Here is a 57671-nt window from a genome sequence, read left to right as displayed (position 1 = left end):
AATTATTGATGAAGAATTTGCTCCTATTCTAGAAGATTTAGGTGCTTGTCAACTTTACAATGATATTGCTGAATTTGATATTTTATCTGTCTATCAAAATATTATAGATTCTTTTGAAGAAGAAGTAACTGTAACTTTCTATACTTCTAATGATGATATGTGGAATGATGAAAATCCAATGACAATTACGGAAAACTATATAAATGTTAGCAATCCTGAAACAATTTATATCAAAATAATTAAGGAAGAAACTGGATGTTTCGACACAACTACATTAACCCTATTTATTCATCCAGAAATCGAAAATCCTGAATTAGAGAATTTAGAAAATTGTGAAACTTCTTTTGAAAAATCTGAATTTGATCTTGTTTCCATTGAAAATAATATTCTAGAATCTTTAGAAGGGAATTATACTATTAATTTTTATAAAAACGATGAAGATTTAGTTAATGATACAAATAGTATCGAAAAATCTGAACTTTATGAGAATTCGGAAAATCCTGAAAAAATCTTAATTAAAATTACAAATAACGACACTGGTTGTAGTGTTCGAAATGAAATTGAACTTTTAGCTATTGAGTGTGTAATTCCAGACATTGAAGTTCCTAATTCTTTTGACCCAAACAGTTCTGGAGAATTAGATATTGATGATTTAGCCAATTATTATCCTGACTTCAAAATGTACATTTACAATCGCTATGGAACAATGGTTTATGAAGGAAATAAGAATACTGAAAACTGGGATGGAACTGCAAAATCTTCAGATAAAATTCTACCTTCAGGGACTTATTATTATGTTTTAGAATTAAATCGAAATAATCTTGAACCAAAAACAGGTTGGATTTTTCTGAGTAAATAAAACTTTATAACAAAAAAAATAACCGAGACATCTCGGTTATTTTTTTAACACAACGCAACTAAAATAATATTAATCTTTTTACAAACCTTTGAAGTTTAACTTCATTTTCAAAGTTAATAAATCACTGAATAGTCATTTTATCAGAGTATTAACAAATTATTACTATAAATAGAACATATCTTTCAAAAATCCTTAAAAACAAATTCTTTTTTCTTCCATTTTTTAGCATTTTGCTAAGTAAATCCAAACTTGATTTTTTCTAACTTAGAAAGTATGATTAGAATATCTAATTTTAAATATAGTTTAGATGAAGAAATTATTAGGTGTTGGATTAGCTTCATTGGCAGTATTTCTAATATGTCTTGAAATTATTGTAGCAAATATTGGTCTTGAAGATATTAATATATTTAATATCCTTTGGTTACAATATTTTATAGCGTTGGTTGGTTTTTTGATTATGGCTCAGAAAATCAAGTTTCGATGGCCAAAGCTTAAAAAAAATAAATATTGGATTATTCTCTCCAGTATTCTCAAGCTAGGAAATGTTTATTTTTTCTACAAATCTTTATTTTATCTTTTTCCCGATATCGTCTCTGTTACTAGTTTATCCGGAGATCTTTTTGTAATTATTGGAGGAGTATTATTCTTAAGAGAAGCTTTTAAATGGAACCAAAAATTTGGTTTACTTATTGTGCTTCTTGGTTTAGGAATGTATTTCTATAGAACATTTAATGAATTTTCAGAAGAAACTCTTAATATTGGTTTATTATATTTAGTAATTGCGCAATTATGCTGGGCTGGTTATTTATTAATTCAAAAAATATTAATAAGTAAAGAAATTCCACCTTGTAATCTTAATTTTTTCACTTTTCTTTTTGTAACCATCATGTTGACTCCCATGGTTAATTTTCAAGGTTATTCAATTTTTGAAATCGAAACTTGGATATTAGTAGCAATCACAGGAATCATTACACTTTACACTTTTACTTTAATCTTAAAAGCATTCCAATATATAGATGCAAATAAAGTAAGTGTAATTCTATCTGCAAACCCTTTTATAACAGTAATTCTAGTTTATCTATACAATTTAATTGGAACAGAAAAAATAGAACTAAGTCCATTTGGGCTTACTGAGTTTTTGGGAGGTGTAATTTTGATTGGCGGAATTATTTTAAGCAATTGGAAATTTAAGGATAAAAAAAACCCACTCTAAGATTGAGTGGGAAAAATTGCTATGAAAAAGAAAAAGTCATTATTAGTACACATCTAATAATAGTTCAAATATAAGACAGCAAATATTAATATGCAACTATTTATTCATATTTTTTTAACATTTTTACGAAATAAAAGCTAAGTATTTATGTATGAATATATTATTTTGATTATTGGAGGGGTATTTTCTGGGCTACTTACAAGTCTCTTCGGACTTGGAGGAAGTTTGACCACTGTACCTACACTTTTGATAGCTTTACCCCTACTTAGTATTGAGAAAAACGAGATTACACATGTAGCAATTGCAACATCTCTAGCAATAATGTTTGTAAATAGTATTCTTTCGATGAAATCCCATCATTCCTCTGGAAATATTCGTTGGGATATTTTTAAAAGCAGTATTTTATTTATCATTCTTGGAACTTTTGCAGGAACTTATATTGCAATGAAATTAGATTCAAAAAAGCTATTATTATTTTATCTTTTCTTTGTTTTCTTTATTATTATCCGATTTTTAAGATCCGAATTTATCCAGAAAAAAGAAACAAAGAATTCTGAACATTTAAAAGTTTCTTGGCGGAAAAAAACATTTTATGAAATCATCACAGGAATCATTTCAGCATGTGTTGGCGGAGGGTCTAGTCTAGTAATGGTTCCATTTTATAAGCATCAAGGATTTAAAATGAAAGAAGCTTCTGCCCTAGCCGTTTCTTTCAATGTCATAATTGCTTTTTTTGCAACAATCAATTATATGTTTATAAATCAATTGAGCGAACCAATTGCAAAATTCAGTACAGGATATATTTACTGGCCAGCTTTTCTTTTTTTACTTTTAGGAAGTTTTGTTGGAGTACCAATTGGTGTAAAATTAGCTAATAAATTATCAGAGAAATTTCAGACTGTTTTTTATTTTTTATTTATAGTTGTGGTTTTTATTTTAATGACACTAAAATATTTAAAAGCATAAAAAAACCCTGAAAAAACAGGGTTTAAATTTTTATTTTAAATAAGCTTTTATCTCTTCTCCTTCCACTATTACATCTACTCTTTCATGAAAAGATGTTGAAAGTGAAATTCCTTTAAAATCAGCTTTTACAGGATATTTCTTATGATTTCTGTTTACTAAAACAGCAGTTTTGAATTTTTTCAATGGAACATCTAAAAAATGTTTCACACTATACATTAAAGTGGTTCCAGAATTCAATACATCATCTACTAAAACTAAAGCTTTATTTTGATATTCTTCTTTTGTCAAACTTGTATCAATAGCTTCCAAAGGATGTTTTTTATCAATTTTTACTTCACATAATAAAACCTTTACATCCGAAATATTTTCTAAAACTTTTGCTATTTTATTTGCTATAACAAATCCATTTCCATTGATTCCAGCAATAACTATTTCATTTTCATTACTATTCGATTCTAAAATCTGGTAAGCAATTCTTTGAATTTTATGTACAATTTGTTCGTTTGTTAAAATAATTGAACTTTCCATATTTGTTGTGCGTTTTGATGTTTCAAATATAACAAACAATTTCTGGTTAATGGAGCTTGAAGTATTATCAATATTCAAAAAAATAAAAGATTTTTATAATTATTCGTTCAATGGTCTTAAGAAAATTGCTTCACGAATTACTTGCCAACGATTATCTTCAAATTTCAACTCTATATTACATAAAAGTTTCATTTCTTCTCCATTCATCCCACTATGTTTTCTACTCAAAACACAAACTGCAGAATCTCCGATAATATGAAAATCATGCCAATCAGCCCAAGTATTTAATTGTGTTTTTCCTTCTTGAGCTTGTTTCGCAAAATGTTCTTTAAATTCTTTTTTATTAAAAGTTTCTACTTTTCCATCAGGTAAGACTAAAGTTGTATGAAAATTTTTATGATAAATAGTTTCTAAAGCTTCAACATCAAAATTTGTTGCTCGATCAATCAAATGTTCCATCGCTTTGCGAATTGCTTCTTTTGTATGAGTTTTATCTGTAGTCTTCATGTTTTTTTGTTTAAATAACTTACACAAAGGTCCTATTTTCAACAAAATAAACTACTACCAAATTTTAACTAATTAATACCATTTTGATAATCTGATCGATATTCTAAAGGTGAAATTCCTGTTTTTTGTTTAAAAAATCGAGAAAGATGATTTGCTTCCGAGAAATGATATATATCTGCAATTTCTGCAACAGTCAAAGTAGAATGAATCAATTTCATTTTTATTTCAAATAACAATCTTGCTTTGATAAAATCTGTTGTCGTAACATTGAATTGATTTTTCACAGCTTTATTCAAAGTAATTCTACTTATTTTCATTTTTAAAGTATAATCTTCAACTCGCTGCATTGTTTGGATATTTTTCTCTACCAATTTTCGAAATTGATATGCTGTATTATCCAAAGAAATAGCTTCTTTTATGTGGTTTGTATTTGAATAATGACGATTAATTGAAATCAAAATATAGTATAACAAAGAACGAATCAAATGTACACTATCACTTTTTGGGTAAACTAATTCTTGCTTGATTTCTTTCAGTTTTGACAAACAATCTTCTAAATAAACCTCTTCAATATTTAACTTCAAAGAATATTCTGTTTGATAAAAATATAGCAGTCGAAAAACAAAATATTGATCCGAAAAAAACTCATTCAAAAAATCATCTTGAAAAACTAAAAGTTGCCCTTCAAAAGTTGTAGGATCAATATGCCAAGAATGATGTTGGTATTTTGAAATAAAAACTAAAGAATTTGACTCTAACTCTATTTTCTGATCATTTAGTTTTAAAAAACCATTTCCTTTTTTGATAAAATATACTTGAAAAAAATCTGCAGATTGTGTTTCTGTTTCAAACTCAAAAGCACATCCTGATTGAAAATCAATTACATTCAACAAAAAATCAACTCCACAAACTGTTTTATCAAATTCTACATGTTTCATCTTCCAATTTTAATATTTAAAGAAGTTAATTCTTTTCAAAACGAATTCCAATTATAAATTACTATGTTAGCAAAATCTTAGACTTTCATTTAATATTTGAGCAAAAGTATTTGATTCATTTTTTCTCGTAAATACCTTTTTAGAAATAAAATATACCAATTTGATAAGCCTGATTTTTTACTTCAAATATTTATTATCAAACTTCCATCCCAATTGTATATGAATTCCATCTTGAATCTTTTCAGATAAAACATTCAATAAATCTTTACATTCTTCTTCAGTAATCTTGTTAATTGGTATTATATAAAATTCATTTGAAGAGTTTTGAATAAAAATTGCCTCATCAGTTCTTGTTGCTTTTTTAATAGTCTCAAACCCAAATTCAATTTTTTCTAAACCATTTTCTATAGATATTGAATCATCTTTTATCTCTAAAATAAATTCTTTACCAAATAGTTCATGATATTTTTCTTTTGAATATTTAATATTGATTTTCTTAGCCTTATTAATGAAAAATCTTGGAGAAAAAGTATACCAAAGCACAGCTAAAATGAAAAAAATAATTGCAATAATTAAAATCTCTTGATAAAGTAAATAATACAAACTTAATAATCCCATTATTACAGGCACTCTCCATTGAACACCTGTCAATTGTTTTTTAAACTGTTCAGAGTTTGCACATTCAAACATCGTCTTATTTTCATAATCTTCTTTTTCTAATGTATATTGTAATTTCATTTTTATTCTTTATTTAGCTTAATTTTTAAAATTAGTTATAGTATCGTTTTCTTTTCGTCGAAATACAGAATCATTTTGAACTCTCATAATAGAATCGGATAATTTTTCGACTTGAATTTTCATGTTATTTAAAACTTCTTTAGGAATTTCAACATCATTATTTAATCTAGTTGTTATAAAAATAACTTTAATCAAAATCAAGATGACAATCGGAACCCAATAATTTCGTGTAGTTTTTGGTTTAAAATTATCTTGTTTTGAAGATTCCAAAAAATCATATGCTTCTGTTGTCAAAAAATATTTTGAGTCTTCTTTCTCTATAAAGTCATATTCCTCAAGAATTTCTAAATCTTCTTTTTGATTTAAAAAATCTTTTTCATTTATAAATTGATTATCAGAAATATAAATATGTTTCAATATCTCTATTTGAGCCTCTGTTAAAACATTTATTTCATCTTCTTCCATTTGAATTTAATTTTCAGCATTTGACATTAAGAAATTTCTATTCATAATAAAATTTTTATAAATCTCAGTTTTAGAATTTTCTTGCTCAGCATGATCAAATTGTTTTTCCAAATTCTGAATTTTCACATTATTTGAATCGGAACTCAAAATATAATAAAGTTCTCCCGCTCTCCCTATGATTAAATTACTTTTCCTTTTTTTAGAATAATAATTCACAAAATCATTAGTTTCTTCAACCTTCCTAAAAACACTCTTAATTTGAGTCGAATCCTTAACGTGACATCCAGATTCTTGAAAAGAAAAAGGAAATTCTTTAGGAAAAACTAATGAATCAGAAATTTTAATCTTAAAAAAAACTGTTGAAGTATAACAATCTGGAGCACCACAATCTAAACTATGTAGATTAAATGGCAGATTAAACTCTAAAGAATCTTTATTTTTTATAACAAATTCTTCTTCAGCTAATTTTTCTAAAATTGTTCCTTTTAAAACTTTATTCTGGTTTAATTTTATTTTTTCAAAAACTTTACTTTTCTCCAAAACTTCTGCTGGTTTTAAAAAATATATATCTTTCCAAGAATCAGGTCCATTTAATTTCACATATTCTTCAACAATTTTTAAACCGATAAAATAACCAATTGCTCCAGGAAATTTCTCATTTAATTTAACTCCTCTATCTGCAAAATCTTCAGCCAAATTCTCATCATTTTTTAAATAAATATCCTTTATAAAAGAAATTAACTCATCTTTATTTTGCTCACAAACTTTGTATTCTTCTTCTGTGTAATTTAATTCTTCAGCTATTGACTTTTTACCTGCATGAATTTTATGAGAAACATAAACTGCAAAACCTTCATCAATTATTCTATTTATAATTGGTGTTTTTTTATCAAAATTCAATGTATTTCCATAAATCTGATGATTAAATTCGTGTGGAAAAGTAGATGTGATCGTATTTAAATCATTCATTTGTTCATGAGCCAAATCTACAAGCATTGTTTTATTATCAGAAAACCCACCCATATCAACCCAAGAAGGTCCATATATAAAAAACCAATCTCCTTTTGGAATCAAACCAGTAAAAGCAGCTATTTCATTCGCTTTTTCATCAAAAGAGCTCTTTATTCTAGACAAATTCACTTTTTCAGCTAACTTATTATAATGATCTAAATTTGGGATAATTTGATTATTCATCCAATCCGTAAAATCTTTTTCTTTCCCCATATAACCCTCAATAAAATATTGATAAGGCTTAAAAATAGAATCGATAAAAATTTTATTTCTTATTGCTTCTGAATCATTTTTATATTGATTTGCAAATTTTAATTGTGCTTGAGAAACATTATATATTTTTAATTCTGATTTATCTTTTACAGATTCTTTTTTCTTTTTCGTAGTTTCATTACAAGAAACTATAGTAAGAAGTACTATAATTGCTACTATCTTTTTCATATGTTTTTTTTGAAATATTTTGTCGATACAATTTTAAAATAAAAAAAGGAATTTTCAATCATGTACTGATAAAAATTCCTTTTTCATTAGTAGTTATTTCTTAAATAAAACTCCTATTTCATCCAAATCAGATTCTAATTGATTATATCTTCTGTTCAATATCCTTATATTTCCGAATTATCATCTAAAATATTATTTGAGAAATACATCTTTTACAAAAAAAGAGACTGGTTCACTTTAATAAGTAAAACCAGCCTCTATACACGAAGAAATTTAAATTTAATGTTATACGAAATTTATTTCTTTAAGAATTTATCCGAAAAGATAATTCCTCCATCTTTAATTATAGTGACATTATATAATCCAGAGTCTAAATCATTTATTTCCAGAGAAATATATGAATTGTTTTTTACATTTTTAAATTTCTTTAAGATTTTTCCATTCATATCTGTAATGTAAAATTCTAAGTTTTTATAATCCGAACCTATTGTTAGATTTAAAGTTTCTTTCGCTGGATTTGGGTAAATATGAAAATTCGCCATCGGATTTTCTTCAATTCCAACATTAGAATTATTATATCCAGTATAAATCGTTTGATTTGGTGCAGTATTGTAAGCATATTCTTTTAAAGTATAAGAATCTCCATTTTCAGAAACACTTAATTTAAACCATCCATAACATGTTCTTCCATTAATTTTGTATTCAAAACCAACATAACCTTCTTTTCCATCCCAAGTTGTATAACTTTGACTTCTAAGATTATGAAGATCTGGATAATCACCTCCATCTACAAAATTCCTTGTAGCATCTACTGGTTCATCCTCTTCTAAATAAGTAATATTTAAAGTATTTCCTTCACAAATTAAAGGTTTTGTATAAGTTTCTATTTTTAATTCACTATTTGAATTCGCATCTAAGAAAGCTCCATAAGCATTGTCATCTCCTACTTCAATACCAAACCATTGCCAAACAAAAGAAGGTGAAATTTCGATATCATCTATATCTACATAAACTACTTCATAAGGAGCATAATATTTTAACTCATAAGCAAGAGTATTACAAGAAAAACTTGAAGTTCCTCCTGAAAGTGCATTATCTTTTAATTCAATAGAAAAAACAGAATTATTTGAAACATCATGATAAGCTGCTTGTCCTGTAATAGAAATTGTTGCAGATGAATTTGAGTTTAAAGTTACCTCAACATTTAATCCATTTGCGATATCAACAGTATAATCAGTACCTTCCGTTAAAGTTCCACTTGAATTTGCAAAGTTTCCTCCAATAATATTTACCTCTACAGTTTGAGAAAAAGATCCATTATTTAAATCATCCTCATAAACTTCTTCTTTATTACTAGTTATTAAAGCTAAAGAACCTGGTTCTTCATAAACACCAGTGGCAATCAGATTTGATTCTTGCCAAAGTGGTTGTCTTGCTGGATGATTTAAAGCTGCTTCCATTCTAGCAACTTGCCCTGCTGTAAACATTTTATAACATCCGTCCGAACCATTATATCCCATGTAATTTTCAATGTTTACATAGCTTCCATTACAATTATATCCTGGTGAACAATCTAAATCATGACTTCCATTTTCGCTAGGCGTATCAGCAACCTCATCCGTTCCATTACATCCTCCTTCAAAAGTATGAATTAGATTTAACCAATGTCCAAATTCATGAGTCATTGTTGAAGCAAATTCAGCATTTGTATTTCCATGAATATAAGATCCATTATACACCACTCTAGCCAAATCATTGTCTGACATCCATGTATCCGGATACCAAGCTACACCTGAATTATATAAATCTCCATCATTATAAAGATCATTTTGAATATAAACATTCATGTATTTATAATTGTCCCATGCGTATTGTTGAATTGTAGAATCATATCCTGAACCATTTCCAAATCCACTTTCAACATTATGAAAAACAACTCCCGTAGTACATCCTCCGTTAGGATCTATAGTTGCTAATCTGAACTGAATATCCAATGTAGACTTTATGGAAGAAAATGCTCCGTCTACTGTATCAAAATCTGGATTTAACCCATTAAAATCATCATTTAATTTTTCAACAAGCGTAACAATTTTATCATAAGTAACAGTTTTTCCACTTTGAACATCTCCAAAAACATGAAAAACAACAGGGATAATGTAAGTACTATTATTTGTATTTCTTTGGTAAGTTCTTGAATAATCGTTAAACTTGTGATGTTCTACAAAAGAAGGGGTTCTTTCCTCGAATAGTTTATTATTTACTTCTGAAGCTCTACAAGCCTGAGGGGACTTTTGCGCAGATAATGACGTACAAAAAAGCACGAAGAGTAAAAGTAATTTTAGTTTCATATTATGTGATTGTTAAAGTTTCGTTAAAACTATATTGATTAATTCACAAATCCTAATAGAAACTTATCACATATAAATACTTTTTTAACAACTAAATTAAATAGAATATTTTAAAAACGTTTTAATCTTAAAAATAATATATTTTTAAAACAAAGACACTTTTAATAAAACCGTTATCATAAACACAGATTTTCAAAAGGTTTCATAGCATGAAAGAATCCTCTTAACTTTAAAAATACGATTAAGAGGATTCTAAATTTGTTTTTTTATTTAAAAAGATTAAAATCTAATTGAAAGAAAATAGAAAGATATTTTCCACTAATATCAAACTTTTGATTTTTGACCAATTCTTTATCTAAATAATGTGAAAAACTACCTTCTGAAACAGTTTCTGTAAAAGGCAAATTATATCGCACACCTAGTTTCCAATAAGATTTTTCTTTCGTCATGCTACTTTTTAAAGCTATTTCTGGCTGAAATCCAATCACTATTGGATCTTGTAATTCTGTAGTTAATTCAACATAATCATTATCACTTCCTGATCTATTAGTCAATTTATCTGTGCTATGAAATTCTGCTTGAATTCCGACACCTAAATAAACAAACCATTGTTTTCTAGATTTTTTAAAAATAGAAATGTCTTTTCCGATACCAATTCTTGTTGAAGGAATAAATTTATTCTGATCTAATTTAAATCTACTTTCCGAAGTTGTTCCGTCTACACTAAATCTTTGGTAAATCTGACCATACTCTAAAAAGTAAATAGTATTTGATTTTGTTTTTAATTGAAATCCAATATTAAATTTTGATTGAAAATTATTCTGATCTACTTTAAAATAATCCCCAGAATGATCAATACTTGAATTAAAACTCCCAATATCATAACCTACAATAATAGATTTATCTGTTTGTGCTTTCCCAGAAAAAGTAATTAATAATACAATTATACTTAAAATATTCTTTACAATTTTCATATTAATCTTCTTTTTCAATGTGAATATCAAACGTGTCTTCTATCGTATTAAACAACCAAAACTGAGAACAGCTTTCAGAACTAATCCAATGTCCATCCATTTCCGTCTTGTCATCAGAAATTTGTAAATGATAAACATTATCTAAACAATAACTTCCATTGTCTCCATTTTCTTCTAATAAAATAGTTTGATCAATCACTAATTTCATATCCGAATCATAAGCACCAGAAATACTATAATATCCTGTTTCTGTATTAAAATCTATATCTTTTAAGTGTAAAGTACCTGTAATTTCATTATTCTCATCCGTGAAAATATCTAAAGTATAAGTATAAGATGCATTTCCATTTCCACAAGGCTTACAGTTCATAACACCTTTCCAAACTCCTACTAAACTATTTTCAGAATTGTCATCTCCGTCTGTATTGTCTGTATTATCTCCGTCCGTGTTATCATTATCATCCCCATCCGAATTATCATTTCCATCAGTATTATCTGAATCGTCTCCATCATTTGAATTGTCACCATCTGAATCATTTGGATTCTTATCATCGATAACATTTACGTTTTCATTTTCTCCATAAACAATATCTAAATCTGCTTTAGAACAAGATGCAATCAATAATAAAATTGAAAACATTAGTAAATAGTATTTTTTTATCATGTCTCTTATATTTTTATAAATTGGCTGCAAAAATATTTATTTTTATTTATTCTAAATAAAAATAATAGAAGTTTTTTTATAAAAAAAGTGCTTGATTTCAAAAAACAAGCACTTTAAACAATTATAATATTTTAAATCAACTATTTAGTCGAAATTATTCTTTTTAGCTTTTTTACTTCCAGCATACATATCATAACGTACAAACCTACAATCTAAATCTCCATTCTTAATTGCAATACGTTTTGAAGTTCTAAGTCCTACATTTTTCAGCGCATCTAAGTCTGAAGTAATGAACCAAACTTGCGTATCAGGATATTGATGTTTTAAAGTATCTCCAATTTGTTTGTAGAATTCTTTTACATCAATATTTAATCTTTCTCCATAAGGAGGATTAAACAACATCATCGTTGGACCTCCAAGATCTTTGGTAGAATTAAAGAAGTTTACATGATGTACTCCAATAAACTCTTCTAAATTGGCATTTTTGATATTATCTTTTGCTTTGTATACGGCAGAAGGAGCCTTATCAAATCCCATTATTTTATGTCTACAACTTTTAATCTTCTTTAAAAGAGAATCTTGAATAATGAAAAATAAATCTTCATCAAAATCTGCCCATTTCTCAAAACCAAATTCTTTTCTATTAATATTAGCTGGAATATTGTTTGCAATCATCGCAGCTTCAATCAAAATAGTACCAGAACCACACATCGGGTCAATGAAATTTGTTTCTCCTTTATAACCTGCTAATAAAACCAAACCTGCTGCCAATACTTCATTAATTGGTGCAATATTCGTAGCACTTCTATATCCTCTTTTATGTAATGAATCTCCAGAAGAATCAAGAGAAACTGTACAAAAATCTTTTTGAATATGTACATGAATTCTCAAATCTGGATGTTTAACATCAATATTCGGACGTTTACTATATTTAAGTCTAAAATAATCTGCAATCGCATCTTTTGATTTTAAAGAAATATAATGCGAATTAGATGTAAAGAATTTAGAATTTACAACAGCATTAATCGCAAAAGTATTATGAGTATCTAAATAATGTTCCCATTTAATTTTCTGAAGCCCTTCATATAAATCTTCTTCATCGTGTACTTTAAACCTTTTAATTGGTTTTAAAATTCGGATAGCCGTACGCAAAGCAATATTTGCTTTATACATAAAACCTTTATCTCCAAAAAACGACACATTTCTAACTCCTACTCTAACATCTTGCGCTCCTAAATTTCTCAGCTCTGTAGCCAATACTTCCTCTAATCCTTGCATGGTTGTAGCAACCATCTTAAAATTCTTATCCATTTATATTGAATTAATATTGCAAAAGTACAATATTTCCATTTTTATCAACCATATTTTTCTTTTCTATTCTGATTTTTTAATTTTCTTTTTACATTTTTGAATAAGAGTTTTATACTTAGAACTTTATTATTTTTAAAAAATATGTAGCTTTAACAAAAAAAGAAAAGATATGTCCTTAAAACAAAGTTCCAATTCTGTAATTCATTATGGTTTTGTTCTAGATTTAATAATCTATATTTCAGTAATGTTTCTTATTAGAGAAATCTATTTTGAAAAATTGAGTTTTATATGGAATGGGCTTTTTTGGTCAACTTCTACACTTATTATTGCTATCTGGAGAATGCGAGTTAGAAAAGTATCTTTTAAAGATTTAGGTTTAACAATGCCAAAAAATCTTTTGAAAACTATTCTTATTACAGCCGGAATTCTGATTTGCATCATAGCTTCTCTTGTGATATTTAATATTCTTATCGACACTTTTAATTGGTTTCCTGAAGATAATTCAGTAGAAAATTCAGGATCTAAATTTGCAAACTTAAAAGATAATTGGCCACTTTTCTTTTCTATTATTCCTCTTGTGTTGATTGAATCTTTCCTAGAAGAATTATTAGACAGAGGTTTTATGATTAATTGGATTGAAAAAGTTTTTTCTCAAAAACATTTTGCTAGTATATTAGCCGTTATTCTTCAAGCGCTTATTTTTGGTTTTCGTCATTCTTATGATATTTCTGAAAGATCAATTACGGTTGCAATTATTGGTTTAATCATGGGAATTGCTTATATCAAATTTGGAAGAAATCTTTGGCCACTTATTATTGCTCACTGTATTTTGAATACAATTTCTATGATGGATAGAGTTTAAATTGTTTTTTTCAAAATAAATCATCTTCTCATTATTTAACTTTAATTAAAAAGATATATTTTCGCTTTCAAAATTATTTGAAAGAATAAATCGCTATTTAATTAACAAAAATGAAAATGATGAAACAAAAATTTGCGCTATTATTACTATTTATTGGCTTGTTTGCATTTGGACAAGTACCTACAATTACAAAAAGTGAAATTTTTAAAGACAAGAAAAAGAACACAAATTTATCGTTTGTTCTTGAAAATGATGATAAAAGTATCGTTTTGATTCGCTCCTATTATCCAACAATTGGTGTGAATGGAGGATATTATATCCAACATTTTAATGAAAACTTAGAATTAATTTTTGAAGTAGATTATGAAACAAAAAACAAAATTATCTACGCTTATCTTGAAAACGGAAATTTAAATTTAATTGAAAGAAAATATAATTCAAAAACAAAATCTCTTGAAATAAATTTAGCATCAGATGAGCTTAATGAAATGAGTTTTGAATATAGAAATTTAGTTTCGATTCCTAATAATATATTTGAATCTGAGGATACATTTTTAAATTGGGAAAATGACAAAGATACTTATGGAAAATTTATTGCTTCAAACCAAGGAAATTATTTTGCACTTAGTTTTGATGTAAAAAATAACAAAAGAGAAACACATCAGATTTATGTTTTTGATAAAAAATTTAATCAATTATATGAAAAGAAATTTGAAGTTGATTTAAAAGATAAATTATTTCAATTACAAGATATTACTATCGATGATAATGATGGAACTTTATATTTCTTAGGAAAATCATTTGAAAACAATGCTCGTACTGACAAAAAGAATAAAGAGATCAATTATCATTTTGAAATTCAGAAAATTACTAAAAACAGTAAACAGGTTCTAAAATTCAAAAAACCAGATATCAATATCGCATACCTTTCTATGTCATTGTATAATGGGAAATTAAAATGTTATGGTTTTTATGGGAAAAATAAATCTTATAAATATAATGGAGTTTATAGTTCAGATATTGATATAGATTCTTTCAAAATCATTAAAGATTTCCAAAACGAATTTTCAGATTCTTTCATGACAGAAAAGTTTGGAAATAATAATACTTTAAAAAATCAAACAAAGAAAAGAGGCATTAAGAATATTACTTTTAGGCAAGCATTTTTTCTTCCTGACGGTTCTTTAATCATGAATGCTGAAGAAAATTATATTCAAAAATTTCAAAATGGATCACAACCAATTCTGGAAGATATTATTACAATTAAAGTAGATGGTAAAGGTAAACTTGTTTGGGCTAAAGTAATTAATAAAGTACAGTCAGGAATAAGAAATAGTTCTTTCACAGGAATTCCTATTGGAGACGAGTTCTATTTTCTAATCAATAGTTCTGATAAATTAAGAAAAGAATTTTCAGGAACTGTAAGAACTACAAATCCTTCAGAACAAATGTCGAATTTATATCAGATTTCAATTGATAAAGAAACAAAATTCCAGATTAAAAAATTAATCGACAGAAAAGAAGATAAAGTATTCTATAGAGTAGACAACGGATATATTGATTTGAAAAACAATGCAATATTTTTAATTGGACGAAATGGAAAAAAATCTCAGCTTATTAAAATTAAATACTAATAATTGAAAAACTCAATAACAAAAGCTTAATACTTCAAAAGTGTTAAGTTTTTTTTGTATTCTTTAATATATACTGATTAGAATAGAAACTTTAGAATAGTTTTTAAATCCATGAGAAAACTTCTTATTTTAGCGAAAACAAAAAGAAAAAAGAACTATTTCCATGGAAAAAACTTTTAAAAGAAAACCTTTATCATTAATTATATCCATTATTGCAATTATCTTTTTTGGAGGAATGATGATTTATCAATATACCGAAGGATTAGAAATCGCATCACCAAGCATTTATATTACTGTAATTTTAATTTTAATCGTTATTTGGGAAATTTTCAATCCTTTTTTACGAATTACAGAAGAGCAAATTATTTTTAAACTAGGAATTTTTAACTCTAGAACTTTTGATAAAAATGCAATTCACCTGATTGAATTCCCTAATGAGAAACAAGTAATGATTCATCTTAAAAATGGAAATATTTATAAAATAAGTTTATATCCTTTAAATAAAAAATCAAGGAAAGAACTAAAAGAAGAACTTTCGAAAATTCATGATTAATTAATTATTATTTTTAAGAATTAAAAACTATTAAAATGGATAAATCAATTTTTGAAATCGACTATAAAATTAGAAGTGTAAATATCAATACTAATAAAAAACTAGGGCTTTTCGGTTTACTTGGCCTGCTACAAGACACCGCTTCTGAACATGCTGATCATCTTGATTTTGGTTATGAAACCATGAAAGAAATGGGATGCTTTTGGGTTTTGGTTCGTCAAAAATTGAAAATGGATATTTGGCCAAAGTGGCATGATGTAATTACAATCAAAACTTGGACAATTCCTGCTGATGGTTTTTATGCAGTTCGTGAGTTTGAAATATATTTAAACGACAAGAAACTCGGAGAATGTTCTACAACTTGGATGATTTTAGGCGATAAAGATCGTAAACCTATTGAAGTGAACAAAGCGAGAAGTTATTTCACTCCTCGAACAGATTTTCAGTTAGATTTTCAAGCTAAAAAAATAAAACTTCCTAAAGATATTGATGTTCAAAGAAAAATTGAAGTAAAAATCAGTGATTTGGATATGAATCGACATGTGAATAATATCAAATATTCGCAATGGGTTTTGGATACAATTCCTTTTGAATATCACAAAACACATTCGATTGCTGAATATGAAATCAATTTTATGAGCGAAACTTTTTTGGGTGATTTTATTGTTTGTTCAAGCACATTACACAATTTTAAAGATGATGAAGTTTATTTTTCTGGTCTTAATGAACGAACTTCTAAAATCGCATTTATTTCAAAAATAATAACGCACGAAAAATAAAACATTAAAAAAAGCTTTTGATTTTCTCAAAAGCTTTTATTTTTTAAATATTCCACTCATAAAAATTGGAAGCTTCATTTAAAACAAATCCTGTTCTTGGATAAAGTGAATTTCCAATAATATTCGATTTTTCTGTTTCTAAAAGCAATCCACAAGCACCAGAATCTTTTGCTAATTCTTTAGAAGTTTCAATCAATCCTTTTGAGATTCCTTTTCCTCTAAACTCTGGATTCACAAACAAATCATTTAACAACCAAAGTTTTTGCATTCTTGTCGAAGAAAATATTGGATATAATTGGACAAATCCTACTAAATTTCCTTCTTGATTTTCTGCTACAAATATTTCCGAATCTTTTTGATTAATTCGTTCTTCAAGAAAATTCTTCGCTGACTCTTTGTCTGATTCTTTTCTATAAAAAACTCGATAAGCATCGAACAAATCAGTAATTTTCTCTAAGTCGTAACTTTCTACATTTCTATAATTCATTTTTTTAGATTTTAGTTTTATCAAAAATAACTAATTGTGATATTTAGAGAAATAAAACTTAAAAAATATAGTAATATAATTAATATGATATTTATAAAACATTTTAATTTAAATTTCATATTTACATACACATTTAAATATTTTGTTATTTAAATTAAAATCATTTATAAAAAGAAAGAGATAAAGTACATTTTAACTAGACATGAAGTTTTAAATATATTCGATAAACCACAAAACAACCTAATAAAAAAATGGATAAAAACTTACAATCAAGATTCTATCCATTTTCACTTTTATTTTCTTATTCTTATTCTTATTCGTAGATATATTCTATTGTACTGTCTATTTCTCCTTCTATATAAAAAGTAGCAGTTTCAGGGTAATTATCAGAATTATATGTATACTGATATTCTTCATAAATAATTTCAGTACCATCTTCTTCTTCCTTTATTTTTAAAATATTATTATCTGCACAATCTATATAACCTGAAAAATCAATATTAATAAGGTTCAATACTTCTATATTTGTGATATTCTTATACATACCATTCTTAGTATCATACTCATAAGTGTAATCTAAATCTTCTCCATCTCTCAAAGTAATTTGATTATTATCAATAGTGATCGTAATTTCATTTATTAAAGTCGTTTGAGAATCATGATCTCCTTTATATTCTTTTTCAGTAATAGTTCCATTTGGATTATATGTCAAATCAACTCTCAAGCCCACATTATCAAAAGATACATATATTGTGTATGAATTTAAACGGTTTTCTGAATCATATTCTAGTAAAACATAGTCCTCCATATTTCCTGATTCCGCAATAGAATTTATTCTAATTAGCTTATTATTCTCATAAATATATTCATATTTATATCCATCAGAATCCAATATAGATGTTAGGTTATCTGCATCGTCATAAGAAAAATATTCTGTAAAAATTTCTCCATCAGGATAGGTAGTTTTACGTTCTTTCAACATTAAAACAGTTTCAGTAGGAGTTTCATTTTCTTCAGTAACGTCATCTGAATCGTCACTACAAGAAAAAAAAGTTAGAAGTAATAATATTACAATAAATGAATATTTTGAAGTCATAATTTAGTTTTTATTTGTTAATATTCGTCTTAAAATAGTTACATTTTATTGTAAAACTAATATTTTAACATAAATAAAACAAATTCAAAATACTCAATTTCAATAATTTACATAAAATATTCATTCATCAATTAATTCTTCTAGATTCCTATTTAAAACTCCGTTTTAAAATTGATTGATAAAAAAATTAATGTATTTTGGTTTTCCAAAAAAATAAAAAAATCTATGCTTAAAAAATCTATTATTACTGTAATATTAATTGGTATTCTTTCTTTTCTGATTTATCAAGGAATTCAAATGTATTCTTTCGCGCAAGGAGTTGTTGAAGATGCTCAAAAAAGAGAAAAAACAAACCTACAAAATAATATTCAGGATGGAGATATCATTTTTCACACTTCAAAATCTGAACAGAGTAAAGCTATACAATTAGCTACAAATTCAAAATATAGTCATGTAGGGATTATTTTTAAAAATAATAATCATTTTTTTGTTTATGAAGCTGTACAACCTGTTAAAATAACTCCATTACAAGAATGGATTAATCGAGGTGTTAACAAGCATTATGTTATCAAAAGACTATTGAGTTTTAAAAATCCTTTGAATGAAGAAAATCTTTTAAAACTAAAAAATTCTGGAAAAAAATATTTAGGAAAACCTTATGACTCTTATTTTGAATGGTCAGATGAACGTATTTATTGTTCGGAATTGGTTTGGAAAATGTACAAAGATGCTTTAGGAATTGAAATAGGAAAGCTTGAAAAACTATCTGATTTTGATTTGAACAATCCTATCGTTAAAAAGAAATTAAAAGAACGCTATGGAAATAAAATCCCTATGAATGAAAAAGTAATTTCTCCTGCTTCGATTTTTAATTCTAATTTACTAGTGACCATTATTGAAAAATAAATTTAAAATGAAAAAAACATTACTTTTCATAGCATTCATAATTTCAACCTATAGTTTTTCGCAAATCAATATAGAGTTGAGAGATTTATCTTTTAAGACTCCAAAAGAATTTAAATATTCTCTAGTAGATAATAGACATTTGGATTACGATTTATTTTATGAACTTGGAAAAATCTTTACAGACTCTACAAGTCTAGGAAATTTTCCTAAAATTCAATACCAATATTACGAAGTTCCATATCCTGAAGAAGTCGATTCTAAAAAAACTTTAGAACGATTGAACAAAATAATGACTAAAGATTTTCCTGCAGATAGTCTTTTTATTAATAACGAAAAGAATTATTCTCTTGCAAAATATACTATCAATAATAAAAGTGTTTTTGAAATTAAAAATTTAGGAAAAAATGGGTGGTTTAATATTCAATATTTTGATTTCCATGAAAATGACGTAAAATCTTATCAAAATATAACGTATTTAATAAACTCTATTCAACATCATCAAGCATATAAAAATAAGAGTTCAGAAATTAATTTTCTCAACAAAAGTGGGACTATTTTCTTATTTATTGCTTTATTTATATTCTTTTTACCAAAATTAATAACAAAACTAAAAAATGTGGTTTGAAAAATTAACGGGATTCGAAGAAGAATCTCCAGAAAATGTACGTAAAAAACTAATAATTGAAGGAGATTCCTTTGTTTCTACTGTAACTAATAAAAAATTTGCTTTCGGAAAATTAGAAATTCCAACTTTAGAAGAATTAAGGAAACAAGAATCTTTATTAAACGAATTTCAGGGAGAAATTAAATTATCTGAAGTTTTAGCCAATGTGCAAGAATTACATACGATGGAATCTAATTCCAATGCGATGTTTCAAGCAGCTTCACAGTTTAATTTACTGGAAATGATTGGTCCTTATATTACTCCAGAACAAGGAATTGATAGGTATGAGCGTGATTTGACACAAGGTCCTGCCTGTGCTATCGCTTGTGGAGCTGGAACAATTTATAGAAACTATTTCGTCGAAACTGGAAATGAGATTGGGCAATCCGCTTTTAATCAAATTGATTGTTTAGATTTTATCGGTGAAGCTTTAGAAAATGAACAATATAAACTTTGGTCGATGAGCAACGGATATGCTTTAGTGAACAAAGAAGGACTTTTGACGATTAACAAAAATATTGATTCTTTAAACCAAAAAGAAAGAGAAAACCTAAAAGGGAAATTAAAAGTCGGAATTCAATGGAATACGGAAGTTACTATTTCAGAAAATCAGCAAAGAGTTTCTCAGGTTTATTGCTCTGCTTTACCAGTTGCTTATTCTCCTGTTGAAACAGATTATTGGGAACAGTTTTCAAAATTGATTTTGGAAGCTACTTATGAAGCTACTTTTTGGGCTGCTCTAAAAAATAGGAAAGAAAATAATTCTAATAAACTTTATCTGACGCTTGTTGGCGGAGGTGCTTTTGGAAATAGAGAAAATTGGATTTTAGAATCTTTAGGAAAAGTGTTGACCAAATTTAAAAACACTTCTTTGGATGTTAGAATCGTAAGTTATGGTCGTTCAAATAAAAATTTAAATCAATTAGCAAATTATATATAAAAATAAATCCAATAACATATAATCAAAATATGAAAAAACAATTACTAGCCCTTTTTTGTCTTTCACTTTTTTTTATCTCTTGTGAAGAACAGAAAAAAATAGAACCAAAAAAAACAGAAACTAATAAAAAGGAAATTACTTCTACGAAAAAAACAATCGAAACATCCGTAACTAAAGATAAAAAAATTGAAAAACCAACTAATATCATAGATGATGTTACTGTAAATTTATTATTGGATGATTTATATAAAATTGCAGATAATTCAACATTTGAAATTGTGAAGAAACCTAAAATAAACATTCATAATGAAGCTATTATTGATACTATCAAAACACATCATTTTAATAAATCAAGCATAACTTCTTATAAAGCGAAAACGAAAGAATTTATATATCATGCAACTATCAAAGATTCTGAATTTAAGTTTTTAGATTCTATATTTATTGGTGTAGAAAAAGGCATTTTAGAACAAAAATTCAAAAGAGATTCTCTTACAAATACTATTAAAATTAAGGATTTCGAGGGGTCAATTATTTTCGAATTTAGCTTAGAAAATAATAAATTAAAACAAATAGATTTTGAATGTTATATTGATTAAAATATAACAAATTAAAAATTATATGACAGAAAGATCACTTTTAAAAATAGGAGATTTTCACGAAAATAATTGTGAAGATTTTTTAGTTTCAGAAAAAATTGGCTCAAAACAAAAATTAATTGCTGTGATGGATGGTTGCACTATGGGAAAAGAATCTTCATTTGCATCCATGTTGGTTGGAAAAACTTTGCGAAAAATTTCAAAAGACAAGTTTTATACAGAATTCATCGAAAAAAATCAGTTTTCTTTAGAACATCAATTGAAAAGTATTTTGGAAGCACTTTTCAAAACCATTCGAAATATTCAAAATGAATTGAATTTGGATGAACTAGAATTATTGACAACGCTAATTATTGGTGTGCTAGATTTTGAGACACAAGAAGCTGAATTAATCACAATTGGTGACGGAATGATTTATCATGATGGAAAAATTACAGAATATGAACAGGATGACAAACCAGATTATTTCGGTTATCATTTGAGTGAAAATTTTGAAACTTGGTATCTCAATCAAAATCAAAAATTACATATTAATAATTTCAAAGATTTATCAATTTGTACGGATGGAATTTTCTCTTTTAAAAATCTGAAAACTCCAGATAAAAGCATGAATTATAAAGAGATTATTCATTATTTATTGGAAGATCAAATTGAGTTTGAAAACGAACTTTTCTTTGAAAATAAAATGAGAAGCTTGGAAAATGATTTTCAACAAAAAGTAACAGATGACATCGCAATTATTAGAATTAAAAATTAATTATGAAGAAAGTATTATTTATTTTATCAGTATTATTTATTTTATCAGTATTATTTAGTAGTATTTGTTTTAGTCAAAGCAAATTAATCAATAAAGTTGTTTTAGAAATTTGCGATGAATTATCTAATTCTAAAAAACAAATTGAAAATTTCACGCAACAAGAAACACAAGAAATTATACAAGATGTTTTAAAAAAGAATCAAACAGAATGGATAAAAGAGTTTAAAAAATATAGTGATAACTCAAAAAATCTAAAAATCTCAGCATATCTTTATAATCAACATTTTTTACATGTTTTAGAAATTAAATGTCCAAAATATAGAATTATCAATAAAAAATTTGATAATTATATTTCAAATAAGAAAGAGTTAAGAAGACTTTATTTTCAAAGTGAAGATTTCATTTATGCTTTGGAAGACCAAAAAAATATGGATGATTTATTTAAATATTTGGATAAAAATTTACAGAATAAAAACACCTCAGAAATTTTAGAAAAAAGTAAAATTGAAATTGAAAAATATTCTAAAAATGCGAGTGTAAGTAATATTCTTGTTTATAAAGATGGATTTACTTTCAGAGTTAGATACACAAATTTCAAAACTGATTTAACTGAATTTCAAATTGATGTAATTTTCAGCGATAGTTCGGATTTAAAAATTGATAAAATCCATATTAAAGATAAAGATCAATTGACAGCAGAGTTGAAAGAAAATGCCAAGTTTATCGAAAAAGTTAATAATGGAGAATTAACATTACCTCCTCCTCCAGCTCCAAAAAATTAAAGTTTTATTTGGAACTAAAAATATCTAAAATGAAGAAAATAATACTTTTTATCACACTTATTGTTTTATACTCTTGTACCCCATCAAAAGACACTGAAAATAAATATATAAACCAAAGGAATGAAATAGAAAAGATAAATACGCTTAAGAAAAACGAAATAGAAGCACTTTTCAAAAAAATAAAATTGAACAAAACCGAAAAACAAAATTTTAAAGATTCTGAAAATGTCTATTTTGCTGTAAAAAAATTCAATTCTAATTTAGATTCTTTGATAAAAAAAATTCAACTTAAAAAACAAGATCGAGAAGTTGATTCTTCTATTGTTCAAAAATATTATTTCTATAAAAAAGAATTCATTTCAAAATTAAATATTACAAACGACTTAAAATCTAAACAATCTATTGATTCACTTTTACATAATAAATATGAATTATATGATTTACCAAATTTCGCAATACAATCTGAATTCGTTAATTCTAAATTAAATGCGAACAATGTTGCAATCTTACTTTTAAATAAGTGAGATCGTAACTTCACTTTTAGGAAAATACTTAAAAAATAGTGGTTCAGAATTAGATGAAAAAATTATAACTTGAAGAAAATTAATTCATCAAAAAAAGAAATTGAAAAAAATCTGAATAAAATGTCCAAAATGAATTGAGTTGTGTGTCTTTATGATGAATTTAAAACGTATTAATAATAAAAAATAAATCAAAATGAAAAAATTTTTATTACTACTTCACGAAGACATGGAAAAAATGAGAAATCTTTCTGTAAAAGAAATGGAAGAATTGGAAAAATCTCATATTTCTTGGGCTGAAAAATTGGCAAATTCTGGCAATTTAATTTCAGGTGACGGACTTCAAGAAAAAGGAATGTTGATTTCAGGGAAAGATTGTATTGTAAAAGATGGAACTTATTTGGAATCAAAGGAATTGATTGGAGGTTATTATTTAATTCAAGCAAAAGACTTGGAATCTGCAGTAGAAATGGCGAAAGAATGTCCTTGTCATATTTGGGGAGGAACTACAGAAATTCGACCAATAATGAACATTGAAGAATATGTCCAATAAAACACATTCTATCATAGAATCAAATTTTCGAGCTTCTTATGGAAAGCTATTTTCTGCGCTAATCAGTCAGTTTGGTGTCGGTTTTACTAGCGAAATTGAAGATGCAATTCAGAATACATTTTTGAAATCTTTGAAAAGCTGGAATACTTCAAAAATACCAGATCATAAAGAAAATTGGCTTTTTATAGTTGCTCGAAATGATATGATTAATCAAATTAGAAAAAAGAAAAAAACTAGCGAAGAAGTAGTTCTAATTGAAGAAATAGAAACAGAAATTTCTTCAGAAGATCTTCGTTTACAAACAATTCTTTTTCTAGCTTCTTCAACTAAGATTTCTACGCAATCTAAAGTTTTATTTACTCTAAAAAATATTTTTGGTTTACATATTCGTGAGATTTCTGAAGCGACTTTGCTGAATCAGGATGCGATTTATAAAAACCTAAAAAGAGCAAAAAGAAAACTGAAACTAGAATTTGAAGCACAAGATATTTCTGTTTTAGTTCAAAAAACTTCTCAAGAAGAAATAAATATTGTGGAAGAAATTCTTTACGCAGTTTTCAATATCGGTTTTGATTCTTTTGATGAAAAACAGAAAACAATTATCAATGAAGATTTGTGCTTGGAAGCTTTGTCTTTGGCAAAAATTCTTTATGAAAAACACCAACTAAATTCTACTAAAAATCTACTAGCTCTTTTCTGTTTTCATATTGCAAGGATTCCTGCAAAAATTGAAAATGGTAAACTCATCTCATTCTTTAAACAAAAAAGAGAAAATTGGAATAAAGAAATGATTCAACTTGGTTTTCATTATTTGGAAAAACCTGAAAATCTGAATAAATTTTACATGGAGACTTTGATTATCAGTAAATATATGATGGTTAAAGATTTCTCTCAATCACATTGGAACACAATTGTAAATCTTTATGAAATATTGTTGAAACTTTCGAACTCTCCAATTATCAAATTGAATTATTGTTATTGTTTAAACAAAGCGGATAAAACAGAGCAAGCATTGGAAATATTAGAAGAAATCGAGAATGATTTTCCTTCAAGACATGTTTATTTTTCTTTGGTAAAAGCAAATATTCTTAGAAAAAAAAACCCGAAAAAAGCAGAAAATATCTTAGCTTCGATTGTAGAAAAAATGAATCAAAATATTAGAAAAGAATATTTATTAGAAAATAGTTTTATTGATTTGTAGAAAAAAGATATTACTTTTTTGTTTTTACTTACATAAGAAAAATCCTATCTTCACTTTCAAATAAAAAACAATGAATTCTCTGAAAAACAATTTTCTAAAAACTTCTTTTTGCTTTTTTCTATTTCTTTTTATCTCAAATACTTCTTTTGGACAAAATCAAAAAAAGCATACTCGAGAAAGCTTAGTTCCTATCATCAATACAATTGTAGATGGAATTAATGTTCATATGTTTAGAACTCGAGCTAGAAATCATATTTATTCGGAGTATTTGAAAAAGAACATCTTGAAAAACAAACCTCATATTTCTCTATTTGTAAAAGATGATTTTAAATATCATTTAGAAAAAGACAGAGAAGGCTTTAGGATTGCAAAAGAGAATGTGAAACTTTTACCAGGAAAATGGGCGAAAATTGTTGAAAAAGATCTTCTAGAAATTGAGAAATTTCAAAATAAAGAAATTCGTTTAAATAAAGAGTTATTAGAGAAAACAGCTAAATCTATCAAAGTAAAAGATCGAGATTTCATTAAAAAATCTTTGATTCAATTGATTCAAAATACAAATAAACATGATGAGCTTGTTCGAAAAGTACATTCTGATTTTGAAACAATTTTAGAAGATTATCCACATCCTGATTCTAATAATTCTTGGGTTCGCTCTACTAATTATATTCAAGAAGTTTTGAAAAAATCGGAAAATATCTTGGATGATCTTAAATATGAAAAAAGAGAAATTGCACTTCAAAAGTTGGTAGCTCTTGATTCTTTAAGGAGTTTTTTGGAAAAAAATCAAATTGAAATATTAAATGGTATAAAAAAGTATCCTTATTACGGCGGACATCCACATAGCAATTATGAAATGTTTGTCATAATGACCAAAAAATTCATTAAAGTAATACGTGAAAATTCGCATTATCGTAGAAATATGACAAATCATAATACAGCAATAAGTGAATATACTAATTTGGTGAAGTATTATAATTCTTTTGTCGATCAAGCAATGATTAAAGACAATAATCATAATACACCTTCTGCTTCTCTATTAAAATATCCTTTAAAAAAATATTATATCAAAGTTTCGGAGGAAAACTCAAATTTTGAAAAAGAAAACTTACCAAACCAGATTACAGATAATTTAAAAATGGATGGTTTTAAAGAAAATCATTTGATTATTTTGTTAGATATTTCTAGAAGTATGGTTAAAGAAGAAAGGCTTCCTTTATTTAAAAAAGCTATGGAAGAGATTGCTTCGATAATGAGAAAAGAAGATATTTATTCTGTTGTCTTATTTTCGGATAAAGCTGAAACTCTATTTGAACAAAAATCTATCACAGAAAAAACGGTTTTGAATAAATTTTTAAATGTAAAATCATTTGGTAAAACGAATATAAATTTAGGAATTGAAAAAGCTTATAGTTTAGCAAACAAAAAATTTGATATTTCAAAAAACACCCGAATTCTGATGGTTACAGATGGAGATTTTAAAATTTCAAATGACCTGAATGAAAAAATAAAAATGGAAAAACAACGTATACAGTTTTCCGTATTTAATTTTGGAAAAAAAAACATTAAAATTTCTAGTTTACAAAAACTAACAAAAAACGGTAATGGAAATCATGTATACATCACTAATGAAAATCATATTAGTGCTTTACTAAATGAATTACGAAAAAAATAAAAAATTACAATGAAATTAAAATTTTTACTTTTCACTTTTCTTATTAGTTTATTCAGTTTTGGACAAAAATCAAAAATTGAATATTACACTTTTACGAAAAATACTATTGACACAACAGGGATTCGAAGTTATTTAATCTTTGATAATAATAAATCTCTTTTTGTTTGGAGATCAGAAAAACAAGAAGAAAAGTCTGAAATTTATGACGATGATGAGGATCGAGTAAACTTTAAAAAATCATTTAATGATACTATCGGAACTAGAGTTTTTAATAATTATGGAAAAAAATTCTTGGTTTTAAACGAACCTTTGATGGAGAAAAACTTTACTGTAATAGATCAGAAACCAAAATTTAACTGGAAAATCAAAGAAGAATTTAAGGAAATAAGTGGAATCAGATGTCAGAAAGCTACAACCAACTTTAGAGGAAGAAAATACATCGCTTGGTTTACAGAATCCATTCCCTCTCCTACCGGACCTTGGAAACTAGGAGGTTTACCAGGTCTAATTATGGAAGCTCATGATGAAGATTCTAATGTAAATTTTCTATTTAAATCATTTACTAAAAACTATTCTGGAAAGGAGAAAATTAATATTAATTTAAATAAAAATAATTCCTTAAAAATTGAAGAATTTGTGGCTAAAAAAGACGAGAGATTTGAAAGAATAATGAAACAACAATTAGCTAAACTACCTAAAGGAACTATAATTTCAGACTCAAAAAGAAGTAAGAGATTGGGATTAGAAATTATTTATGAATGGGAAATGAATAAATAAAGTACATATAAGTTCTCATCTATCCTTTCATTTTGACTTATAATTGATTAACTTAAAGAATGAAAAGCTTTTAAAATCAATTTGAGTGAGCAAAAAAATAGGATTAGGTGAGGCGATGTCCATCGGAATTGGTGGAATGGTTGGTGGAGGAATCTTTGCTGTACTTGGTTTGGCAGTACATTTGGCAGAAGGTGGAACTCCCATTGCATTTTTCTTTGCTGGAATTATTGCATTAATTACTTCCTATTCTTATGTGAAGCTTTCTCTGAAATATCCAAATCGTGGTGGAACTGTAAAGTTTATCAATCAGGGTTTTGGAAATAGTATTTTCAGTGGTGGAATCAATAATCTTCTTTGGATTAGTTATATTATAATGATTTCGCTCTACGCCTCTGCCTTTGGTTCTTATGCTCCCAATCTTTTCAAATTTATCGACAGATCTTTTGATTTTCATATTTATGCAAGTGCTGTGATTCTTTTAGCGACTTTTATAAATTATTACAGTATTAAAGTAGTTAGCGAAATCGAATCTTTGGCCGTAGTTATCAAATTAATTATTCTATTATTGTTTGTTGTCATCGGGATTTACGGTTTATTTAGCAGTCCAAGTGAAATGCAATTATATGTTTCTCATTGGGAAACTCCTCTAAAATTAATTGCTGGTGGAATGGTGATTTTTGTTGCTTATGAAGGTTTTGAATTAATTGCAAATGCAGCTCCAGATATTAAAAATCCTAAGAAAAATATTCCTAAAGCTTATTATTATTCTGTTATTTTAGTAATTATTATTTATGTAATTATTGCAACAGTTACTGTTGGTTCTCTACCTTTTGATGCTATTGAAAATGCGAAAGATTATGTTTTAGCAGAAGCTGCAAGACCAACTTTAGGGAAAACTGGTTTTATAGCTATTACCATCGCAGCTTTAATTTCTACTTTTTCAGCCATTAATGTTTCTCTTTATGGTAGTAGTAATGTTAGTTATGAAATTGCAAAAGAAGATGAATTACCTCAACAATTCACAAAAAAAATCTGGAAACAACCAATTGGATTAATCATCACAACAATTGCAACTTTATTAATCACAAATCTTTTAGACATAGAAAGTATTTCTACAGCAGGAAGCACAGGGTTTCTATTAATTTTCGCAATGGTAAATTTTGTAGGACTTAAAAAATGTAAAGAAATCAATGGAAATAAAATCATTTCCTTTTTAGGGTTTCTTCTATGTATGGCCGCACTTTTTATTCTTATGAATCAGCAATTTCACACCAATCAAACTGGAGTTATTGTGGTTTTATCAATAATTGGAGTTTGTTTTATAGTAGAGTTTATTTATAAGAAATATGGTAAAAAGAGAACGATAATTTAATCAATCATTTATGCAGGAAAACAAAAAAATAGGATTAAGAGCAGCAATATCCATCGGAATCGGAGGAATGATCGGTGGTGGAATATTTGGTGTACTTGGTCTTGCTGTTTCTTCTGTAAAAGGAGCTACTCCTGTAGCATTTCTTCTTGGTGGAATTATTGCACTACTTACCTCCTACACTTATGTCAAACTTTCTTTAAAACATTCTGATCGTGGAGGAACAGCAAAATTTATAAATCTCGGTTTTGGAAAAGGAATTTTCAGTGGAGGAATCAATAATATTTTATGGGTAAGTTATATCATCATGATTTCTTTGAATGCTTATGCTTTTGGCTCATACGCTCCTAATGTTTTACCAATTATTGATAAAAACACAGATTTTCATATTTATGCAAGTTTTGTTATTCTTTTTGCAACATTTATTAATTATTTCAGCATTAAAGTAGTAAGTAAAACGGAAGCAATCGCAGTTGTAATCAAGCTAAGTATTCTCTTTCTATTTGTAATTGTTGGTATTTTTGTTTTAGATAAAAGTCCTCACATTTCTCAATTAGCAGTTTCTAATTGGGAATCTCCTCTGCAAATTGCCACTTGTGGAATGGTAATTTTCTTAGCTTACCAAGGTTTTGAATTAATTGCCAATGCAGCTCCAGATATTAAAAATCCTGAAAGAAATGTTCCTAAGGCTTTTTATTATTCGCTACTTTTTGTCATTTTGATTTATATTATTATCTCTGGTTTAACAGTTGCTTCACTACCTATCCATAGAATAGTAAATACTAAAAATTATGTTCTTGCAGAAGCAGCTAAACCTATGCTCGGAAAAACTGGTTTTACAACTATTGCTATTACTGCAATGATTTCTACTTTTTCTGCAATTAATGTTTCTCTTTATGGAAGTAGTAGGGTTAGTTATGAAAATGCTCTTGAAAAAGAACTTCCGGAACAATTTACCAAGAAAATATGGCAAAAACCTGTTGGTTTACTATTCACTACAATTTGTACTTTAATTATCACTAATTTTTTAGATATAGAAAGTATTTCTACTGCAGGTAGTTTTGGCTTTCTATTAATTTTTGCTACCATTAATTATATTGGTTTTCGAAAATATTCAGAAATAAAAGGGAGTCTTTTTATTTCATTTATTGGTTTCCTTCTATGTGTTGGCGCTCTTGTTATTTTAATTACTAAGCAATTAAAATCTAATAAACTTGGTGTTTTTGTAGTTTTAACAATTATTTTCACTTGTTTTATTTTAGAATGGTTTTATAAAAAAGTTGTTTTAAAGAAGAAGGGAAAACATTAGCTTTTCTTTAACATCGTATTTTGTATTTTGCTCAAAATTTAACAAAATATGAAAAAGAGAAAAATTGGATTTCTATTATTAGGAATTATCGGAATTGCTGCACTTATTATTTTTTCATTCATCAAACCGATTTCGCAAGATTTAGCTTACCATCATTTTAGCGATCATTCAGATTTAATGGGAATTTCTAATTTTTGGAATGTAATTTCAAACCTTCCTTTTCTATTTGTAGGACTTTTTGGGATTTTTAGTTTGAAAAAAATGAATCGGAAAAATATACAATTTCTAACTTTTTTTGTTGGGATTACTTTGGTTGCTTTTGGTTCTGGTTATTATCATTGGAATCCAAATAATGAAACTTTAATCTGGGATCGATTACCTATGACAATTGCTTTCACTGCGCTATTATCTATTTTGGTTTCAGAATTTATAAATTTTAAAACAGGAAAAAAACTTTTAATTCCATTTATAATTCTTGGATTATTGTCAATTATTTATTGGGTTCTGAAAGATGATTTACGTCCGTATGTTTTCATCCAGTTCTATCCTATTCTTTCGATTCCAATTATTTTGATTTGCTTTAAAACAAAAAATAAAACTTCAAAAGGTTTTTGGTTATTACTTCTTGCCTATCTTTTCGCAAAAGTATTTGAAACTTATGATCACTTTATTCATGAAAATCTAAAATATATTAGCGGACATACTTTAAAACATATTTCTGCTGCAGTAGGAATTTTTCTTTTGACTCTTTCTTATTTGAAGTTTGAAAAGAAAATAGTGTAAAAAAAATATCACGATTATTTTAAATCAATAATCGTGATATTTAGTATTTTTAAATTGTTATGATATTTATTCTTTTATTACTTTAAAAGTTTGCTCTTCATTGTTCTGAGAAACTATTTTGATATAATAAATTCCATTTGAAAACTTTCTAAAATCAATTTCTTCTACTTTATCATTTTTATAAATGATTTTTCCTAAAGTATTATGAATAATGATTTTGTCTGAAAATTGCATTCCTTGAACATTCAATTTATCGACTATTTGAGTTGGGAAAACTTTTATTTTATTTTGATTTAATTCCTCAACACTTAAAGTTTCTTCAATAACAATTTCAATTGAAGAAGTACTTGTTTCTCCACATTTTTCAGCAGTAAGAGTTACGGTATAAGTTCCTGCTTCTACAAATACGTGCGTAGGATTTTCTTCTGTCGAAACTTCAGAACCATCACCAAAATCCCAAGAATAATTTTCACTTAAACCTGAATTATTTGTAAAAACAACTTCATTATTTTCATTTTCTGTATAAACAAAATTTGCAACAGGACTATAAATATTTACATTCCAATTTTCTAAATCTTCAAAAACTAATTCTTTAACTGTTGTTTTAATATTTGCTGTAACTTCTGCATCTAAAGTTGAGTTAAAAGTCACTGCAGTTGGATCTTGTTGAAATAAAATCGTGTAAAAAGTACAAGCAGCCAAATAAGAACCTGTCAATGAAGGATGCGATTCATCAGCTGTATACAACTCATATTCTGGGTAATTCTCACGAATACTTGCCCAAACAACAGCTACAGGAGAAATAAATCCTTCATTATCATTTGCCATAATTGTATAATTATTGATCAACTGATTGTTCATTCCTTCGAAAGTACAAACTTCTGGAACATATTGACAATTTGCAGCATCTCCATTTTCTCTTCCCCATGTTGTGAAAAATACTGGTCTTGAACAAGCATTATTTTCTCTAATTTGATTACATAAAATTTCTGCATAAGGAAAAACTTCATCAGCTACTTGCTGATCTCCCCAAGATGGTTCTTGACTTTGTGCCTGAAGTACAACATAATCCCATTGGTCTGAATTAATTTTTGCTAAAGTTTGTGCTGACTGTGCATGATTCATAAATCTTGTACCGCCTGGAGCATGCATTTCTATAGTTGCTTCAATACCTGTAGAAGTAGCCATTTCATTTACAAGATTTGGTAAATTGTTATAATTCGTATAACTGTTTCCGATAAATAAAATTTTGTTTTCTTGCGAAAAGCTTGTAACCACTGAAAATAAAGCGATTACAAAAAAAGTGTAAAAATGTTTCATAAAATAGATGTTTTTTTCGTTTAACACTTATGTGATGTTTAAACGAGTTTTTCTAAAAAAGAAAAAAATTAATGTTAATAGATTCTACAAATGAATAAAGAAAATTTGCAATATTCAAGTTTTACGGTAGATTTGTCTTTTTTACAAAAGTGTTCTGATATTCGCATCGCTTTTCAAAATAATCAACAGTATATGAAAAAAATTTTACTCTATTTATTACTATTATTAAATATAAATTTTTTAAATGCGCAGGCAGGAAAAATTACAACGAAACTAGTACACGATGCTTATTTTGGTTTTAATTTTTCTGAAGAATGGCAATTTCTTACCACCGATTTTTATTTATATAATGAAGGGTCTTTTATAAACCTTGTTCGTACAAAGAAAAATAAAGGAGAAAAAGTGGAACATTTAACGCTTACAGCTACTTTACCAAATTATTTTGATTCAAAAGGAAGTAATCTTGTGTATCCGCTTTATAGTTATCAAATAGATTCTGATAGAAAAAATAATATTACTAAACTTCATTATGAAAGAAATGAGAAAATTCGTTTGCTTGATGATTATCCTTTGGCAAAAACAAATGGAGTTGTAAATGCGGATATTGATGGATTTATAGTAACAGATAGTAATAGAAATAAATTTCTTCGATCTATTTCGGATCAATTGATTAATATTTCAAGTGCGCCAGAACCTAGTTTTGGAATCATGAATTTATTAGGTGAATTGGGGAAATTTTTCAAACAAAGTTTTTCGAAAAAGCAATATACTTTCCGTTCTTCAATTAATCTTTATAATGACACTAATTTTGAAAAGAAACCACATTCAATCAAAGTTTACACTTTTAATTCTTTAAATATTAGAAAATTAAAAGAAGTTCAGAATAAATTAAATAAATATGTACAAAGAATTTATGATGGAAATAAGTCTGAAGAGTTGAACATTGCAAAACTTAGTAAAGAATTAAACATTCGTGGAATTCCTTATTTTATTGTAATTAATTATCGTTCGAAATATGTTCCGCCTGCAGTTTTAGGAGATAAAATTGATTCTGATTTTGTGAAAAATTACGAAACTAGAATCATGGAAGATTGTAACAAAAAAATCAATACCGAGAAAGTTTGCGAACAACAAAAGAAGCTTTTAGATTTTTATGTTGCCTTTTTAGATTTTAAGAAAAATGTGAATTTATTTTCTAGAGAATATAAAAAAGCGACGATTGCTAGTAAAGAATTAAATTTATTTACAGTAATGTCTTCTTATAGAACTTTATTGAAAATTTTAGAAGAAAACAATGCGATTTATGAAAACAATTCTTCTTACCAAAATGATTTTTCACCTCGTTATAGAGAGTTGATTTCTTTAGCAAATCAGTATTTAGAAAAGTATGCAGAGCTTAAAGATGTAAAAACATTTACTTTGACTTTAAACCAAATTACAAAAAATAAAGAATTGGTTTATGAAAGCAATGAAACACTAGAAAATTATCTGAATATTCTTTATTTATTAAAACTTCCAAACATCAAAAAGAATACGGCTGATTATGATGAAATTGTAAATTCTATTGACAAAATTGAGGAAGCTCTTCAAAAAAATAAATATCGACTGATGTTGGTTCCTTTGGTAAATGGAAATGTGACGGAAGAAACTATTGAGCAATTTCATATTTTGACAGAACAAATCAATATTTCGAAATGTAAAGTTTGTGAAGAAAAAGTTCGTCCAACGCTAGAAATTTTTGAGGATAAAATAAAAAGAAAAAACCTTAGAGGAAAACGTGAAGAATTAATTAGTATAAAGAAAAAATCACGTCGTGATTTATTTTCATTTATTAGAAAAAAAGATTGTTATACTAGTTTCATCAAATCTGTTAACTTAAATAAAAAAGCTACAGAAACAGATATTTTTATCAAAAGTGAACTGGATCGAATCATTATTTTGATTGATGAGTTTAAAGAAATCGTGAATGAAGATATTTCTAAATTAGAGTCTTCTATCAAACTTCTTGATTATAAATCATTATTAGAGTCTAAATTGGAGAATTTGAAAGAAGAAATTCAATATTGTGATACGAATTATACAGAAAGTTTAAATTGTAAGTAATCTGTATATTTTTTGTCTAAATCATTACATTTGCAAAAGACATATGAAGTATATAAACATGAATAAAATAAAAAATATTGGACTTTTAATCTTGGTTATTTTCAGTCTTTCATCCTTTGCTTTTCATAAGTATTATATAGCATTGACGGAGATTGATTATAATTCTAAGACTAAAAGTTTTGAAATAATCTCAAGAGCTTTTATTGATGATTTGGAACTTTCACTTGAAAATATCCACAAAAAAGAAGTGGAATTAGCTACCCCTGAAGAAGTGGAAAACGCCGAAGATTTGATGAAGCAATATTTAACAGAAAATATTGAGATTATTGTAAATGGAAAAAAGCAAGATTTTATCTTTATTGGTAAAAAATATGACGCAGATTTGGTATTTTTCTTTTTAGAGATTCCTTTTAAAGATGAAATAAAATCTTTTGAGATCAAGAATACTGCGATTATGGAAACATATCCAGAACAAAGAAATATTATCAAACTGAAAATTAACGGAATAGACAAAACATTTCACTTAACTAAAAACGAAGCTAAAGGATTGTTAAATTTTTAATAAAAATATCTTAACAACGAAAAAAATATTTATTTTCGGAGCTTCAACTAAATATATTACTAACTTTCATGAGAAGATTCACAAAATCATTATTATCTCTTCTTTTGATTTCTTCTTCTATGTTCGCGCAAGAGGCAGAAAATCAAGAAAAAAAGGGACATTACAACACGAGTAAATTCAAACAACTAGACGACGTATTACCTACTCCAAATATGTATAGAACTGGTTCTGGAGCTCCAGGAGCACACTATACACAACAAAAAGTAGATTATGTAATGAACCTTAGATTAGACGAAGATAAAAATCGTCTTTATGGTGAGGAAAACATTACTTATCACAATAATTCACAAGATCCTTTAGAATACCTTTGGGTACAATTAGACCAAAACGTAAGAGCTAAAGATTCTCAATCTCCTGACCAAAGATCAGAAGGTGTGAATACGGTTTATAGTCCAGAAGATTTCACTAAAAAAATCATGGGACACAAGTTTGATGGCGGATTTAATATCGAACATGTAAAGGATGTAAACGGAAAAGACGTTTCTTATATGATTAATCGTACAATGATGCGTATTAATCTTCCAAAACCATTATTACAAGGAGAAACTTATGAATTTTCTATCAAATGGTGGTACAATATAAATAACTACATCGCAGAAGGTGGTCGTTCTGGATACGAGCCATTCGAAAGCGGAAATAATATTTATGTAATCGCTCAGTTCTTCCCAAGATTAGCTGTTTATAGTGATATTGAAGGTTGGCAAAATTTACAGTTTTGGGGACGTGGAGAATTCGCTTTAGAATTTGGTGATTATGATGTAAACATTACAGTTCCTGCAGATCACGTGATGAATGCAACTGGAGTTTTACAAAACACAAAAAAATTATTATCTAAAAAGCAATACAAAAGATTTGAAAAAGCACAAAAAACTTTTGATAATCCAATGTATATCGTAACTCCAGAAGAAGCTTTAGAGGCTGAAAAAGGACGTTCTAAAAAAACTAAAACTTGGCATTTCAAAGCACAAAATGTAAGAGATTTTGCTTTTGCTACTTCTCGTAAATTTATGTGGGATGCTATGGCTGTTGACGTAAACGGAAAAACTGTAATGGCTTATTCTTTATTCTCTAAAGAAGGAAATCCATTATGGGAAGAGCATTCTACAAGAGTTGTTGCTCAAACTTTAAAAACTTATTCTAGAATGACATTTGATTATCCTTACCACAAGGCTATCTCTGTTCACGCTAGAAGACAAGGAATGGAATATCCAATGATTTGTTTCAACTATGGTCGTCCAAAGCCTGATGGAACTTATTCTGATAGAGTAAAATATGGAATGATTGGTGTAATTGTTCACGAGGTTGGACATAACTTCTTCCCAATGATTGTAAACTCTGATGAGCGTCGTTGGACTTGGATGGATGAAGGAATCAACTCTTTCGTTGAAATGTTAGCTGAATACGAGTACGATCCAAACTTCCCTGTGAGAAGCCTACCTTCAGGTGTTGTTGGTTATATGGGAGGAGATCAAAGTAGAATTTCTCCGATCATGACACAATCAAATAACATTTACCAATTTGGTTCAAATGCTTATGCGAAGCCTGCTGCTGGTTTATGGATGTTACGTAAATCAATCATGGGAGAAGAATTGTTTGATTTTGCTTTCAGAACTTATGCTAGAAGATGGATGTTTAAGCACCCTTCTCCAGCTGATTTCTTTAGAACAATGGAAGATGCTTCAGCATTTGATTTAGACTGGTTCTGGAGAGGATGGTTCTATACTACTGACTGGAATGATATTGCAATTAAAGATGTAAACTTATTCTATGTAACAGATAAACCAACTCCTGAAGCTTTAGAATTAGCTAAAAGATATGGAATTACACCAGAGCAATTTGGTCCTGCTTTATTCTTAGTAAATGAAAAGAGTGAAGTTTTTGACGAAAACTTAAAAAGTGTTGAGCCAGAAGATTATACTGTTCTTTCAGGACACATCAACGAGCATTTAGATGAAGAAGCTAAAGCTGAGTTAACTTCTGCAAAATATATCTACGAAGTTACTTTCTCTAAACCTGGAGGATTAGTAATGCCAATTATCGTTGAGTTCGAATTTGAAGATGGAACAAAAGAGCGTAAGCAATTCCCAGCTCAAATCTGGAGATTCAATGATAAAGAAGTAATGAAAGTATTTGGATTTGATAAAAAGATTAAATCAATCACTGTAGATCCAGAAAATGAATTAGCAGATATTGATGAGTCTAACAATAGTTGGCCAAATGCAAAACCTTCTAAATTTGAAGAGTTTAAAAACAGTAAAAAATAATTGAATTTTAATTCATAAATAAAAACCGAAAGTGTAGTGCTTTCGGTTTTTTTGTGTCAAATTTTTAAAAGTTATAAGTATTCTATTCTTTCATTTAATCTTCCTATTTTTAGCTTAAAAAATTATTATATTGTTCCTAAAAACAAAAACTTAAAAAATGGAAACTAATCAAAAAATACTAAAAAAAATAGAGTTAAATCAATTTGATAATCGAATAGGTTTAAAACTTGGACTTGATATTTTAAAACTAGCAAAGGAAAAAAATAAAAATATTGCAATACAAATTGAACGATTAAATCATATTGTATTTTCATATGTAGATAATAACCTTCCTGCTGATAAACATAATTGGATGCGAAGAAAATCAAATATTGCCAAACATTTTGAAGAAAGTTCTTTGAGTGTAAAACACGATTTGAAAAATGGTAATATGACTTTAAGTGAAACATTTGCTTTAGATGAAAAAGATTATTTAGCAAAAGGTGGTGCTATACCTATTTTCGTTAAAAATGCTGGTATGGTTGCAGTCATTACTGTTTCTGGATTAAGTGATGAAGAAGATCATCAAATAATTGTGGAAGCACTAGAAAGAAATTATGCGCAATAAATAAAAAACACAGCGTTAAGAAAGCTTAAAAATCACACATAAAATTTTAATATTTAGTAACTTAGAGTAAATAGTAAAATTTATATAAATATGTGTGCAAAAATGAAAGCTGCGGTAGTTCGTGAGTTTGGAAAACCATTAGACATTTGTCAAGTGGATAAACCAGAAGTGCAACCCGGAAAAATCATTGTAAAAGTAGAAGCTAGTGGAGTCTGTCATACAGATTTACACGCTGCAAATGGAGACTGGCCCGTAAAACCAAACCCACCGTTTATCCCTGGACATGAAGGAGTTGGTTATGTGGCAGAAGTTGGTGAAGGTGTGACAAGTGTAAAAGAAGGAGACCGTGTTGGTGTTCCTTGGCTACATACTGCTTGTGGACATTGTAAATATTGTTATTCTGGTTGGGAAACACTTTGTTTACAACAACAAAATACTGGATATAGTGTCAATGGAGGTTTTGCTGAATATGTAATGGCCGATCCAAATTATGTAGGTAAATTACCTGATGGATTAGAGTTCGCTCCTGCTGCTCCTATTCTTTGTGCAGGAGTTACTGTTTATAAAGGTTTAAAAGAAACAGAAGTTCGACCAGGACAAACGGTTGTAATTTCAGGAATTGGTGGTTTAGGACATTTGGCTGTTCAATATGCAAAAGCAATGGGAATGAATGTAATTGCTGTTGATATTAATGATGATAAACTTAGATTAGCAAAAGATTTAGGTGCACAGTTAACTATTAATGCTAAAAATCAAGATCCGATCGCTATTCTTGGAGAAATGGGCGGTGCAGATGGTGTGCTTGTAACAGCTGTTGGAACTTCTTCATTTTCACAAGGTTTTGGAATGCTTTCTAGAAAAGGTACTATGAGTTTAGTTGGTCTTCCTCCTGGAGATTTTCCTTTACCAATTTTTGATACCGTTTTAAATAGAAAAACAGTTAGAGGATCAATTGTTGGAACACGTTTAGACTTGGAAGAATCTTTACAATTTGCTGCAGATGGGAAAGTAAAATCGCATTATCATATGGATAAATTAGACAATATCAATGAGATTTTTGAAAAAATGGAGAAAGGTCAGATTGATGGAAGAATTGTGGTAACGATTTAAATTAAAACAATATATAAAACAAAAGCATATTGGGAAATTTCAATATGCTTTTGTTTTATATATTGTTTTATTTCGTTTGAGTCATTTCAAAAATTTGTTTTTCTGTGAACTTTCGGAATGATAATTTATATCCTTCTGTTCCTGCTAGAAGATAAAAAAGTAAATCGACTAATCCAAAATCATCGATAATTACATTAATAATTTCTAAAGGAGAAAAAAGAAAAATTCCATCAATAAATTCATAGCCACTATATCTTGAAGCAATTACTAAAACACTAAAGTATTTTCCTAAAGTACAACTAAAAATAGCTATTATAGCTCCCATTAATCCAAATTTAGGTTCCATTCCTTTTCCAAAGATTCTATTCGCAAATCCTACAGCAGCTCCTACTCCTATAGCCATAAACCCAATAGTAAATCCCGTTTTAAAAGAAATTAAAGCCCAAAGAATTGCACAGAAAAAACCAACAATAAATGAAGCTATAAAACCAAAAGAAAAATTTTGTTCTTGAAGGAGCTTCTGATATTCTTTTGTTGGTATACGTGAACCTCTTCTATTAAAATCTAATATTTCTTCTGAATCCAAAGATTCAGCTATTATTGTATCTAATTCAAAGTTTTCACACTCTTTTTCAAAATCAGCATGTTTATCAGTTAAATCACATACCAATCCAATTTTTAAATTTAATTTTCTATGTATACATCTTTCGCAGAATTTTAGATGTTCTTGCCTTGTCATATAATTTATTTTTGGTTTTTATTTTCATAGTCTAAATTCACTTTTTCATTTTATATTAAATAATTTTAAAATGAATTTGTTATTTAATTTTTAATGTCCAATTCTCTTTAAAAGGATAAGAAAAATTACATTTTATTTTTTTTTCTAAATTTATTTTATCAATAATTTCCTCAGAAATATAAAATTCTTCTTCTTCATTTTCAAACAGTTTCACCTCTCCATCTTCAATAATATAATAACCTTCGAAACGAACTAATTCATCATAATCTTCTACATAAAAATTAAAAGTTCCGTTGTCAAATAATTCTAATTTATAAATCTGTGAATCTAAAATTGTGGAAGCTTCTAAAATTTTTCCAAAAAAATTACCTGCAAGAATAACACTTGAAAAAGCTAAAAAAGAAATCAAATAATACTTTGATACTTTTTCTGATCTTAAAAATCTAAAGGATAAAAAAACAACTATCAATTGAATGATACTAAAAAATATAAAAATCACTTCATATACATTAGGACTTTGGGGTAATTGAAACCCTGAAGAATAAGTACAATTGATTTTTAGAAACCAATATTGATATACTAAACCTAAAAATGCAACTAGAAAAAGTTTTTTTATTTTTTTACTCATGTATGAAATTCTCTTATTTACTTCAGTTTTCTATTTTTTTTTCGTTAAAAACACTGAAATATTTATAATTCCAAACAATATATTAAATTTCGTTTTAATTTAATAATTTTTATAAAGAAAACACTTCATTCCCATTTGTAAATTCTCTACGATATCTTTTAACTTCTCTTTTGATAGTACCATTGTTACTCTATTTATTTTGATTAACTACTAATACCCTTCTCCTGTAAACCAATCATATCCTAAAATATTATGATATTCAACTGGAACAGTGTTTTGTATCTTTATATTCTTGTTTTTTTGCTCTATAAGAACCTTTCCTGTCTTCTCTCCTCCTTCAATTTTTTCATAAGAAATATATTCTAAAGTATCTATAGAATATCCTTTCCAAGCATATTTATACATTTCTGTATTCCCAGGGTGCCCATAACAAATTCCTCTTATAAGATGTTCTTTTGGAGAAAATGTAGGATTAATAAACTGAAATTCCTCTGTAAATTCCATATTACTCTTAAGTAAAAAAACAGCACTAAAAGCTTTTAAACAACACCCATTATTACCATACCAATTCACTACAAAATCTTTTAAACCATCTCCATTTATATCTTGAACTGTGTCATTTACATAACTCATTCTCCATTCTTTGTGAGAAACTAAAGGAATAAATTTATCTCTTTTAGATGAAAAATAATTGATTTGGTATTCATTTCCATTTTCTCTTATAATCTTTAAATGTTGTTCATCTTTAGAAAAAAAGAAATTTCTTTCAATTTTAACCCTTACTATAGAACTTGTATCAGCGCCATAATATTCAAATTCTTCAAAAAACTTTTCATTTTTATCCTTATTTTTAGCAATTTCAGTTGCTCTTTTTAAAAATAACGGCAAATTATCTTCTTCTTTATTTATTAATTCCTTTTCTGAAAGTATTTTCTCGCTAACCTCTGAAAGTCTTAATGTATCAGTTCCAATTAAATTATTTGTTTTTAATTCTTTTCGCTGTTCTTGACATGCAAAAAACAACATAAAAATTCCCATCAGAAGTAATAATTTTTCTTTTTTCATCTTTTATTTTAAAATCAATCTTTTTTAATCTCAATACACAATACGTTCTCCATCTTTAATAATCTGAAGAAATATATAAAAATCTGGATAACATATCGTTCTTTCTGAAATATCCCATTTAATAATTTTGTTTATTTCTTTTTTTGTGAACGATTTTTGCATTTTTTTTTAAAAAATAGCTTTCTCTATTCAAATTCTAATTGTTCTTCTATTATTTCTCTAAACTTTAAATCTCTAAACTCGTACCACCTTTCTGAAAACTCCTGATAATCACTTATTATACTTTTCCAATTTCTAAATGGCGATTTTCTTTGTAACACTCGACGTAACTCTTCTTGAAGATTTTTATCATCTATAGTTTCTGTAAACTCTTCCATCATTTTAAATTCTTCACTCGAAGTAGGTTTTTCTATTTCAACAAAAGCATCTGGAGCTGCTTCTAATTTATTAAAAGCATCTTGCCAATATTCTTTCAAAGAAGGATCGAAATCCAAATTGTCTGGATAGCAAACCAACTCTAATGTTTTTTTATGAAGAAAACATTTCATTCCTATTTGTAAATCCCCTACGATATCTTTTAACTTCTCTTTTGATAATACCATTATTATTTATTTAAGTTGTTTTCTTTTTAAAATTTCCAAAACAAAAACCAACCCAATCCCTAAAGTATAAGCTAACATATCTTTCCAATCAAATGTAGAACCAAGAGTCAAATCTGTCATCAAGCCTTTTTTTAGATTTAGAAGTTTTAAAATATTAACCCATTGAAGAACCTCAACGAAATAAGCAAAAAATAAAACGCTAATTGCAACTTTTTTCCAATCAAAATTTGTGATTGCACGAAAAAAAGAATAAAGCAAAATCACTACTAAAAAATCTCCTAAAACATGACGAATAAAGCTACCTCGAAAAAATGTCGCAATGATAGCCTCGACTACAATAATTACTAGAAAAATTAGAAAATACTTTATATTAAATTGTATGTTTTTCATTTAAAATAAATTTATAATTCCCCTCTTGAGAGGGGTTAGGGGTGTGTTTTTTCAAATTTCACAAATCTGCTTTTATCTTCAAAAATATTTCAATTCCTTTTGAAGAAACTTTATCTAATTCAATTTCTTTTTCTTCTGTTTTTATCTTAACAACTTTGTTTTGGATCAAAATTTCAGAAATATCATTTAAAGAAATTTGCTTCTGTAATAGCGCTATTTTTTGGACATAATTTTTATTTTTTTTTACTATTAAATTGTTAATAAAAAAGATTAATAGTAAAACACTAAAAATATAAAATTCTTGTTTTATGATAACTTCTTTAAAATCTTTTACAATAAGCTCTACACCTGTTTCTATAAAAGATTTTACAAAAAAACACAAACCTATTAATGAAAATAATAAATATATAATTATACCCAAAACTTTAAAAATTCTAGAAAACAAACTCCTCTTTTCCGTTTGCTGCACTTTATTCTTTTTCTCTTGAATTGACCTTACTTCTTGCCAATTTCCTGAATCTGTAAAAGTGATATTTTCATTATCAATATTGATATAGAAGCTTTTGTATTTGAAGTAGTGTTTCATTTTTTTTGTTCTATTAATTAAGCATAGCTGACTTAGTTTACAAAGTTGTTATATTTATAATTACAATTTTTTCATTTTCTGAATTAAATTTTCATAATCAATTTCATTCTGACTTTTCATTTCTTTTTTGCTAAAATAATATTTATTTGTTAAATTATTTTTCTCTAAAATATTTTCTTCAACCAATAAATTTAAATATTGAATTAAATTAATTTTAGGCTCTTTAGTCATTTTATGTACTTCATAAATCAAATAACCCATATTTGGAATCTCTCTTTTTCCATTATCTGAATGAATTATTAATTCTCTGTAAAGTATTTTTAATGTTTCTATTTTCATTTAAAACTTTTTATCCAACTTCAAAATATATATGAGTTTCACTCTTCTCCTTGCAAATAGAAATGGAATTAATAACTTCATTCAAATCATTGATAAAATCTTTTACTCCTACAATATTAAATCCCATTTATTTTTGTTTATTTCAAAAAAAAACAGCACCTCAAAAAAAGGTGCTGCTCTTAAATATTTTATCTAAATAATCTCCATTTCCAACTTACTCTCCGCATACGCTTTCATTTTCTCAAACTGGTCTTTGTTTACCATGCGAATAAATGAAAGATATCCTTCCAAATAATGGTTTGGATTCTTCCCGATTTGCGCTCGAACTTCTTCTTCTCCTTTCAATTTGAAATTATGAATAAAAGCTCTAAACTTTCGGATGTCTTTTCTAGAAATACGAATATCTCCTCCTTCATTAATAATGATTCCCGTTACAGCTTGTCTTTGGTTCGGACGCATCACACGAGTTTTCTCATCATTAATCTGGAAACCTTCTTCTCTAATAATTCTATGAATCCAAGCAAAAAAGCTTTTCAAATTCATATTCTCATCTTCCGAAGAGAAAACCAAATCATCTGCATAACGCGTATATCGAATTCCATTTTTCTTTGTAAAATTCTCAATACGTTTATCCATTTTTCTACAAATAATATTTGTCAAAGCTGGCGAAGTACAAGCTCCTTGTGGCAAAAATTTATTCCCCATAGAAACATGAAACACTTTCTCGCTCATTTGTGCTTTTACCATTACAGAATCCGTACAAACAGACGCAAAAATAGTTGCTAAAGCCTCACTATAACCAAATGATTGAAACAATCCTTTCACACGATTAAATTTTATCGAAGGGAAGAAATCTTTTAAATCAATTCGAATCACAACTTTAGCATTCTGATGCAATTTCGCATTATCCGCAATCGAAACATTTTTTCTATAAGCATATGCTTTTTCATGTAATTCAATCTTAGATAAAATCTCATTTTGAATCCATTCTTGTGCAACTCTCAAACGTTTTTTAGGCGCAGAAATCTTACGAACATCTCCGTTTTTCTTCGGAATTGTAAAACGACTATAATGATCAATATTAGAAACTCTTTTATAGAAAGCTAACCATTGCCAGTGTTTTGCCGTAATGCTACTTTTCGATTCTAATTCTTTCAAATCAGAAATCAAAGGAAGTTCAGAAGCTGTTAATCTTTCTTCGTTTGTTCCTTCATATTTTAATCCGGCAGAAATTTCTTCTCCAAGATACGATGGCATTTTTTCTTGCTTTTCAGCAATTTTCTGTTTTCTTTCTGCTGTTTTTTTCTCTTTTTCTATTTTGCGTAAAGCTCGTTTTTCTCTAGATTCTTTAATACGTTTCTCACGAATTATTTTGATATATGGCGTAATATCCACATCCGAATCTAGCTCTCGATTTATCTTATGAAAACGATTACTTAGTTTGTTATAAACTTTTTGTTTATCTAGAATTTCAGCTAAAGTTTCCTTATCCATTTTAAGAAAACCAAGACGAATCATATCTTCAATTTCGAACGCTTCTTTTCCAACTTCTTTGATGCGTTCTCTCCAGTTTTTTTCTTCAGCCATAACGATTTAATTTTTTGATGATTGGATATTAGACATATTTTGCACAAATAAAACAGAAGCAACTAAATGCCCACAAGGTCCTTGACGCAGTTTATTTCTTCTAAAGAAACTACAAGTACATTCTGCTCTCTGCACTTTTCCGTCTTTGTCTAATTTTAGTTTTGTTTTAAAAGTATTCTTTCCTTCTACTTCTAAATTATACTCATTAGACTCCACAGCTGTTAGCGTTACTTTTCCGTCTTTGTAAAGGGAGATTGCATATGAATTTCTTTCTACCTCTTCTGCATCTTTTACTTCAATATCTTGTACAATCAATTGTCTGTAACGATACTGATCTACCAAATGATCATACATTGCTTGTCCGCTCTTACATAATTCTTGTAAAAGTGCTGTAGCATTGTGTTGTTCTACTTGTAAATACGTTGCCAATTCTTTTGGTGTCAAAGTCAATTTTTGCATCAATAATTGGAAAGCTTTCTCTGCCAATTCTTGGTTTGCTTTTCCTGTAGAAGCTAATAAATCGAAGTTTGCTTTTCCTGCCCAATCATTTGCTGTCCATCCTGAAAAACCTACATCCAAACGGTGTCCGTTTACATCTACACTCCAATAAGAAGGCATTCCAGTTCCCAACATTTTAATATCCATCACATCTGAAAGTGTCAATAAATCTTTCAGTACTGTAAATCGTTTTCTTCCCCAAAGTCTGATTTCTCCTTCGAATTCTCCATCATAAATCATCGTATCTTGAACTTTCATATTCCAAGGTTCAATCGTGATTTCTACTGGTTTTCCTTTTTCGAATTTAAATCTCAGTGAGCGTGGTCCTTCTTTTTCTTTATTTCTTTCTAAAATCCCCAACACATTTGCCATTGTTTGTGTTTTCATCTGGAAATTTGTTCCTTCTAAAGAAGAAGCAGATTGCACTTGTAAGAATCCACGAACCCATGTTTCTGGTAAATCAATTTTCTTCTCTACAGATTCTCCAATATCAGTAGACATCGAAACCGAATCGTAAGTTACATTTAACCAAGCCGGACGATAACTACGAACTCTGTAAAGTTCATCTGCTAAAGGTTGACTAAAGTCAATATTTGTAGTTCCATATTCTGTTTTCCCAAAAGTTTCCAATTTATGCGAAGGCACAGAAACTCTTCCATAAACAGATTCGTCTAAAGAAAAAGCTTCAAAAATCACTGCGTCTTCATGCACGCTAATCACCGGATCTAAAACATACCATTTATCTTTATCGTGTTTGTAAAGCCAATCGTAATATTGTCTTCTAGCTTTAGAAACTCCTTTTTTCAATCTTGATAATTCTGTAGAAAGCACTCTTCTTTTCAATGCAAGATCTTCTTTTTCTTGCATCAATTTCATTTTGTGCTGCTCCATATCTCCAAGATAATTTGGCAATTCTTTTAAATATTGCTCATTTACCCATTCTTGATATGCAGAATAATCTACTTGTTTTGTTCTCCAATCACCTACTACAACCTGGCGAAGTGCAAGCATCACTCTTGCATAAGAACCACTATCTTTTATTAATGCATTTAAGTTTACTGGTTTTCTGTTTACTTCAGCAGAAAAATCGAAAGTACTACCTTTTGCATCACTTTTTGCAGTACTTGGTTTTGAATATTGTTGTGTAACGTTCATAGAAATTTTAGATTAATTTAAAGTTTGAAACTGAATTTTCATCTATCAGAGCCATTTTTGTCAATTGTAAAATTGCCCACTCTGCATCTTTCTTATCTTTTCCGTTTGCTAATTCAAACAACATATCTGCATCTAAATCTTGAGTATTTTCCAAACGATTTTTCACTAATTCTTTCGTTTTTCTTCCCATGTTTTTCTGACGCATCACTTGTTTGTCAAACTTCTTAGAAAATTTCATTGGCTCCTTTGCTTCTATTTCCAACATCGCTTCTGCTACTTTTTGTTGAATAAATACATCTGGATGTTCTGCCAAACAATCTAAAAGATTCGACTCTGTATAATCTAAAGTTTCTTTACGTTTTTCTACCATTGCAAATCCTCGTTCACGAACATCTGCTACTGGACTATCACAAAGTGCTAAAATCGTATGCACTTCATTCGGACTATTTGGTTTTACTGCTTCAAATAGTTCCATCGTAAATTCTAAAACTTCTGGAATTCCACTTTCTGCCAAACGAAGTAATAAATTGATTTCTGGTTGCTCTTCACGAATGAAATCATAACCGTAATTTCTTACTTTTGGCAATCTGTGAATCGTTATTTTAAATAATAAATTCTCATCTCTCTGAATGTGCGCTTTATTTTGTAAAATCCATTTTTCTAAAACATTTTCTAAATATGGATTTTTCAATTCTAAAATGAAAGAATTCGCTGGACTATAAAGCAATTCTAACATTCGCTCATTCTCTAAAATTCTTGCAGATTTATATCCTTCTACAATTCCTTCTTCTGTGTAGAATATTTCAAAAATTACAGACCAAATATTTGATTTTTGCGAAATTCTTGTAATTCTTCCATACACATATTCTTCTACTTGACTCCAAGCAGAATCTTCTAAAACTCCGAACCATTTCACCCATCTTGTAAGTGAAATTTTCTCTAATATTTTTTCTACAAACTCAAATCCGAAATCTTCGATTAAAGGAACTGTTTCTTGATTATTATTTGCAGCTCTTTCGATGATCTGAACGATATCTGTATAAATAGTTTCCTTTGCGTGCTTATAAATTTCATCTTCTTGTTCTAGAATCAATAAAATCCATTTTTTATAAACTTCTTTATTATTTCTAGTCAAATTATCTACTAATTCCGCAACAAAAGAAGCACGAGGTTTTTTCTTTAAAGATTTTTTAGTGTACTTTAAAACTACATCCCAAAGATCATCTGTTTTCGCAATAATATTTGCAAAAGATCGCACAATATAATCCGACCAATAAGAAGACATCTCTTCGATAATCTTACTCTTGATTTTTTTATCTAAAAGAAGTTCTCTAATAAAACTTTCGGTTCTGAAATTCTCAATAAATTTGATGATATCATCTCCATAATAGATTTTTTTCAATCCACCATCTTTTGCTTTTTCAAAAATGATTTCTTCTAAAGCTTGGTTCGAGAATAATAAGTTTTTAAGCGAAGTATTCCATCTTGTTTTCGAACGAATTGTATCAAAAGTCAATAATTTCACTTCTCTTTTCAACACACGCATTGCAGCAGGAATATGATTTAAAGTTCCATATAATTCTGGATCTACACTACTCTCGATAATTAAATCTAACACTAAAGATTTCTTTACTTTTTCAGCAACAAAATCCCAAGCAAATAATTTCATTTCCTCATTCTCATGGAATAATAAAGTTGGCAAAACGCTTTTTACTTCCGCATTCAAATCTGTAAATTTCATTTTGAAAACTTCCTTAAATTTCTGCCACTGATACTCATCTTCTCTGTTAATAGAATTGTACCAAAACGTTACAATATGCTCTAAAACATCCGAAGACATCATATTAAAAATATCTGCAACCGAACTTTCATTCCCATATTTCAGAATCAACGGAGAAATATCTTTTATCTTGCGGAAAGGAACTTTTTTAGTCAACTGAAATTTCTCCAAATAACTAACAATATTTTTCTCTTTTACTCTTCGAACTTTCCCAGAAAACTCCTCTTTTTTCGTTATAATAATATTGATCAAAGATTTGTTGAATTGGTTTTTCTCAAACTCCTCTAAATTCTTAGCATAGTTTGCATAAATCCAATTCTGATCCTCCGAATTTGCAATCGTAAAAGTGTGTGCAATATTTTCAAAAGCAACAATTTTCTCTGCCTTTAAAGCATTCATTACTTTTTTACGTGCAGCAATTTTCAGATGTGAAGAAGGCGAATTTAAACAAATCTTTAGCTGTGTATTGTTTTCCAATAAATCTTCTAAAGCAATTCCTTTTTCTCTTAAAACAAAGTATAAAAACTCATAAGTATACCAAGGATAAGCCTTGTCTGAAGAAAAGAAAGTTTTATAATCGAAATCAAAATCTTTCCAAAGTTCTAAATTCGGAATCTCATTTACATTGTTTTTAAAATGCCAATACTCATAGAAAACCTTTCCATTTGTATGGTTTAAATGCACATAATTCTTAGACTCTCCGAACAAAACATAAGTCGTAGCAAATTTCAGACTCAATTCATCCAAAACTCCATGACGCATTAAATTATAATAAAACTGCTGTGGCTTCTGGAACGATTCTTTTTTCTCAAAATCGTTTGCATAATATTTTCCTCCATTTAAATACGAAGGAATAATTGTGCTTTCCAAAGAAGTTTTCTGAAGTAAATCCAAAGCAATTTTAGCATAAAGCGAAAAATTCTCGTCCTTTAATTCTCGCATAAAACGACGAATACGACGCTTCATATATACAACTGTCTTGTTAGATGGTTGCACATCTTCCGCATTCATATCCGCTTCTGTGATATTTTCAAGACGCAAAAACATCGAAACAAACAATTCCACTTCTACCGGATTGTTTTCCATCGCTTTATACAAACTCTTGAATTGCCTCCAATGATCTCTCTTTAAAAAAGAGGAATCCGAATCTAAAAATTCTTCAATTTGTCTTCTCTCCTCCTCGTTTTTAGGAGGATAAATTTCTTTTAATAATTCCATTTTTTTAGTTTTCGCAATTATTTATCAGTAATTCGTTCCAGTTTTTTTTGGGCATTCCCTTTTTCCTTCGTTTGCAAAAACTCAGGAAACAGGTCGGGCTTTCCGCTATATCTTTTGCTGCAAATATGCAGGCAGCAAAAGGATGCCGCTGCAATCCCTAATGCATCTTTTTTTTTGAAAATTATCGTTTAAAAGAAATTTATCTAAGTCTAGTTTTAAAATATCAAATTCCCTTCATGAGAAAAGAAATGTCAGATTTTAATTTTTTAATTCAAAACCTAGCGCACTTTTGTAAAGTGTGCCCATTGTTTTAGTATTTATACAATCACAAGTTATAAACTCGCGCCAGCGATATTTACTTGATTTAAATAAAACTCTAATATTAAAAAAGAACTTAAAACAGTATTAAACTTAATTTTCAAAAAACAATCTAAGAACGAATGTGTTTTCTTACACAATTTTCATTTGTCAGAATCTGTAGTAGTGTGACTCTCCAAGGAATGAAAGTGAAAATTCATAAAACGGTAAAAAAAATGCGACACTAAAAGTATCGCATTTCTATATATTATAATTTTGTTACAAAATCTTTCCTAGTACTACCTTCAATCACTGTAGGCGTGACGGGGGTACTATGGGGTACTATTATACCTTAAGGAATGTCAATGAATCTCAGCATTACAAGGTATAATAGTACCCCATAGTACCTAAGAGGCACGCTGAATGTCATTGACGTGTAGTGATGTAATAAGAACTTTACTTCAACCATGGCGAAACACCACAGCAGTTATGCTAACAAAATCTCTCATGACAAATATACGTGTTTTTTTAATATAAAAAAGCAGTTTTTCTATTTTTTTGTCTTAAATAAATACATATACCATAAATATTAACTTAAATACAGTAATACATATTACAATAAACAACCTATAAAAGACTTAAAATAAAAAACTAAAACCCTCTAAAATAAACATCTATCATTTTTAAACTATCACAAGTTAAGAACAAGTTGTAAATAGAAACATTTAACATTTTTTAACATAAATAAAATCATTTATTACTAATTCTAACATTTAATTATTACATTATTTTAATACCTTCGCTGAAAATTCAACTCTAAATAAAAAGATGAAAAAAACTTTACTAATCCTTGCCACTTTTTTTACATTATTTTCATGTACTAGCGATGATAGCAATCTTTTACCTGAAAACAACGACGAAACAGAAAACCCTGACAACACAGATGATCCTGATAATACGGATGATCCAGATGATCCAGACAACGAAACTGGGGATCTAAAAATCAAGGGTATTATTCATTATGATGCGAACAACTTCGTTAAAAATTTAGATGAATTTGAATACAATGCAGAAGGATTTGTATCAAAATTCACTAGCACAACAAATGAAGATGGAGTTTTATTAGAAAAATCTACGTATGAATATGAGTACGAAGAAGGAAAACTAGTAAAAATTATCGATACTTACGAAAGTCCGTCTGGACCAAATGTGAATTCTGTTGAGTATATTACTTATGAAGGTGAGCAAATCGTTGAGACTTGTGCTGAATTAACATTTAATAATGCAGAGCAAATTACTGTATTAAAAAAGGATGAATACGAATTTGATGGAAATGGATATAAAAACATCCATTCTCTTTATGAAGACAATTATAGCGAGACTTTAAATTCTTGTGATAATGTTGTAACTATGACTTACCAATATGATTTTGATTATGATGCTTCTGGAAACCTTATACAGTTTAAACATTTAGTTGGAGGAGGTACAAATTATAATACATATTCGTATGACACTAAGAAAAGTCCATCTCAAGCAATTCAGCCTGAAGCTTTAAAAAATACCATTTTCTTTCGCACTTCTACAAACAATAACTTGCAAACTCTTATGAAAAATGCAATTAATCAAGTGGTGGAAACTACGGATTACGAATACACTTATAATTCGGATGATTATCCTACAGAGTGTACGGTTACCAAAACTTATGAAAATGGAAGTCCTACAGAAACTACTACTATTGAATATATTTATTACTAATAATTAAAAATCATAGACATTATCACGTTTAAAATCTTATGAGAGAGTTTTAATTATTTTAAAACACACCCCTAACCCCTCTCAAGAGGGGAACTTGAAATTCTATATAATTTAAATGAAATCAAACGTGATAAAGTTTATTAAATACAATAGTTAAAACATAAAAAAAGCTCTTCACTTGAAGAGCTTTTTTATTTTATATGTTTAGGAGGTTAACACACCCCTAGCCCCTCTCAAGAGGGGAATTTATCTTTTTATAAAAATCGGTAGCTGAGCGTAGCCGAAGCTTACTTTCCAATACAGAAATTCGCAAAGATATTTCCTAATAAATCATCATTTGTGATTTCTCCTGTGATTTCTCCTAAATAGTACAGTGCTTGACGAATATCGATTGCTAAAAGATCTCCACTTAACTCAGAATCTAAACCAAACTGTACATTATTCATTTCTTCTAATGCGTTTGATAAAGCCTCGAAGTGACGCGAGTTTGTAACGATTGTTTCATTGTTAGAAAGTGCTCCTGTGTTTGCCATTTCTAATAATAAATCTGTCAAACGCTCCACTCCTTGTTGTGTTTTTGCAGAAAGTAAAACTAAATGCTCAAAATTGAATTTTTCTCTGATTTCTTCTTCAGAAACTAAATCAATTTTATTTGCAATCACGATACATTTCTTATTCGGGAACTGATCATGAATCTTTTGAATCTCGTCTTGGATTTCTTTTGTTCTTTCGTCGCTATGTAGTGCGTTGTTCGAATCAAAAAGATATAAAACTACTTGCGCTTGTTCTATTTTTTCGAAAGTCTTCTGGATTCCGATGCTTTCTACCACATCTTCTGTATCACGAATTCCGGCAGTATCAATAAAACGGAAAGCAACTCCGTTGATGTTCATCTCATCTTCGATTACATCACGCGTTGTTCCTGCAATATTCGATACAATTGCTCTTTCTTCGTTTAAAAGTGTGTTTAGTAAAGTAGATTTTCCAACATTTGGCGCTCCAACAATTGCTACTGGAATTCCGTTTTTCAATACATTTCCTAGAGAGAAAGAATCGATTAGGCGTTTTAAAGCATAACGAATCTTGTCTACTAATTCTCTAAACTCTGTTCTGTCTGCAAACTCTACATCTTCTTCGCTGAAATCTAATTCTAACTCGATTAAAGAAGCAAAGTTTAATAATTCTTGTCTTAATTGTTTGATTTCAGAAGAGAATCCTCCACGCATTTGTTGCATTGCTACTTGGTGCGATGCTGCCGAATTAGAAGCAATCAAATCTGCTACGGCTTCTGCTTGCGAAAGGTCTAACTTTCCGTTTAAGAAAGCTCTTAGTGTAAATTCTCCTGGATCTGCCATACGACAACCATGCTTTAAGAAAAGCTGGATAATTTCTTGTTGGATATATACAGAACCGTGACAAGAAATCTCTACTGTATTTTCTCCTGTGTAGGAATTTGGTCCTTTGAATAGAGAAACCAAAACCTCATCGATGATTCTATCTCCATCGACTATATTTCCAAAATGAAGCGTGTGTGATTTCGCTTCTGTTAAGTCTTTATTCTTATTTTTTATAGATTGAAACTGCTTGTTACAAATCTCTATAGCATCCTTACCCGAAATTCTGATAACTGCAATTGCTCCTACTCCAGAAGGAGTTGCTAAAGCAATTATGGAATCATTTTTAATCATCCTAAATTATTTTTGGCAAAGATACGAAACTTTGATTTTAAATGGGTGTTAATAGAATGGAGTGATCACATTTCTGTTTTGATAGAATGCAAATGCATTTTTCCTCATTACATTTGCGTTTTTCTCCTCTGCAATTACGTTTTTCCACGTTACATTTGCGTTTTTCCCCTCTACAATTACGTTTTTCCCCATTACATTTGCGTTTTTCCTCTCTACAAATGCGTTTTTCTTCGTTACATTTTCGTTTTTCCTTTTTGCAAATGTGTTTTTCTTGATTACAAAACGTTTATTTTAAAAACATTTAAATCTTTATGTTTTAAAATGTTAAAAATCACTTTAATCTTTAATAAAAAGAACATATATTTGTGAATATCATACTACTACATTTAAAGTATTAACATAATAATTCAAACATATTAAATATCATAAAAGCTTCTTTTTATGACTAAAAAAAAATTAGAAATGGACGGAGGTTATATAGCTATAAAAGGGTTTAAGTATCAATTTGACCGCACTTTAATTGAAATATTTAATAATTCATCAAAATCTGTTCGAATTGAACAGCTTCAAGATTATGAATTTGACAATTACTTTGTACAAGTCAAATATCATAATACAGACTACTCAGCTTCTCAACAGAAACAAAAAATTAAGAAACCTTTACTACAACTATTAAATCAGCATAAGGTTGATAAGTCTAAAAAATTCATTCTATATATTTATTTAAAAGGTGTCCCTTATGCGAAAAAAACACTTTCTATTTTGGATTTAGACTCGTTAATAGGTAAAGAATCTGTTAATTATAATAATTCAGAAAAAACATCATTTATCCAAAACTTTACTTTAATACATGCCCATGACTTTGTTACTCAATATGACGAGGTAATAGAAAAAATAAAAACACTATATTCAAAATCAATTGAAGAAGCAGAATTGTATTATTCAATAATTTCTAGTCACCTACTTGATATTGTAACAAAAAATGAACCTTCAAATAAAAATTTAAGAACTTGCTCTAAAGAACAATTAGATAAACTCATTTCTGAAGGAAAAAAAATAGTCTTTAAATCTGTATTTAATGATGAATTAACTGCTGAGAAAAGAATTAAACTACTTCATAAAAATTTCTTTAAAAGTCAATTAAATAAAGAGCCACATGAGAGATTTTTTATTATAGAGGTAAATAATCAAACGGATACATCAACATTAAAAGAATTAGTACTTACACTAAAAGGAAAATGGAGCAAAAACAAAACTAAAACTATCCCTTCACCAGATAGATTTGTACCATATATTTTTTTTCATGGAATAGAACCTCAAAAGCTTATTAAATTAAAGATAGAATTACAAAAAGATGGATATAATATATGTGATGGATACGATTTTTTAAACGCCTCGTTCAATGTTACAAGTATCAAATTAAGGCCAACTTATGAAAATAAACTCTTTTTCAAATTCATTAATAACCTATCAGAATTAAACCAAACCATAGATCAACTTGATAGAACTGGTGAAATATATCAGTTTTATTTAGAGAAACCTTTAAACATTTCATTTACTCAAAAACATATACAGTTTCAAGTAGGAAAAGTTGATGAAATTAAAAACATAATTTAATGGCAGAACAAAAAGTAAACGGTGAAGTAATAGCGGTTCTTCCCAATAAAGTTAAGATTAAAATAGATGACCTCAACGCTTTTAAAGGTGCTGAACAACTAAAAGTAGGTTCATATATTCAAATAGCAGATAATGAAAGTTCAGACATAAAGTTAATAGCAATTATTGAAAGTTTTCTTATTGAAGTTACAGAAAATGGAGAAAGAAAATACATAATTGAAGCCAATCCTTTAGGAACTATTGAAGATGGTGCTTTTAGACGAGGTGGAGATTCGATAGCTTTACCTCCTAAAGAAGCTACTACAGCTTCTAAAGAAGATATTCAAGCTATTTATTCAAGCGGAAATAAGGACAGTAGTTATGAACGATTTTGTTTTGCTCAACTTTCACATTCATCAAAAGATAGAATTGATGTACCAGTTAATGGGAATAAATTTTTTAATAAACATTTTGCAATTGTTGGTTCTACAGGTTCTGGCAAATCACATACTACTGCAAAAGTGCTACAAAATGCTACACTAGAAAAAAATTCTGATTTTAAAGGATTAAATAATTCTCACATCATAATATTTGACATCCATTCGGAATACAATTCTGCTTTTCCAGAATCAAATTATATAAATATTAATGACCTAATACTTCCATATTGGTTACTTAATGGGGATGAGTTAGAGGAGTTATTCTTAGAATCAGGTGATAATAATAATTACAATCAATCATCATTATTACGTACGCTTATTACTGAAAATAAAATATATAAAAACCCATCTGAATCAAAAATTTTCTTTGATAGTCCTCTTAAATTTGATATCGATGAAATATTGAATTGTCTTCAGAATTTAAGAAAAGAAACAAGGCATATTGAGAACGAATTAAATATTCAATTTTCAGATGAAAATAAAATATTTCAATCCGATTCAGAAAAATATCAACATTACTTTAAAAAAGTTTACGAATTTTCTTCTCCAAGAAGAGCAAGTGCAGCTGCTGGTCATGGAATTTCAAAAGGAGCTTTTAGTGATGGGTCAATAGATAAATTTATATCTAGATTAAACACAAAAGTCAACTCTCAAAGATTGAGACAATTTCTATTTGGAGATAAAAGTAAAAAAATAAGTTTTGAAGAAACTTTAAGACAATTCTTGGGTTATGGCTATGATAATGAAAATAGAAAAAATGCTAAATCAAATATTACCATTGTAGATTTAAGCGGTGTACCTTTTGAAGTTCTCAGTATTACTGTTTCGTTAATATCTCGTTTGTTATTTGATTACTCATATTATTATAAAAAGCAAGTTGGAGACAATGACATGCCTTTACTTTTGGTATATGAAGAAGCACATAAGTATGTGCCAAAAAGTGACCTAGCTCGTTTTAAATCTTCAAAATTTTCAATCGAACGAATTGCAAAAGAAGGCAGAAAATATGGAATATCATTAGCAATAATAAGTCAACGACCTTCTGAACTTTCAGAGACCATTTTTTCACAATGCAATAACTATATAGCAATGAGATTGACAAATCCAGATGATCAAAATTATGTAAAAAGACTTCTTCCTGACTCTTTAGGATCGGTCACTGATATTCTACCTTCTTTGCAATCAGGTGAAGCATTATTAATTGGTGAAGCGACAGTTATGCCATCTATTATACTTATTGATAGATGTAAAAATGAACCTTCTTCAAATGACATCCCCTATTTAGAAAAATGGAAAAAAGAATGGCTTGAAAATGTTGATTTTCAAAAAATAACAAACTCATGGAAAAATTAAAGAACGAATTCATCACAAAAAAATAAGAAGATTAATACCAAATTTTACCAAAGCATATTAAAACAATATTTTAATATGCTTTTTTGTTTATTTCTAAGAGTTCATTTACATTTGAAAATCTGCTGTTGTGAAAACTAAATTATCGAAGAAATTTTATGGTTATAGATATTATAAAAACAATAGGAATTCTGTAATAGACATATTAAATCACATCATAATATGAAAAAGAAAATAATAATCATATCTACCCTTTTACTGATCGGAATATTGACGACTATATATTATAAAAGTTTATCAAATTCTAAAATAATCGTACTGGATCATATGACTGAGATGCATAACGGAAAAATAAATCAAATATGTTTGGTTTTAAACCCTCCAAAAAACTCAGAAAAACTTAAAAAACTTATAACTGATTTTAACAGAGATCACAATTCTGATAATAAACTTTTTAAAAGACTTTTCATCAAAGAACATGATTATGAAATACCATTTTTGCCATTCCCTCATAACATTGACTATAAGTCAAAAACTACAACTAGAGATGACATTGATAATATTGATTTTTTAGGTGACTCATATATTTCTGTAACTATTAATGGAGACACAATAAAACAAACTAAAGTCTATGTTGGCGATATATATTATTACAAGAAATAAAAACATAAACCTATTTCATATATAATATTACCAAAGCATATTAAAACAACATTTTAATA

Annotated in this window: 55 protein-coding genes (1 of these 55 only partly in view); 30 read left to right on the top strand and 25 right to left on the bottom strand. The window is 28.0% G+C overall.

The genetic code is table 11. From position 1 onward, the window contains the following. The 3 genes from I0K12_RS10035 to I0K12_RS10025 all read left to right on the top strand — a co-directional run. Window positions 1–859, top strand: partial view of a gliding motility-associated C-terminal domain-containing protein gene (locus I0K12_RS10035; protein ID WP_196887618.1) — the 3' portion only. Its footprint begins 1802 nt before the window's first position; 859 of the gene's 2661 nt are visible here — the last part of the coding sequence; its start codon lies off the left edge, out of view; it ends in the stop codon at window positions 857–859. A gap of 307 nt (window positions 860–1166) precedes the next feature. Continuing rightward, on the top strand, window positions 1167–2072 hold the full coding sequence (locus I0K12_RS10030; protein ID WP_196887617.1) for a DMT family transporter: 906 nt from the start codon (window positions 1167–1169) through the stop codon (window positions 2070–2072). Between the two features lie 147 nt (window positions 2073–2219). Then, the gene (locus I0K12_RS10025; RefSeq protein WP_196887615.1) at window positions 2220–3038 is read left to right on the top strand and encodes a sulfite exporter TauE/SafE family protein; all 819 of its coding nucleotides are present in this window, start codon (window positions 2220–2222) and stop codon (window positions 3036–3038) included. Window positions 3039–3068: 30 nt separating this feature from the next. Here I0K12_RS10025 and I0K12_RS10020 read toward each other — a convergent pair whose 3' ends face one another. The 10 genes from I0K12_RS10020 to I0K12_RS09975 all read right to left on the bottom strand — a co-directional run bounded on the left by I0K12_RS10020 (window position 3069) and on the right by I0K12_RS09975 (window position 12963). Further along, window positions 3069–3566 carry a phosphoribosyltransferase family protein gene (locus tag I0K12_RS10020; protein WP_196887613.1) on the bottom strand — a complete coding sequence of 166 codons (498 nt, stop codon included), beginning with the start codon at window positions 3564–3566 and terminating at the stop codon, window positions 3069–3071. Window positions 3567–3665: 99 nt separating this feature from the next. Then, the gene (locus tag I0K12_RS10015) at window positions 3666–4073 is read right to left on the bottom strand and encodes a hypothetical protein (protein WP_196887611.1); all 408 of its coding nucleotides are present in this window, start codon (window positions 4071–4073) and stop codon (window positions 3666–3668) included. A gap of 68 nt (window positions 4074–4141) precedes the next feature. Next, the gene (locus tag I0K12_RS10010) at window positions 4142–5011 is read right to left on the bottom strand and encodes a helix-turn-helix domain-containing protein (RefSeq protein ID WP_196887610.1); all 870 of its coding nucleotides are present in this window, start codon (window positions 5009–5011) and stop codon (window positions 4142–4144) included. A gap of 177 nt (window positions 5012–5188) precedes the next feature. Beyond that, window positions 5189–5749 carry a YcxB family protein gene (locus I0K12_RS10005; protein WP_196887609.1) on the bottom strand — a complete coding sequence of 187 codons (561 nt, stop codon included), beginning with the start codon at window positions 5747–5749 and terminating at the stop codon, window positions 5189–5191. A gap of 18 nt (window positions 5750–5767) precedes the next feature. After that, entirely contained in the window at window positions 5768–6214 is a 447-nt protein-coding gene (locus I0K12_RS10000) for a hypothetical protein (RefSeq protein ID WP_196887608.1), read from the bottom strand. Window positions 6215–6220: 6 nt separating this feature from the next. Then, complete coding sequence (locus tag I0K12_RS09995; protein ID WP_196887607.1) at window positions 6221–7666, bottom strand: DUF2268 domain-containing putative Zn-dependent protease; 1446 nt, start codon at window positions 7664–7666, stop codon at window positions 6221–6223. Window positions 7667–7962: 296 nt separating this feature from the next. Beyond that, complete coding sequence (locus I0K12_RS09990) at window positions 7963–10014, bottom strand: zinc-dependent metalloprotease (RefSeq protein ID WP_196887606.1); 2052 nt, start codon at window positions 10012–10014, stop codon at window positions 7963–7965. Between the two features lie 266 nt (window positions 10015–10280). Continuing rightward, window positions 10281–10988 carry a hypothetical protein gene (locus tag I0K12_RS09985; RefSeq protein ID WP_196887605.1) on the bottom strand — a complete coding sequence of 236 codons (708 nt, stop codon included), beginning with the start codon at window positions 10986–10988 and terminating at the stop codon, window positions 10281–10283. Between the two features lies 1 nt (window position 10989). Beyond that, on the bottom strand, window positions 10990–11652 hold the full coding sequence (locus I0K12_RS09980; RefSeq protein ID WP_196887603.1) for a hypothetical protein: 663 nt from the start codon (window positions 11650–11652) through the stop codon (window positions 10990–10992). Between the two features lie 144 nt (window positions 11653–11796). After that, window positions 11797–12963 (bottom strand): class I SAM-dependent RNA methyltransferase, encoded by a 1167-nt coding sequence (locus I0K12_RS09975; protein ID WP_196887602.1) that lies wholly within the window; start codon window positions 12961–12963, stop codon window positions 11797–11799. Between the two features lie 169 nt (window positions 12964–13132). Here I0K12_RS09975 and I0K12_RS09970 point away from each other — a divergent pair, with 169 nt between their 5' ends. From I0K12_RS09970 to I0K12_RS09955, 4 genes are all read left to right on the top strand, one after another. After that, window positions 13133–13825: a CPBP family intramembrane glutamic endopeptidase gene (locus I0K12_RS09970; RefSeq protein WP_196887601.1), complete on the top strand. Its 693-nt coding sequence runs from the start codon at window positions 13133–13135 to the stop codon at window positions 13823–13825. A gap of 119 nt (window positions 13826–13944) precedes the next feature. Next, window positions 13945–15459, top strand: a complete 1515-nt coding sequence (locus I0K12_RS09965; protein WP_196887600.1) for a hypothetical protein — start codon at window positions 13945–13947, stop codon at window positions 15457–15459. Between the two features lie 163 nt (window positions 15460–15622). Beyond that, window positions 15623–16012: a hypothetical protein gene (locus I0K12_RS09960; RefSeq protein ID WP_196887599.1), complete on the top strand. Its 390-nt coding sequence runs from the start codon at window positions 15623–15625 to the stop codon at window positions 16010–16012. Between the two features lie 35 nt (window positions 16013–16047). Next, entirely contained in the window at window positions 16048–16791 is a 744-nt protein-coding gene (locus I0K12_RS09955) for an acyl-[acyl-carrier-protein] thioesterase (RefSeq protein ID WP_196887598.1), read from the top strand. A 43-nt stretch (window positions 16792–16834) separates the two neighbouring features. Here I0K12_RS09955 and I0K12_RS09950 read toward each other — a convergent pair whose 3' ends face one another. Both I0K12_RS09950 and I0K12_RS09945 read right to left on the bottom strand, forming a co-directional pair. Beyond that, window positions 16835–17278: a GNAT family N-acetyltransferase gene (locus tag I0K12_RS09950; RefSeq protein WP_196887597.1), complete on the bottom strand. Its 444-nt coding sequence runs from the start codon at window positions 17276–17278 to the stop codon at window positions 16835–16837. A 313-nt stretch (window positions 17279–17591) separates the two neighbouring features. Further along, window positions 17592–18374, bottom strand: a complete 783-nt coding sequence (locus I0K12_RS09945) for a hypothetical protein (RefSeq protein ID WP_196887595.1) — start codon at window positions 18372–18374, stop codon at window positions 17592–17594. Between the two features lie 225 nt (window positions 18375–18599). On the opposite strand from I0K12_RS09945, the gene I0K12_RS09940 reads away from it, so the two are divergent. The 14 genes from I0K12_RS09940 (at window position 18600) to I0K12_RS09875 (ending at window position 31210) form a co-directional block, all read left to right on the top strand. Then, window positions 18600–19280, top strand: a complete 681-nt coding sequence (locus tag I0K12_RS09940) for a YiiX family permuted papain-like enzyme (RefSeq protein WP_196887593.1) — start codon at window positions 18600–18602, stop codon at window positions 19278–19280. A 7-nt stretch (window positions 19281–19287) separates the two neighbouring features. Next, entirely contained in the window at window positions 19288–19905 is a 618-nt protein-coding gene (locus I0K12_RS09935; protein ID WP_196887588.1) for a hypothetical protein, read from the top strand. After that, on the top strand, window positions 19895–20884 hold the full coding sequence (locus I0K12_RS09930) for a hypothetical protein (protein WP_196887586.1): 990 nt from the start codon (window positions 19895–19897) through the stop codon (window positions 20882–20884). The genes I0K12_RS09935 and I0K12_RS09930 overlap by 11 nt, the downstream gene beginning before the upstream one ends. 29 nt (window positions 20885–20913) lie before the next feature. Further along, window positions 20914–21483: a hypothetical protein gene (locus I0K12_RS09925; protein ID WP_196887584.1), complete on the top strand. Its 570-nt coding sequence runs from the start codon at window positions 20914–20916 to the stop codon at window positions 21481–21483. A 22-nt stretch (window positions 21484–21505) separates the two neighbouring features. Next, entirely contained in the window at window positions 21506–22240 is a 735-nt protein-coding gene (locus I0K12_RS09920; RefSeq protein ID WP_196887582.1) for a protein phosphatase 2C domain-containing protein, read from the top strand. Window positions 22241–22242: 2 nt separating this feature from the next. Further along, the gene (locus tag I0K12_RS09915) at window positions 22243–23022 is read left to right on the top strand and encodes a hypothetical protein (protein WP_196887580.1); all 780 of its coding nucleotides are present in this window, start codon (window positions 22243–22245) and stop codon (window positions 23020–23022) included. Between the two features lie 29 nt (window positions 23023–23051). Further along, a complete protein-coding gene (locus I0K12_RS09910; RefSeq protein ID WP_196887578.1) occupies window positions 23052–23546 on the top strand; it encodes a hypothetical protein in 495 nt (164 codons plus the stop codon). A 193-nt stretch (window positions 23547–23739) separates the two neighbouring features. After that, window positions 23740–24096, top strand: a complete 357-nt coding sequence (locus tag I0K12_RS09905) for a YciI family protein (protein ID WP_196887577.1) — start codon at window positions 23740–23742, stop codon at window positions 24094–24096. Continuing rightward, window positions 24086–25297: a sigma-70 family RNA polymerase sigma factor gene (locus I0K12_RS09900; RefSeq protein WP_196887576.1), complete on the top strand. Its 1212-nt coding sequence runs from the start codon at window positions 24086–24088 to the stop codon at window positions 25295–25297. Before I0K12_RS09905 ends, I0K12_RS09900 begins: the two co-directional genes overlap by 11 nt. 70 nt (window positions 25298–25367) lie before the next feature. Beyond that, window positions 25368–26972 carry a vWA domain-containing protein gene (locus I0K12_RS09895; RefSeq protein ID WP_196887575.1) on the top strand — a complete coding sequence of 535 codons (1605 nt, stop codon included), beginning with the start codon at window positions 25368–25370 and terminating at the stop codon, window positions 26970–26972. A gap of 9 nt (window positions 26973–26981) precedes the next feature. Next, entirely contained in the window at window positions 26982–27749 is a 768-nt protein-coding gene (locus I0K12_RS09890; RefSeq protein WP_196887574.1) for a GLPGLI family protein, read from the top strand. A gap of 85 nt (window positions 27750–27834) precedes the next feature. Further along, on the top strand, window positions 27835–29121 hold the full coding sequence (locus I0K12_RS09885; protein WP_196887573.1) for an APC family permease: 1287 nt from the start codon (window positions 27835–27837) through the stop codon (window positions 29119–29121). A 10-nt stretch (window positions 29122–29131) separates the two neighbouring features. Then, the gene (locus I0K12_RS09880) at window positions 29132–30427 is read left to right on the top strand and encodes an APC family permease (protein WP_196887571.1); all 1296 of its coding nucleotides are present in this window, start codon (window positions 29132–29134) and stop codon (window positions 30425–30427) included. Window positions 30428–30475: 48 nt separating this feature from the next. Further along, window positions 30476–31210 (top strand): ceramidase domain-containing protein, encoded by a 735-nt coding sequence (locus I0K12_RS09875; protein ID WP_196887569.1) that lies wholly within the window; start codon window positions 30476–30478, stop codon window positions 31208–31210. 66 nt (window positions 31211–31276) lie between these two features. Here I0K12_RS09875 and I0K12_RS22160 read toward each other — a convergent pair whose 3' ends face one another. Beyond that, window positions 31277–32530 (bottom strand): PKD domain-containing protein, encoded by a 1254-nt coding sequence (locus I0K12_RS22160; protein ID WP_196887567.1) that lies wholly within the window; start codon window positions 32528–32530, stop codon window positions 31277–31279. 192 nt (window positions 32531–32722) lie between these two features. Here I0K12_RS22160 and I0K12_RS09865 point away from each other — a divergent pair, with 192 nt between their 5' ends. From I0K12_RS09865 to adhP, 5 genes are all read left to right on the top strand, one after another. Continuing rightward, complete coding sequence (locus I0K12_RS09865) at window positions 32723–34633, top strand: hypothetical protein (protein WP_196887565.1); 1911 nt, start codon at window positions 32723–32725, stop codon at window positions 34631–34633. Window positions 34634–34691: 58 nt separating this feature from the next. Continuing rightward, on the top strand, window positions 34692–35195 hold the full coding sequence (locus I0K12_RS09860; protein ID WP_196887563.1) for a DUF6702 family protein: 504 nt from the start codon (window positions 34692–34694) through the stop codon (window positions 35193–35195). 68 nt (window positions 35196–35263) lie between these two features. Further along, entirely contained in the window at window positions 35264–37519 is a 2256-nt protein-coding gene (locus tag I0K12_RS09855; protein WP_196887554.1) for a M1 family metallopeptidase, read from the top strand. A 157-nt stretch (window positions 37520–37676) separates the two neighbouring features. Then, the gene (locus I0K12_RS09850) at window positions 37677–38126 is read left to right on the top strand and encodes a heme-degrading domain-containing protein (protein ID WP_196887552.1); all 450 of its coding nucleotides are present in this window, start codon (window positions 37677–37679) and stop codon (window positions 38124–38126) included. Between the two features lie 102 nt (window positions 38127–38228). Next, complete coding sequence (adhP, locus tag I0K12_RS09845) at window positions 38229–39236, top strand: alcohol dehydrogenase AdhP (RefSeq protein ID WP_231372733.1); 1008 nt, start codon at window positions 38229–38231, stop codon at window positions 39234–39236. A gap of 67 nt (window positions 39237–39303) precedes the next feature. On the opposite strand, the gene I0K12_RS09840 is transcribed toward adhP, so the two are convergent. The 10 genes from I0K12_RS09840 to I0K12_RS09795 all read right to left on the bottom strand — a co-directional run bounded on the left by I0K12_RS09840 (window position 39304) and on the right by I0K12_RS09795 (window position 49823). Further along, window positions 39304–39975: a hypothetical protein gene (locus tag I0K12_RS09840; RefSeq protein WP_196887549.1), complete on the bottom strand. Its 672-nt coding sequence runs from the start codon at window positions 39973–39975 to the stop codon at window positions 39304–39306. 79 nt (window positions 39976–40054) lie between these two features. Next, on the bottom strand, window positions 40055–40603 hold the full coding sequence (locus tag I0K12_RS09835) for a hypothetical protein (protein ID WP_196887547.1): 549 nt from the start codon (window positions 40601–40603) through the stop codon (window positions 40055–40057). A gap of 210 nt (window positions 40604–40813) precedes the next feature. Next, window positions 40814–41668 carry a hypothetical protein gene (locus I0K12_RS09830; protein WP_196887545.1) on the bottom strand — a complete coding sequence of 285 codons (855 nt, stop codon included), beginning with the start codon at window positions 41666–41668 and terminating at the stop codon, window positions 40814–40816. 185 nt (window positions 41669–41853) lie between these two features. Next, the gene (locus I0K12_RS09825; protein WP_196887542.1) at window positions 41854–42270 is read right to left on the bottom strand and encodes a UPF0158 family protein; all 417 of its coding nucleotides are present in this window, start codon (window positions 42268–42270) and stop codon (window positions 41854–41856) included. Between the two features lie 6 nt (window positions 42271–42276). Next, complete coding sequence (locus tag I0K12_RS09820; protein WP_196887540.1) at window positions 42277–42660, bottom strand: DUF2809 domain-containing protein; 384 nt, start codon at window positions 42658–42660, stop codon at window positions 42277–42279. Between the two features lie 58 nt (window positions 42661–42718). Beyond that, on the bottom strand, window positions 42719–43246 hold the full coding sequence (locus tag I0K12_RS09815; RefSeq protein WP_196887538.1) for a hypothetical protein: 528 nt from the start codon (window positions 43244–43246) through the stop codon (window positions 42719–42721). 60 nt (window positions 43247–43306) lie between these two features. Next, window positions 43307–43585: a hypothetical protein gene (locus tag I0K12_RS09810; RefSeq protein WP_196887536.1), complete on the bottom strand. Its 279-nt coding sequence runs from the start codon at window positions 43583–43585 to the stop codon at window positions 43307–43309. A 192-nt stretch (window positions 43586–43777) separates the two neighbouring features. Next, on the bottom strand, window positions 43778–45172 hold the full coding sequence (locus I0K12_RS09805) for a retron St85 family RNA-directed DNA polymerase (protein ID WP_196887534.1): 1395 nt from the start codon (window positions 45170–45172) through the stop codon (window positions 43778–43780). Between the two features lie 6 nt (window positions 45173–45178). Beyond that, on the bottom strand, window positions 45179–46825 hold the full coding sequence (locus I0K12_RS09800; protein WP_196887532.1) for a hypothetical protein: 1647 nt from the start codon (window positions 46823–46825) through the stop codon (window positions 45179–45181). A 7-nt stretch (window positions 46826–46832) separates the two neighbouring features. Beyond that, the gene (locus I0K12_RS09795; protein WP_196887530.1) at window positions 46833–49823 is read right to left on the bottom strand and encodes a hypothetical protein; all 2991 of its coding nucleotides are present in this window, start codon (window positions 49821–49823) and stop codon (window positions 46833–46835) included. 1125 nt (window positions 49824–50948) lie between these two features. Between I0K12_RS09795 and I0K12_RS09790 the strand changes: the two genes are divergently transcribed. Continuing rightward, a complete protein-coding gene (locus I0K12_RS09790) occupies window positions 50949–51875 on the top strand; it encodes a hypothetical protein (RefSeq protein ID WP_196887529.1) in 927 nt (308 codons plus the stop codon). A gap of 287 nt (window positions 51876–52162) precedes the next feature. On the opposite strand, the gene mnmE is transcribed toward I0K12_RS09790, so the two are convergent. Both mnmE and I0K12_RS09780 read right to left on the bottom strand, forming a co-directional pair. Further along, window positions 52163–53563, bottom strand: coding sequence for a tRNA uridine-5-carboxymethylaminomethyl(34) synthesis GTPase MnmE (gene mnmE, locus I0K12_RS09785; RefSeq protein WP_196887528.1), 1401 nt, complete (start codon window positions 53561–53563; stop codon window positions 52163–52165). A gap of 48 nt (window positions 53564–53611) precedes the next feature. Next, on the bottom strand, window positions 53612–53755 hold the full coding sequence (locus I0K12_RS09780; RefSeq protein WP_196887527.1) for a hypothetical protein: 144 nt from the start codon (window positions 53753–53755) through the stop codon (window positions 53612–53614). Window positions 53756–54004: 249 nt separating this feature from the next. On the opposite strand from I0K12_RS09780, the gene I0K12_RS09775 reads away from it, so the two are divergent. The 3 genes from I0K12_RS09775 (at window position 54005) to I0K12_RS09765 (ending at window position 57612) form a co-directional block, all read left to right on the top strand. Further along, the gene (locus tag I0K12_RS09775) at window positions 54005–55180 is read left to right on the top strand and encodes a hypothetical protein (RefSeq protein ID WP_196887526.1); all 1176 of its coding nucleotides are present in this window, start codon (window positions 54005–54007) and stop codon (window positions 55178–55180) included. Continuing rightward, the gene (locus I0K12_RS09770; protein ID WP_196887525.1) at window positions 55180–56952 is read left to right on the top strand and encodes an ATP-binding protein; all 1773 of its coding nucleotides are present in this window, start codon (window positions 55180–55182) and stop codon (window positions 56950–56952) included. The genes I0K12_RS09775 and I0K12_RS09770 overlap by 1 nt, the downstream gene beginning before the upstream one ends. Window positions 56953–57219: 267 nt before the next feature. After that, window positions 57220–57612, top strand: coding sequence for a hypothetical protein (locus I0K12_RS09765; RefSeq protein WP_231372732.1), 393 nt, complete (start codon window positions 57220–57222; stop codon window positions 57610–57612). Window positions 57613–57671 lie beyond the last annotated feature (59 nt).

The organism is Aureivirga sp. CE67 (assembly GCF_015767245.1).
In the GTDB taxonomy this organism is placed as follows: Bacteria; Bacteroidota; Bacteroidia; order Flavobacteriales; family Flavobacteriaceae; genus Aureivirga.
Note: the sequence above shows the minus strand (reverse complement) of the source record. Positions and strands in the feature narration are given on the sequence as shown.

What these genes read in the sequence shown, in the direction of transcription:
- I0K12_RS09895 (WP_196887575.1), top strand. Translation starts at nt 25,368, where the DNA reads ATGAATTCTCTGAAAAACAATTTTCTAAAAACTTCTTTTTGCTTTTTT.
- I0K12_RS09980 (WP_196887603.1), bottom strand. Translation starts at nt 11,652, where the DNA reads ATGATAAAAAAATACTATTTACTAATGTTTTCAATTTTATTATTGATT.
- I0K12_RS09810 (WP_196887536.1), bottom strand. Translation starts at nt 43,585, where the DNA reads ATGAAAATAGAAACATTAAAAATACTTTACAGAGAATTAATAATTCAT.
- I0K12_RS09975 (WP_196887602.1), bottom strand. Translation starts at nt 12,963, where the DNA reads ATGGATAAGAATTTTAAGATGGTTGCTACAACCATGCAAGGATTAGAG.
- adhP (WP_231372733.1), top strand. Translation starts at nt 38,229, where the DNA reads ATGAAAGCTGCGGTAGTTCGTGAGTTTGGAAAACCATTAGACATTTGT.
- I0K12_RS09865 (WP_196887565.1), top strand. Translation starts at nt 32,723, where the DNA reads ATGAAAAAAATTTTACTCTATTTATTACTATTATTAAATATAAATTTT.
- I0K12_RS09950 (WP_196887597.1), bottom strand. Translation starts at nt 17,278, where the DNA reads ATGAATTATAGAAATGTAGAAAGTTACGACTTAGAGAAAATTACTGAT.
- I0K12_RS10025 (WP_196887615.1), top strand. Translation starts at nt 2,220, where the DNA reads ATGTATGAATATATTATTTTGATTATTGGAGGGGTATTTTCTGGGCTA.
- I0K12_RS09875 (WP_196887569.1), top strand. Translation starts at nt 30,476, where the DNA reads ATGAAAAAGAGAAAAATTGGATTTCTATTATTAGGAATTATCGGAATT.
- I0K12_RS10020 (WP_196887613.1), bottom strand. Translation starts at nt 3,566, where the DNA reads ATGGAAAGTTCAATTATTTTAACAAACGAACAAATTGTACATAAAATT.
- I0K12_RS09815 (WP_196887538.1), bottom strand. Translation starts at nt 43,246, where the DNA reads ATGAAACACTACTTCAAATACAAAAGCTTCTATATCAATATTGATAAT.
- I0K12_RS09880 (WP_196887571.1), top strand. Translation starts at nt 29,132, where the DNA reads ATGCAGGAAAACAAAAAAATAGGATTAAGAGCAGCAATATCCATCGGA.
- I0K12_RS09960 (WP_196887599.1), top strand. Translation starts at nt 15,623, where the DNA reads ATGGAAAAAACTTTTAAAAGAAAACCTTTATCATTAATTATATCCATT.
- I0K12_RS09840 (WP_196887549.1), bottom strand. Translation starts at nt 39,975, where the DNA reads ATGACAAGGCAAGAACATCTAAAATTCTGCGAAAGATGTATACATAGA.
- I0K12_RS09795 (WP_196887530.1), bottom strand. Translation starts at nt 49,823, where the DNA reads ATGGAATTATTAAAAGAAATTTATCCTCCTAAAAACGAGGAGGAGAGA.
- I0K12_RS09770 (WP_196887525.1), top strand. Translation starts at nt 55,180, where the DNA reads ATGGCAGAACAAAAAGTAAACGGTGAAGTAATAGCGGTTCTTCCCAAT.
- I0K12_RS09920 (WP_196887582.1), top strand. Translation starts at nt 21,506, where the DNA reads ATGACAGAAAGATCACTTTTAAAAATAGGAGATTTTCACGAAAATAAT.
- I0K12_RS09790 (WP_196887529.1), top strand. Translation starts at nt 50,949, where the DNA reads ATGAAAAAAACTTTACTAATCCTTGCCACTTTTTTTACATTATTTTCA.
- I0K12_RS09925 (WP_196887584.1), top strand. Translation starts at nt 20,914, where the DNA reads ATGAAAAAACAATTACTAGCCCTTTTTTGTCTTTCACTTTTTTTTATC.
- I0K12_RS09945 (WP_196887595.1), bottom strand. Translation starts at nt 18,374, where the DNA reads ATGACTTCAAAATATTCATTTATTGTAATATTATTACTTCTAACTTTT.
- I0K12_RS09805 (WP_196887534.1), bottom strand. Translation starts at nt 45,172, where the DNA reads ATGGCTGAAGAAAAAAACTGGAGAGAACGCATCAAAGAAGTTGGAAAA.
- I0K12_RS09850 (WP_196887552.1), top strand. Translation starts at nt 37,677, where the DNA reads ATGGAAACTAATCAAAAAATACTAAAAAAAATAGAGTTAAATCAATTT.
- I0K12_RS09820 (WP_196887540.1), bottom strand. Translation starts at nt 42,660, where the DNA reads ATGAAAAACATACAATTTAATATAAAGTATTTTCTAATTTTTCTAGTA.
- I0K12_RS09915 (WP_196887580.1), top strand. Translation starts at nt 22,243, where the DNA reads ATGAAGAAAGTATTATTTATTTTATCAGTATTATTTATTTTATCAGTA.
- I0K12_RS09830 (WP_196887545.1), bottom strand. Translation starts at nt 41,668, where the DNA reads ATGAAAAAAGAAAAATTATTACTTCTGATGGGAATTTTTATGTTGTTT.
- I0K12_RS09905 (WP_196887577.1), top strand. Translation starts at nt 23,740, where the DNA reads ATGAAAAAATTTTTATTACTACTTCACGAAGACATGGAAAAAATGAGA.
- I0K12_RS09775 (WP_196887526.1), top strand. Translation starts at nt 54,005, where the DNA reads ATGACTAAAAAAAAATTAGAAATGGACGGAGGTTATATAGCTATAAAA.
- I0K12_RS09940 (WP_196887593.1), top strand. Translation starts at nt 18,600, where the DNA reads ATGCTTAAAAAATCTATTATTACTGTAATATTAATTGGTATTCTTTCT.
- I0K12_RS22160 (WP_196887567.1), bottom strand. Translation starts at nt 32,530, where the DNA reads ATGAAACATTTTTACACTTTTTTTGTAATCGCTTTATTTTCAGTGGTT.
- I0K12_RS09800 (WP_196887532.1), bottom strand. Translation starts at nt 46,825, where the DNA reads ATGAACGTTACACAACAATATTCAAAACCAAGTACTGCAAAAAGTGAT.
- mnmE (WP_196887528.1), bottom strand. Translation starts at nt 53,563, where the DNA reads ATGATTAAAAATGATTCCATAATTGCTTTAGCAACTCCTTCTGGAGTA.
- I0K12_RS09970 (WP_196887601.1), top strand. Translation starts at nt 13,133, where the DNA reads ATGTCCTTAAAACAAAGTTCCAATTCTGTAATTCATTATGGTTTTGTT.
- I0K12_RS09900 (WP_196887576.1), top strand. Translation starts at nt 24,086, where the DNA reads ATGTCCAATAAAACACATTCTATCATAGAATCAAATTTTCGAGCTTCT.
- I0K12_RS10010 (WP_196887610.1), bottom strand. Translation starts at nt 5,011, where the DNA reads ATGAAACATGTAGAATTTGATAAAACAGTTTGTGGAGTTGATTTTTTG.
- I0K12_RS10015 (WP_196887611.1), bottom strand. Translation starts at nt 4,073, where the DNA reads ATGAAGACTACAGATAAAACTCATACAAAAGAAGCAATTCGCAAAGCG.
- I0K12_RS10030 (WP_196887617.1), top strand. Translation starts at nt 1,167, where the DNA reads ATGAAGAAATTATTAGGTGTTGGATTAGCTTCATTGGCAGTATTTCTA.
- I0K12_RS10000 (WP_196887608.1), bottom strand. Translation starts at nt 6,214, where the DNA reads ATGGAAGAAGATGAAATAAATGTTTTAACAGAGGCTCAAATAGAGATA.
- I0K12_RS09995 (WP_196887607.1), bottom strand. Translation starts at nt 7,666, where the DNA reads ATGAAAAAGATAGTAGCAATTATAGTACTTCTTACTATAGTTTCTTGT.
- I0K12_RS09930 (WP_196887586.1), top strand. Translation starts at nt 19,895, where the DNA reads ATGTGGTTTGAAAAATTAACGGGATTCGAAGAAGAATCTCCAGAAAAT.
- I0K12_RS09835 (WP_196887547.1), bottom strand. Translation starts at nt 40,603, where the DNA reads ATGAGTAAAAAAATAAAAAAACTTTTTCTAGTTGCATTTTTAGGTTTA.
- I0K12_RS09855 (WP_196887554.1), top strand. Translation starts at nt 35,264, where the DNA reads ATGAGAAGATTCACAAAATCATTATTATCTCTTCTTTTGATTTCTTCT.
- I0K12_RS09860 (WP_196887563.1), top strand. Translation starts at nt 34,692, where the DNA reads ATGAATAAAATAAAAAATATTGGACTTTTAATCTTGGTTATTTTCAGT.
- I0K12_RS09780 (WP_196887527.1), bottom strand. Translation starts at nt 53,755, where the DNA reads ATGGGGAAAAACGTAATTGTAGAGGGGAAAAACGCAAATGTAACGTGG.
- I0K12_RS09910 (WP_196887578.1), top strand. Translation starts at nt 23,052, where the DNA reads ATGAAGAAAATAATACTTTTTATCACACTTATTGTTTTATACTCTTGT.
- I0K12_RS09955 (WP_196887598.1), top strand. Translation starts at nt 16,048, where the DNA reads ATGGATAAATCAATTTTTGAAATCGACTATAAAATTAGAAGTGTAAAT.
- I0K12_RS09890 (WP_196887574.1), top strand. Translation starts at nt 26,982, where the DNA reads ATGAAATTAAAATTTTTACTTTTCACTTTTCTTATTAGTTTATTCAGT.
- I0K12_RS09965 (WP_196887600.1), top strand. Translation starts at nt 13,945, where the DNA reads ATGAAACAAAAATTTGCGCTATTATTACTATTTATTGGCTTGTTTGCA.
- I0K12_RS09825 (WP_196887542.1), bottom strand. Translation starts at nt 42,270, where the DNA reads ATGGTATTATCAAAAGAGAAGTTAAAAGATATCGTAGGGGATTTACAA.
- I0K12_RS09985 (WP_196887605.1), bottom strand. Translation starts at nt 10,988, where the DNA reads ATGAAAATTGTAAAGAATATTTTAAGTATAATTGTATTATTAATTACT.
- I0K12_RS10005 (WP_196887609.1), bottom strand. Translation starts at nt 5,749, where the DNA reads ATGAAATTACAATATACATTAGAAAAAGAAGATTATGAAAATAAGACG.
- I0K12_RS09990 (WP_196887606.1), bottom strand. Translation starts at nt 10,014, where the DNA reads ATGAAACTAAAATTACTTTTACTCTTCGTGCTTTTTTGTACGTCATTA.
- I0K12_RS09935 (WP_196887588.1), top strand. Translation starts at nt 19,288, where the DNA reads ATGAAAAAAACATTACTTTTCATAGCATTCATAATTTCAACCTATAGT.